The organism is Streptomyces sp. NPDC057743 (assembly GCF_042798755.1).
GTDB lineage: Bacteria > Actinomycetota > Actinomycetes > Streptomycetales > Streptomycetaceae > Streptomyces.
Genome location: NZ_JBHVJX010000013.1, coordinates 1 through 57322, shown reverse-complemented (window position 1 = coordinate 57322; position 57322 = coordinate 1). Strand labels below are relative to the sequence as shown.

General features: G+C 73.6%; 49 protein-coding genes, 1 rRNA gene and 1 pseudogene (1 of these 51 cut by a window edge). 15 read left to right on the top strand and 36 right to left on the bottom strand.

Going from position 1 to position 57322, the window contains the following annotated elements; all coding sequences use genetic code 11:
* Both ACFVFQ_RS16890 and ACFVFQ_RS16885 read right to left on the bottom strand, forming a co-directional pair.
* On the bottom strand, window positions 1-383 hold the 5' end (the start) of the coding sequence (locus tag ACFVFQ_RS16890) for an acyl-CoA dehydrogenase family protein (RefSeq protein WP_383415797.1). The gene continues 811 nt to the left of window position 1, outside the view; only the first 383 of its 1194 coding nucleotides appear in the window; it begins with the start codon at window positions 381-383; its stop codon lies off the left edge, out of view.
* Between the two features lie 164 nt (window positions 384-547).
* Window positions 548-2200 carry an MFS transporter gene (locus tag ACFVFQ_RS16885; RefSeq protein WP_383415794.1) on the bottom strand — a complete coding sequence of 551 codons (1653 nt, stop codon included), beginning with the start codon at window positions 2198-2200 and terminating at the stop codon, window positions 548-550.
* A gap of 226 nt (window positions 2201-2426) precedes the next feature.
* Here ACFVFQ_RS16885 and ACFVFQ_RS16880 point away from each other — a divergent pair, with 226 nt between their 5' ends.
* Window positions 2427-3620 (top strand): hypothetical protein, encoded by a 1194-nt coding sequence (locus ACFVFQ_RS16880; protein ID WP_383415791.1) that lies wholly within the window; start codon window positions 2427-2429, stop codon window positions 3618-3620.
* A 265-nt stretch (window positions 3621-3885) separates the two neighbouring features.
* Window positions 3886-4917 carry a phosphatase PAP2 family protein gene (locus ACFVFQ_RS16875; protein ID WP_383415788.1) on the top strand — a complete coding sequence of 344 codons (1032 nt, stop codon included), beginning with the start codon at window positions 3886-3888 and terminating at the stop codon, window positions 4915-4917.
* A gap of 125 nt (window positions 4918-5042) precedes the next feature.
* Here the strand turns inward: ACFVFQ_RS16875 and ACFVFQ_RS16870 are convergent, their stop codons facing one another.
* The 5 genes and pseudogenes from ACFVFQ_RS16870 to ACFVFQ_RS16850 all read right to left on the bottom strand — a co-directional run bounded on the left by ACFVFQ_RS16870 (window position 5043) and on the right by ACFVFQ_RS16850 (window position 9307).
* Entirely contained in the window at window positions 5043-5267 is a 225-nt protein-coding gene (locus ACFVFQ_RS16870) for an I78 family peptidase inhibitor (RefSeq protein ID WP_383416281.1), read from the bottom strand.
* A gap of 858 nt (window positions 5268-6125) precedes the next feature.
* Window positions 6126-6227, bottom strand: a pseudogene (locus tag ACFVFQ_RS16865) (MerR family DNA-binding transcriptional regulator); the annotation flags it as partial.
* An 87-nt stretch (window positions 6228-6314) separates the two neighbouring features.
* Window positions 6315-7163, bottom strand: coding sequence for a hypothetical protein (locus tag ACFVFQ_RS16860; RefSeq protein ID WP_383415785.1), 849 nt, complete (start codon window positions 7161-7163; stop codon window positions 6315-6317).
* An 83-nt stretch (window positions 7164-7246) separates the two neighbouring features.
* Window positions 7247-8518, bottom strand: a complete 1272-nt coding sequence (locus ACFVFQ_RS16855; protein WP_383415782.1) for a glycosyltransferase — start codon at window positions 8516-8518, stop codon at window positions 7247-7249.
* A gap of 207 nt (window positions 8519-8725) precedes the next feature.
* Window positions 8726-9307: a transglycosylase family protein gene (locus ACFVFQ_RS16850; RefSeq protein ID WP_383415779.1), complete on the bottom strand. Its 582-nt coding sequence runs from the start codon at window positions 9305-9307 to the stop codon at window positions 8726-8728.
* A 287-nt stretch (window positions 9308-9594) separates the two neighbouring features.
* Between ACFVFQ_RS16850 and ACFVFQ_RS16845 the strand changes: the two genes are divergently transcribed.
* Window positions 9595-10392: a hypothetical protein gene (locus ACFVFQ_RS16845; protein WP_383415776.1), complete on the top strand. Its 798-nt coding sequence runs from the start codon at window positions 9595-9597 to the stop codon at window positions 10390-10392.
* A gap of 170 nt (window positions 10393-10562) precedes the next feature.
* Window positions 10563-10856, top strand: coding sequence for a hypothetical protein (locus tag ACFVFQ_RS16840; protein WP_383415773.1), 294 nt, complete (start codon window positions 10563-10565; stop codon window positions 10854-10856).
* A gap of 40 nt (window positions 10857-10896) precedes the next feature.
* Here the strand turns inward: ACFVFQ_RS16840 and der are convergent, their stop codons facing one another.
* The 15 genes from der to ACFVFQ_RS16765 form a co-directional block, all read right to left on the bottom strand.
* Window positions 10897-12369 (bottom strand): ribosome biogenesis GTPase Der, encoded by a 1473-nt coding sequence (gene der / locus ACFVFQ_RS16835; RefSeq protein WP_383415770.1) that lies wholly within the window; start codon window positions 12367-12369, stop codon window positions 10897-10899.
* 70 nt (window positions 12370-12439) lie between these two features.
* Complete coding sequence (locus ACFVFQ_RS16830) at window positions 12440-13096, bottom strand: lysophospholipid acyltransferase family protein (RefSeq protein WP_383415767.1); 657 nt, start codon at window positions 13094-13096, stop codon at window positions 12440-12442.
* On the bottom strand, window positions 13093-13836 hold the full coding sequence (gene cmk, locus ACFVFQ_RS16825) for a (d)CMP kinase (RefSeq protein WP_383415764.1): 744 nt from the start codon (window positions 13834-13836) through the stop codon (window positions 13093-13095). Before cmk ends, ACFVFQ_RS16830 begins: the two co-directional genes overlap by 4 nt.
* A gap of 166 nt (window positions 13837-14002) precedes the next feature.
* Window positions 14003-15088 carry a prephenate dehydrogenase gene (locus ACFVFQ_RS16820; RefSeq protein WP_383415762.1) on the bottom strand — a complete coding sequence of 362 codons (1086 nt, stop codon included), beginning with the start codon at window positions 15086-15088 and terminating at the stop codon, window positions 14003-14005.
* Entirely contained in the window at window positions 15085-15447 is a 363-nt protein-coding gene (aroH, locus tag ACFVFQ_RS16815) for a chorismate mutase (protein ID WP_383415759.1), read from the bottom strand. The genes ACFVFQ_RS16820 and aroH overlap by 4 nt, the downstream gene beginning before the upstream one ends.
* 151 nt (window positions 15448-15598) lie before the next feature.
* Window positions 15599-16609: an ADP-ribosylglycohydrolase family protein gene (locus ACFVFQ_RS16810; protein WP_383415756.1), complete on the bottom strand. Its 1011-nt coding sequence runs from the start codon at window positions 16607-16609 to the stop codon at window positions 15599-15601.
* Between the two features lie 81 nt (window positions 16610-16690).
* Window positions 16691-17800 carry a pseudouridine synthase gene (locus tag ACFVFQ_RS16805; RefSeq protein ID WP_383415754.1) on the bottom strand — a complete coding sequence of 370 codons (1110 nt, stop codon included), beginning with the start codon at window positions 17798-17800 and terminating at the stop codon, window positions 16691-16693.
* Entirely contained in the window at window positions 17800-18483 is a 684-nt protein-coding gene (gene scpB / locus ACFVFQ_RS16800) for an SMC-Scp complex subunit ScpB (protein ID WP_383415751.1), read from the bottom strand. The genes ACFVFQ_RS16805 and scpB overlap by 1 nt, the downstream gene beginning before the upstream one ends.
* On the bottom strand, window positions 18480-19703 hold the full coding sequence (locus ACFVFQ_RS16795; RefSeq protein ID WP_383415748.1) for a segregation and condensation protein A: 1224 nt from the start codon (window positions 19701-19703) through the stop codon (window positions 18480-18482). The genes scpB and ACFVFQ_RS16795 overlap by 4 nt, the downstream gene beginning before the upstream one ends.
* A 199-nt stretch (window positions 19704-19902) precedes the next feature.
* A complete protein-coding gene (locus tag ACFVFQ_RS16790; protein ID WP_383415745.1) occupies window positions 19903-20529 on the bottom strand; it encodes a hypothetical protein in 627 nt (208 codons plus the stop codon).
* Window positions 20514-21530: a ParA family protein gene (locus tag ACFVFQ_RS16785; protein ID WP_383415741.1), complete on the bottom strand. Its 1017-nt coding sequence runs from the start codon at window positions 21528-21530 to the stop codon at window positions 20514-20516. Before ACFVFQ_RS16785 ends, ACFVFQ_RS16790 begins: the two co-directional genes overlap by 16 nt.
* 490 nt (window positions 21531-22020) lie before the next feature.
* A complete protein-coding gene (gene ald / locus ACFVFQ_RS16780; RefSeq protein WP_383416278.1) occupies window positions 22021-23136 on the bottom strand; it encodes an alanine dehydrogenase in 1116 nt (371 codons plus the stop codon).
* A gap of 167 nt (window positions 23137-23303) precedes the next feature.
* On the bottom strand, window positions 23304-25415 hold the full coding sequence (locus ACFVFQ_RS16775; protein ID WP_383415738.1) for a tetratricopeptide repeat protein: 2112 nt from the start codon (window positions 25413-25415) through the stop codon (window positions 23304-23306).
* A 173-nt stretch (window positions 25416-25588) separates the two neighbouring features.
* Complete coding sequence (locus ACFVFQ_RS16770; protein ID WP_383415735.1) at window positions 25589-26215, bottom strand: NUDIX domain-containing protein; 627 nt, start codon at window positions 26213-26215, stop codon at window positions 25589-25591.
* 98 nt (window positions 26216-26313) lie between these two features.
* Window positions 26314-27984, bottom strand: coding sequence for a CTP synthase (locus tag ACFVFQ_RS16765; protein WP_383415732.1), 1671 nt, complete (start codon window positions 27982-27984; stop codon window positions 26314-26316).
* A 399-nt stretch (window positions 27985-28383) separates the two neighbouring features.
* Here ACFVFQ_RS16765 and ACFVFQ_RS16760 point away from each other — a divergent pair, with 399 nt between their 5' ends.
* Window positions 28384-30183 carry a glycoside hydrolase family 15 protein gene (locus ACFVFQ_RS16760; protein ID WP_383416275.1) on the top strand — a complete coding sequence of 600 codons (1800 nt, stop codon included), beginning with the start codon at window positions 28384-28386 and terminating at the stop codon, window positions 30181-30183.
* 81 nt (window positions 30184-30264) lie between these two features.
* On the opposite strand, the gene ACFVFQ_RS16755 is transcribed toward ACFVFQ_RS16760, so the two are convergent.
* A complete protein-coding gene (locus tag ACFVFQ_RS16755) occupies window positions 30265-31422 on the bottom strand; it encodes a beta-1,3-glucanase family protein (protein ID WP_383415729.1) in 1158 nt (385 codons plus the stop codon).
* Window positions 31423-31610: 188 nt separating this feature from the next.
* Between ACFVFQ_RS16755 and ACFVFQ_RS16750 the strand changes: the two genes are divergently transcribed.
* Window positions 31611-33236 (top strand): PucR family transcriptional regulator, encoded by a 1626-nt coding sequence (locus ACFVFQ_RS16750; protein ID WP_383415726.1) that lies wholly within the window; start codon window positions 31611-31613, stop codon window positions 33234-33236.
* A 33-nt stretch (window positions 33237-33269) separates the two neighbouring features.
* Here ACFVFQ_RS16750 and ACFVFQ_RS16745 read toward each other — a convergent pair whose 3' ends face one another.
* The 3 genes from ACFVFQ_RS16745 to recN all read right to left on the bottom strand — a co-directional run bounded on the left by ACFVFQ_RS16745 (window position 33270) and on the right by recN (window position 37388).
* A complete protein-coding gene (locus ACFVFQ_RS16745) occupies window positions 33270-34421 on the bottom strand; it encodes a glycosyltransferase family 4 protein (RefSeq protein ID WP_383415723.1) in 1152 nt (383 codons plus the stop codon).
* Window positions 34422-34836: 415 nt separating this feature from the next.
* Entirely contained in the window at window positions 34837-35631 is a 795-nt protein-coding gene (locus ACFVFQ_RS16740) for a hypothetical protein (protein WP_383415719.1), read from the bottom strand.
* Between the two features lie 29 nt (window positions 35632-35660).
* Complete coding sequence (recN, locus tag ACFVFQ_RS16735) at window positions 35661-37388, bottom strand: DNA repair protein RecN (RefSeq protein WP_383416272.1); 1728 nt, start codon at window positions 37386-37388, stop codon at window positions 35661-35663.
* A gap of 259 nt (window positions 37389-37647) precedes the next feature.
* Here recN and ACFVFQ_RS16730 point away from each other — a divergent pair, with 259 nt between their 5' ends.
* The gene (locus ACFVFQ_RS16730; protein WP_383415716.1) at window positions 37648-39150 is read left to right on the top strand and encodes a S41 family peptidase; all 1503 of its coding nucleotides are present in this window, start codon (window positions 37648-37650) and stop codon (window positions 39148-39150) included.
* A 96-nt stretch (window positions 39151-39246) separates the two neighbouring features.
* Here ACFVFQ_RS16730 and ACFVFQ_RS16725 read toward each other — a convergent pair whose 3' ends face one another.
* The 3 genes from ACFVFQ_RS16725 to ACFVFQ_RS16715 are packed head-to-tail and all read right to left on the bottom strand — an operon-like array spanning window position 39247 to window position 41335.
* Window positions 39247-40125, bottom strand: coding sequence for an NAD kinase (locus ACFVFQ_RS16725; protein WP_383416267.1), 879 nt, complete (start codon window positions 40123-40125; stop codon window positions 39247-39249).
* A gap of 59 nt (window positions 40126-40184) precedes the next feature.
* A complete protein-coding gene (locus ACFVFQ_RS16720) occupies window positions 40185-41000 on the bottom strand; it encodes a TlyA family RNA methyltransferase (protein ID WP_383415713.1) in 816 nt (271 codons plus the stop codon).
* Window positions 41001-41014: 14 nt separating this feature from the next.
* The gene (locus ACFVFQ_RS16715; protein WP_383415710.1) at window positions 41015-41335 is read right to left on the bottom strand and encodes a hypothetical protein; all 321 of its coding nucleotides are present in this window, start codon (window positions 41333-41335) and stop codon (window positions 41015-41017) included.
* 64 nt (window positions 41336-41399) lie between these two features.
* On the opposite strand from ACFVFQ_RS16715, the gene ACFVFQ_RS16710 reads away from it, so the two are divergent.
* Window positions 41400-41747, top strand: coding sequence for an alkyl sulfatase C-terminal domain-containing protein (locus ACFVFQ_RS16710; RefSeq protein WP_383415706.1), 348 nt, complete (start codon window positions 41400-41402; stop codon window positions 41745-41747).
* Here the strand turns inward: ACFVFQ_RS16710 and ACFVFQ_RS16705 are convergent.
* The 3 genes from ACFVFQ_RS16705 to ACFVFQ_RS16695 form a co-directional block, all read right to left on the bottom strand.
* Complete coding sequence (locus ACFVFQ_RS16705) at window positions 41731-42558, bottom strand: ABC transporter ATP-binding protein (protein ID WP_383415703.1); 828 nt, start codon at window positions 42556-42558, stop codon at window positions 41731-41733. The genes ACFVFQ_RS16710 and ACFVFQ_RS16705 overlap by 17 nt on opposite strands.
* A 73-nt stretch (window positions 42559-42631) precedes the next feature.
* Entirely contained in the window at window positions 42632-43720 is a 1089-nt protein-coding gene (locus ACFVFQ_RS16700) for a FecCD family ABC transporter permease (protein ID WP_383415700.1), read from the bottom strand.
* A 77-nt stretch (window positions 43721-43797) separates the two neighbouring features.
* Window positions 43798-44856, bottom strand: a complete 1059-nt coding sequence (locus ACFVFQ_RS16695) for a FecCD family ABC transporter permease (RefSeq protein WP_383415697.1) — start codon at window positions 44854-44856, stop codon at window positions 43798-43800.
* 111 nt (window positions 44857-44967) lie between these two features.
* Here ACFVFQ_RS16695 and ACFVFQ_RS16690 point away from each other — a divergent pair, with 111 nt between their 5' ends.
* Both ACFVFQ_RS16690 and ACFVFQ_RS16685 read left to right on the top strand, forming a co-directional pair.
* Complete coding sequence (locus ACFVFQ_RS16690; RefSeq protein ID WP_383415694.1) at window positions 44968-45993, top strand: ABC transporter substrate-binding protein; 1026 nt, start codon at window positions 44968-44970, stop codon at window positions 45991-45993.
* A gap of 73 nt (window positions 45994-46066) precedes the next feature.
* Window positions 46067-46948, top strand: a complete 882-nt coding sequence (locus ACFVFQ_RS16685; RefSeq protein ID WP_383415692.1) for a siderophore-interacting protein — start codon at window positions 46067-46069, stop codon at window positions 46946-46948.
* A 107-nt stretch (window positions 46949-47055) separates the two neighbouring features.
* Here the strand turns inward: ACFVFQ_RS16685 and ACFVFQ_RS16680 are convergent, their stop codons facing one another.
* Window positions 47056-48087: an HAD-IIA family hydrolase gene (locus tag ACFVFQ_RS16680; protein WP_383415686.1), complete on the bottom strand. Its 1032-nt coding sequence runs from the start codon at window positions 48085-48087 to the stop codon at window positions 47056-47058.
* Between the two features lie 259 nt (window positions 48088-48346).
* Between ACFVFQ_RS16680 and ACFVFQ_RS16675 the strand changes: the two genes are divergently transcribed.
* The 5 genes from ACFVFQ_RS16675 (at window position 48347) to ACFVFQ_RS16655 (ending at window position 55072) form a co-directional block, all read left to right on the top strand.
* A complete protein-coding gene (locus tag ACFVFQ_RS16675) occupies window positions 48347-49612 on the top strand; it encodes a DUF1015 family protein (RefSeq protein ID WP_383415682.1) in 1266 nt (421 codons plus the stop codon).
* A 144-nt stretch (window positions 49613-49756) separates the two neighbouring features.
* Window positions 49757-51322, top strand: coding sequence for a pyridoxal phosphate-dependent decarboxylase family protein (locus tag ACFVFQ_RS16670; protein WP_383415679.1), 1566 nt, complete (start codon window positions 49757-49759; stop codon window positions 51320-51322).
* Between the two features lie 38 nt (window positions 51323-51360).
* Complete coding sequence (locus ACFVFQ_RS16665; RefSeq protein ID WP_383415676.1) at window positions 51361-52686, top strand: lysine N(6)-hydroxylase/L-ornithine N(5)-oxygenase family protein; 1326 nt, start codon at window positions 51361-51363, stop codon at window positions 52684-52686.
* Window positions 52683-53255, top strand: a complete 573-nt coding sequence (locus ACFVFQ_RS16660) for a GNAT family N-acetyltransferase (protein WP_383415673.1) — start codon at window positions 52683-52685, stop codon at window positions 53253-53255. The genes ACFVFQ_RS16665 and ACFVFQ_RS16660 overlap by 4 nt, the downstream gene beginning before the upstream one ends.
* Window positions 53252-55072, top strand: coding sequence for an IucA/IucC family protein (locus ACFVFQ_RS16655; RefSeq protein ID WP_383415670.1), 1821 nt, complete (start codon window positions 53252-53254; stop codon window positions 55070-55072). The genes ACFVFQ_RS16660 and ACFVFQ_RS16655 overlap by 4 nt, the downstream gene beginning before the upstream one ends.
* Before the next feature lie 237 nt (window positions 55073-55309).
* Here the strand turns inward: ACFVFQ_RS16655 and ACFVFQ_RS16650 are convergent, their stop codons facing one another.
* From ACFVFQ_RS16650 to rrf, 3 genes are all read right to left on the bottom strand, one after another.
* Window positions 55310-56080 (bottom strand): hypothetical protein, encoded by a 771-nt coding sequence (locus ACFVFQ_RS16650; RefSeq protein ID WP_383415667.1) that lies wholly within the window; start codon window positions 56078-56080, stop codon window positions 55310-55312.
* Window positions 56059-57024: a hypothetical protein gene (locus ACFVFQ_RS16645; RefSeq protein ID WP_383415662.1), complete on the bottom strand. Its 966-nt coding sequence runs from the start codon at window positions 57022-57024 to the stop codon at window positions 56059-56061. The genes ACFVFQ_RS16650 and ACFVFQ_RS16645 overlap by 22 nt, the downstream gene beginning before the upstream one ends.
* A gap of 203 nt (window positions 57025-57227) precedes the next feature.
* Window positions 57228-57322 (bottom strand): 5S ribosomal RNA (gene rrf, locus ACFVFQ_RS16640); the annotation flags it as partial.

The following is a 57322-nucleotide window of genomic DNA, read 5'->3' as shown; positions in this document are numbered from 1 at the left end:
TGCTGCTTGAGCTCCTCGGAGCCGAACCGCCAGATCGCGTACATGGCGAGCGACCCCTGCACGGAGACCAGCGAGCGGATGCCGGAGTCGGCGGCCTCCAACTCCAGGCAGGCGAGCCCGTACTGGACGTGCGAGGCGCCGGCACAGCCGTAGCCGGTCAGGGACATTCCCAGGGCGCCGATCCCGCCCAGTTCGCGGGCGAGTTCGCGGATGCCGGGGAGTTCGCCGCGCTCGTACCAGTCGGCGATGTGCGGCAGGACGCGGTCGGCGGCCCACTGGCGGACGGTGGCGCGCACCGCGCGGTCCTCGTCGGTGAGCAGGTCGTCCAGGCCCAGGGGGTCGTCGGGGTCGAACGGCGGAAGCTGGGACGGCGTTGCGGACATGGCGGCCTCCGGCGGGGTCAGCGCTCGCGCGAAAAACTAGCAGTGATAGTTACGCGGGTCCGACGGTACGGTCCCGACACCGCGCGGGCAAGGGTCACCGCCGCGGCGCCGGCCCGGAGACGACGCGGGGCCGGCCCGACGGATCGGACCGGCCCCGGTGTCGCTCAACGGCCGGAGCCCGCCGGGGCCCGCGCCCCCTCGCACTCGGCGGACGCCGCGCACTCCTCGGGCACCACCATGGCGCCCTCCTCGGCGGCCCGGTCGGCGGACTCCGCGGCCCGGCGCGGCAGGCGCAGTGCGATCCCGGCACCCACCAACAGCAGCACCGCACTGGCGACCAGGGTGACCCGCAGGCCGTGCACGAAGGAGTCGCGGGCGGCCAACCGGAGCGCCGCCCTGGCCTGTTCCCCCAGCCCGCCGGCGACCTTGTACGCCTCGCCGAGCGAGTGCGCGGCCGACCGGGAGGCCGCCTTGGAGACCCCGGAGACGTGGTGCAGCCCCGGCGCGTAGGCGGCGTTCATCACGCTGCCGAGCAGCGCCACACCGATCCCGGCGCCGAGCTGGTAGGCGGTCTCGCCGAGGGCCGCCGCACCGCCCGACTGCGCGGCCGGCGCCTCGCTCAGCATCGACTCGTACGCCCCGAACAGCGTGGCCTGGAAGCCGAATCCGAGCAGCACGAAGCCGAGCGAGAGCTGCCAGAAGCGGTCCTGACTGCCCATCGCGGTCAGCGTCAGCACCGCGATCGCGGTCAGTGTGAAGCCGCCCGCGACCATCGCCCGCGGGCCGAGCGCCTGGAGCAGCCTGGAGCCGGTGAGGCCGGCGGCCATCGCGGAGAACACCAGCGGCAGCATCCGCAGCCCGGTCGCCAGCGGGCTCAGCCCCAGCACGAGTTGGAGGTACTGGACCGCGATCAGCTGCAACCCGACGAGGGCGAGCATGGCCAGCACGATGCAGCCGATGGAGGTGCCGAACGCCGGGCGGGCGAACAGCCGCATGTCGATCAGCGGGTGCGCGCGGCGGTGCTGCCGACGGACGAAGACCACCAGCAGCGCGACGCCGAGCAGGATCGGCAGCAGCGTCGTCACCCCCAACACCGGGGCGCCGCTGCCCAGTCGCTTCACCCCGAAGACGATGCCCACCACGCCGAGCGCCGCGACCACCGCGCCGATCAGGTCCCAGGGCCCGTTGCGCTCGCCCCGGGACTCCGGCAGCAGCCAACGCCCTATCAGGAACATCGCCGCCATCATCGGGATGTTGATCAGGAAGACCGAGCCCCACCAGAAGTTCTCGACCAGGAAGCCGCCGAGCACCGGGCCGACCGCGGCGCCGACCGCGGCCACCGCGCTCCACACCCCGATCGCCACCGCCCGCTCCCGACGGTCGGGGAAGACCTGCCGCAGGATCGACAGCGTCGCCGGCATGATCATGGCGCCGCCGATGCCGAGCAGCGCCCGGGCCGCCATCAGGATCTGCGGATTGGGCGCGAGCGCGGCGACGGCCGAGGCCGCGGCGAAGAGCCCGTAGCCGAGCAGCAGGATGCGGCGGCGGCCGACGCGGTCGCCGAGCGTGCCGAAGAGGATCAGCAGCGAGGCCGCCATCAACGGATAGACGTCGACGATCCACAGCAGCTCGACCGGTCCTGGCCGCAGGTCCTCGGTGATCGAGGGCACCGCCACGTAGAGGATGGTGGTGTCCAGCGCGACGAAGAGCAGACTGACGCAGAGCACGGTCAGTACGGTCCAGCGGTTCGCGCCCCCACCTGTGTGCCGGGGAACAGCACCCGTCCGCCCCCTGCCGGACGCGGTCGTCCCTGACATCCAGTACCTCCTGTCATGCGCTCGCCGTGCTGCGCTCGCGGCCGCGGTCCAGGGCGCGACGACGCGCCGGCAAAACCGGCGGCACGGGCGAGTTGAGACGTCAGACTACGCGAGTCCCTGCACGGCACGCGTGGCCCACCTCACGGTGAGACGCTCATCGCAGCCCCGACGTTGCCCCGGACCGACCCCATCGAGTGCGCCCGGCATCACCTGGATAATCGTCCGGATGAACGATCTCGCCTCCACCGCCGCACCCGGCCGGACCCTGTGCCCGCCCGCCGTCCGTGCGGCGCTGCGCCGCGCCGTCCCCGGCCTCGCGGCCTTCGCGGCGATCCGGCTGCTGGGCCTGATCGTGCTGATGGTCTGGTCGGCGGCGAACGGCAAGAGCTGGCACACCCTGCTGACCGCCCGCTGGGACTCCCTCTGGTACACCCGGGTCGCCGAGCAGGGCTACGGCTACGCCGTCCATCTCGCCAACGGCGACGTCCATTCCAACCTGGCGTTCTTCCCGCTGCTGCCCTGGCTGGAGCGCGGCATCTCGGCGCTCACCCCGCTCTCCGCCGCGGACGCCGGGATGGCGGTGGCCTGGCTGGCGTCGCTGGCCGCGGCCTGGGCGCTGTACGCCACCGGGGAGCGGCTGCACGGGCCCCGGGTCGGGGTGCTGCTGGCCGCGCTGTGGGCCGCGCTGCCGGTCGGGATCGTCCAGTCGATGGCGTACTCGGAGTCGCTGTTCACCGCGCTCGCGGCCTGGGGCGTCTACTGCGTGCTCACCGGCCGCTGGGTGTGGGCGGGCGTCCTGGCGTCGCTGGCCGGACTGACCCGGCCGATCGGCGCCGCGGTGGTCGCCGCCGTGTGGATCACCGCGGCGGCGACGGTCGCCAACGAGCGGGCCGGCGGGGCCCGATGGCGCGCCCTGCTCCGCGGCCGGCACCGCCGGATGCTGCTCGGCGTCGCGCTGGCCCCCCTCGGCTGGTGCGGCTACGTCCTGTGGGTCGCCACCCGACAGGGCTCGCTCGCCGGCTACCTGGACGTCCAGGCCGGCTGGCACAACGGCTTCGACGGCGGGATCGCCTTCGGCCACTTCGTCTGGCACCAGTTGACCGGACCCGCGTTCCCCGCCGGCCTCGGCCTGCTGATCGGCGTGGCCCTGGTGATCTGGCTGTACGTGCACGGGGTGCGCAAGGGCCAGCCGCTGCCGCTGGCGGTCTACGGCGGGCTGGTACTGCTGATCGCGCTCACCGCCAAGGGCTACTTCGGGTCGAAGCCGCGGCTGATGCTGCCGGCCTTCCCGCTGCTGCTGCCACTCGCGACCGGCCTGGCCCGGTGGCGCCCCGTGCGGTCGTGGCTGGTCATCGGCGCCGTGGCGGTCGGCTCCGCGCTCTACGGCGCGTTCTGGCTCAACGGCTCGGGCCCGCCGTGACCGGAAGATCCCGCTCCGTAATCGTCATCCCGAAGAAAACGCGCCGCGACACCCGTGCGAATGGCGGATAAACTCCGCCGTCGAAAAACAGATAAGCGCCTATGCGGGCGACCCGGGGTTGGCTGGAAGGGAATCAGATTGCCGGGTAATTCTCTTCGAAATCCCGGGAAGCCGGCCCGGATTGAGACCCATTCCACATCACATCGTCATTACAAAGCGCACGGTTTGACCAAGCGCATACATCACACGCGGTAACGTCGTTTGAGTGCGTACCGATGACAAGCTCGACCAGATGGAGGAGCACCTCCCGACCGATCGCGTCAAACCGCCGCGCATGACCCGGACCCGCCTGTGGCTGCTCTGGGGCACGCTGGCGGTGTATGCGGCGATCGTCGCGGGGGTGCTCGCCAACACCTCCCTGGTCACCATCGACTGGCAGCTGATGTTCTTCCGGCCGTACAAGCAGTGGCCGGAGTTCCACGCCTTCCTCGACTACTTCGTCGTGCTGGGGCAGCGCGGGCCGACGGCGTTGGCGGTGGCGGCGTGGCTGGGCTGGCGCTGCTGGCGACAGCGCAACCTCCACCCGCTGCTGGTGCTCGGCGCCTCGCTGCTGCTGCTGAACATCACCGTCGGCGCCGCCAAGCTCGGGATGGGCCGCCTCGGCCCGCACTACGCGACGGTGGTCGGCTCCAACGAGATGTGGCAGGGCGGCGACATATTCCCCTCCGGCCACACGGCCAACGCCGTGGTCACCTGGGGCGTGCTGGCCTACCTGGCCACCACCTCGCTGCGCCGCCGCACCCTGTCGGTGATCGCCGCGCTGGGCGCGCTGGGCGTCGGGATGACCACCGTCTACCTCGGTACGCACTGGGTCAGCGACGTCATGCTGGGCTGGGCCGCGGGCCTGTTGGTGCTGCTGGCGATGCCGTGGCTGGAGCCCGGCATCACCTGGGTCGAGGACCGGCTCATGGGCATCCTGCTGCGGCTGTGGCTGCGACTGCGCCCCGACTCGCTGCGCGGCCCGCTGCCGGCCGGCGCGCTGGCGCCCGAGGTCTCCCGGCAGCGGATCGCCGCGGACGGCGAGGTCCTGGTGCGCGAGGCGGTCGGCGCGACCACCGGGAGCCGCGCGGCCCACGCCCCCGAGGGCTGGCCGCACCACCCGCCGCGTCCGCACACCTCCCGCGCCGAGCGCAGCCCGGTCACCCCGACCGGACCCCGCCGGCCGCCGCACGCGGACCGCATCCCGCGCGGCGTCCCGTTCGGCCCGACCCCCGGCCGCCCCCGCAACGGCGCCTGACCCCGGCGGCGCGGGCCCGGTACGCACCCCGCCCGCACGAAGGCCCCGGCCGCTCCGTCCAGGAGCGACCGGGGCCTTCGTCGTGTTGCCGGTGGCCGGGTTCCAGGCGCCGCGCCGACGGGCCGTCAGCCCCGCCAGCCGCGCGCCACCACCCCGTCCTTCACCTCGAAGTTGATCCGGCCGACGAGGTACTCCATGGTCAGCATCGCGCCCGGCGGGACCGCCCGGACGGTGGACCACCCCCGGGCCCGGGCCAGCTCCTCGGCGGCCGCTTGGTCGAGGCCGACGTACGCCTCGGGGTCGTCCTGCACATCGGGGGTCTCGCCGGGAAGGTTCGGTTCGGGTGCCATGCCAGCCACCGTAGGCGCCCGCGGGGGCGCGCGGAAGGCCCGCCCCCGCGTCCCGCCACGACTTCCCGCCGGACCATTGGTCACGCTTCTGTCACAGCGAACGCCCCTCCGATTGACCCGGCCACGCTTCCCGTTACCCGCCGTACAACACCGCGAACGGGCGCAAAACAAAGCGGCCGGAATTCCCCCTTGATCGGCCGCGGAAGGGTGTGCCGGCGTATCGGACAACGCCGGGCAGCCCACCGGAATTAATCGTGCATCGCCCCGGGATTCCCCCTTACCCGACGTCCCTTTCCGGCCGTCCTCGAATTGGCCAACGAGACACACTCCACACACATTTCGCGCACATCGCCCGAGTGCACCCGGCCGCCACCCCGGCCGCCCTCCCGCCAACTCCCGCTCACCTTCCGGCACCACGGGCCCGCGGAGGGTCCCCAAACCACCGGGTCCCACGGGCCCCAGAGGCCCAACGACAACCAACGCCGCCGGGCCCGCGCGCCGTCCAGTCGCCCGTCCCCCGCGTCGCCGAAGGCCGCGACCAGCCCGTCGTGGGCGGCTCCCCTCGACGGGGCGAACGCATCGGTCACCTCGGCGGCGCGGAGCCGGTACGCCCAAAGGCCCGGTGTGTGGGCAGCCACGAAGCGTCGATTTCGGGGGCGTCGAGCTCGGGGCCCGGCCGCGGGACGGCGTCCGGCGACCAGGGCCGCGCCGGCGAGCGCGTACGCCTCGGCCAGGCCGCGTAGCGCGCCACCGGATCGGTCTCGCCGGCAGGACGGCGGCCGCGCGCACCCGACGGCAGCGCGCGGCCGGACCGCCGTCCCGGGCCGCGACGAGCGCGTGTGATCGGGCGTGCAGCCGGTCCACGGCGTCCGCCCCGTAGCGGCGGCGCCCACCGGCGCTACGGCCGGCCACCGGCAGCAGCCCAGAGTCCGAGTAGTGCCGCACGGCCCGGACCGTCACCCCGCACTCCGGGCCAACTCACCGAGCGGCAAGGCCACTTGGCCCGCCTCCCGTGCCACGGGCCCACCCTCGGGCCGGTCCGACGAGTCAGGGTCGGTCGTTCGGGCCGGTGACCCGTACGGCCAGGTCGTTGTCGAGCGTGTAGTACGGGCCGATCCGGAGCTCCCCGCCCGGTGCCGGGACCGGGCGGGTCGGGTAGCTGAAGACCTGCTCCTTCTCCGGGACGTCGTCCAGCAGGCGGGCGATCCGGACCGGCGGGGCGCCCTCGGCAGGGCGCAGCCACAGATCCCAGGGCTCGCTGCCGTGCCGCCAGTGGGCGACCAACTCCCCGTACGGGAGGGTGAAGCGGAAGAGCGGCCCCTCGTCGATCAACGGGACGGCGACGACCGGGGCCCGACCGGGGCGGCGGAGCCGGGCCTCGGCCTGGGCGCCGGCCGCCGGACTCGCCCCGTACAGGCGGCCGATGACGGTGATGCCCTCAGGGGCGACGAGGATGTCGCCGGCCTCCGCGTGCGGCCCGCGCAGCCAGCTGCGCAGCGCGAGGTTGCCCAGCTTGGTGGCGTAGGGGATGCGCACACCGAGCCGGCCGATGCCGGCCAGCGGGCGGCGGTCCACCAGGGACCGCAGGTCGTTGACGCCGGGCAGCAGCCGGCGCGGATCGGCGCCGTCGCCGAGGTCGGCGTAGGCGTGCCAACGGCCCTCGGCCAGCGCCACAGTGCTGGGCAGCACGGCGCGCAGCCGGCCGGGCCCGTTCGGCCCGAGCGGCAGCCGCACCTCGTCGTCGGCCGCGGTCCCCACGGTGCCGGGGTCGGCCGCGCGCAGCCGCAGCACCAGGGCCGCGCTCCAGGAAGTCCCGGTGTCCTGCGGGACGTTCAGGTCGAAGGTAAGGCCGCCCGCGGAGTCCGCGATGCAGTCGGCCTTCAGGTCCACGGGCACCGGCGCCCCTCCTCCCGTCGCCGCGGTACGCCGCGGGCGCTTCGCCGCGCCGGGCCCGGTCACGGGTGACTGCGTCGGGGAGTTCATGCCGTCCGCACCCCTCTCACCGCGGCGCGGGCCGCGTGTGCGGCGGCGTACTTGGTGGCGTAGGCGCCCCCGATGAGGGTCCCCCGGGCGCGGTGCAGGGAGCCGCGCAGCCCGCTGCCGCGGCGCCGGGCGACCAGTTCGGCGAAGAGCGCGGCGTGCCGCTCGGCGACCTCCGCCGGGTCGAAGCGGGCGGCCGAGGCGAGCGCGGCGGCGCCCATCCGCGTCCGGGCGGCGTCGTCGCCGATCAGCTCCAGCAGCGCGGCGGCCAGCGCGGCGGGGTGCCCGACCGGCACCACCCGGCCGGTGGTCCCGTCCGCGACGATCTCACCCGGCCCGTAGGGGCAGTCGGTGGCGATGGCCGGCAGCCCGCAGCGCATCGCCTCGGCCAGCGCCGTCCCGAGCGGTTCCCGGCCGGAGGAGTCCACCGCGAGCGCGCCCTTGGCCCACTCGCTCTCCAACGGGCCGGCCGGGCCCATGAGGAACACGTGGTTGTAGAGGCCGAGTTCCTCGATCAGGGCGCGCAGCGAGGGCTTCTCGGGCCCTCCGCCGTAGATCCGCAGCCGCCAGTCCGGGCGCCTGGCGACCACCGCCGCGAACGCCCGGACGAGCACGTCGAAGCGCTTGGTGCGGGTGAGCCGGCCGGCGGCCATCACCCACCGGCCGGTGCCGTCGGCCGGCGCCAGTCGCGGGGCGGGGACCGCGCGGGGCACCGCGCTGACGGTGACCCCGGGCAGTCGCAAACGGCGCAGATGGGCCCGGGCGTCCGCCTCGGTGGCGGTGACCAGCCCGTCCAGCCGCGGGTAGGCGCCGCGCAGCGCCAGCCGCAACTCCCGGCTGTGCGCGGCCAGACAGAGCGGTTCCTGGCCGACCCGGAGCGGCCCCCGACGGGTCTGCCGGGCGACGTGCACGGTCAGGCCGGGCCGGGTGCCGACCACCACGTCGGCCTCGGTCCGCCGCAGGTACTGGGCGATCCGCTCGTCGGTGAGCTCACTGTACTGGCGGGAGGCGGGCTCGGCGGTCGGGAACACCTTGGCGGGCCGGGCGTGCGCCGGCGCCATCCGGTCGCCGGAGCGGCCGTGCTCCCGGAGGTCCACCAGGTGCCGGAGCGCCACCTTGGGGCCGAGGTCGAGTGCCGGGGCGTCGCGGTGCCGCAGGACGGAGACGATCTCGACGTCGTGCTGTTCGGCGAGCGCGTCCGCCAGGCTGAAGGTCGCCCGCACCGTCTCCCCGCTGCCGTAGGCGTGGTGAATCAGGAATGAGATGTGCATCCGTCCCCGTATCCCCTGGTCCCTCGCTCGTCCTGGTCCCCCCGCTTCCCGGACGGCCGCCCTACGGGCGTCCGGTGTCCGGCTGTTGAAGGGTAAGACTGCGAAGTGGCCTTCGGGGTTGGGGGTATTGGCCAAGTCGTGCCGAAATAGTTAGGGCATCGGTATGGCAGCGCGGGAACTCTTGCGGGGGCGGCGCCGGCGCGCAGGTCAGCGCAGCTTCAGCCGGGTGCCGACCACCAGGTCGTCCGGGTGCTCCCCGATGGCGTCCCGGTTCGCCTCGTACAACTCGCGCCAGCCGCCCCTGACGTGGTGGCGGCGCGCGATCCCGGCGAGGGTGTCGCCACGCTGGACGACGTAGGCGTAGTCGCCGAGCAGGCCGTAGCGCCGGGCGCACTGCGGCCAGGCGCCCCAACCCTGGTCCGCCTGGACCCGCTTGGCCACCTCGATCTGCTCGTCCCGGGTGGCGAGATCGGCGCGCCGGGCGTACTTCAGGCCGCCGTACGCCTCCCAGGTGGGCTGCCAGAACTGCAGGCCCCCGTAATAGCTGTTGCCGGTGTTGATGTGCCAGTCGCCGCTGCTCTCGCACTCGGCGAGGCAGCCCCAGGGCCACTGGTCGTCGGCGCAGGCGTACGGCGGCCGGCCGCCGTCCCCACCGCCGTCATCGCCGCCCCCCGGTGCCCCGTCGGCCACCGCGACGCCGGGCAGGCACAGGAGCAGGGTTGCGGCCGCCGCGACGAGCAACCCGACGGATTCCACGCGGCGCCGCGGCGCCGAAGAGTTGTCCGACATAGCCGGTGACGGTAGGCAGCGGTCCGCCGGGCCCCCGCGCGCCGCGCCCTCGCGGGGCCCGACCGCACCCCGTCCGGTGTACAAAACGCGGCCAGCTGCGCCGTGTTCTGCGCAGAAATTGGCGGTGCGTGACCGACCGAATGGCGACTTTTCACCGATTCTCCGTCGTGCGACGCGTGGTTCGATTCTGTTCGCGCCCGCGCGTGACTCTGTAGGAGGTCGCCCGTTGTCCTTGTACGAGCCGGGAGACCACCCGGCAGCCGCTCATGAAGATCGAGGAGCCACCCGTGCCGCGCATGCTCGACGTCAGCGACGACGTTCGCGCCGAGATCGGCGACGCAGAAGCCGACCGGCTGCTGGCCGGAGAAGACGCCCCCGGCAGCTACGACTGCACCTCCTGCCGGACCCCCGGCAACAGCGAGCAGGAGCGGACCAGCACCGTCCTGTTCGTCGGCGAGGAGACCGCGGTGCTCGCGTTCGCCCATGCCACGTGCATTCCCTCGCAGGTCGTCCCGGTGGCCGAGGAGCAGCTCCGCGGGGCCGTGCGCTCCATCACCGGCTCGGACGCCGCGCCCGCCCCGGCAGCCCCCGCCGCCCCGATCCCCACCAGCGACCGTCAGGCCACCCTCGGCATCACCTGCGGTCTGGTGCTGATCAAGGAAGAGCTGCACCCCGCCCTCGTGGTCGAGCCCAACGGCCCGATCGCCCGCCCCGGTTCGACCAGCCTGGACGACGACTTCCTGCCGCTGCTCCTGGAGCACGGCTTCACCCCCGTGCGGGACGTGAACGAGCACCCCGCCCCGATCGAGGGCTGGTCCGCGCTGCTGGCCATGGGCAAGCTGCACGCCGTGCTCCAGGCGGGCACCAACGGCACCCAGTCCGCCTGGTGGCAGGCCCACCAGCCGCTGGCCGTCTCGGACGGCTGGCGCGCCGCGGCCAACAAGGAGCAGACGGTACTGATGTACGCCGCGCCCTCCGGCACCATCGGCCACCAGCCGCGCGAGGACCTGATGCGCCAGGCGCTGGAACAGGCCGCCGCCAAGGGCCTGTTGGTCGCCGCGGCGATGCCGCTGGCCGGAACCTGACGCTCCGGCGCCCGATCGCGGGAGCAGGACCGCCCGATGTGGCCGGATTGCACCCGCGATCAGCCATTTCCCCCCGAAAGCCGCATCCCGCCGGCAGTGGGGTCGTTGGCACCTACGTGCACGCATATGACCCGGCCCCTCGCGCCCCGTACCCCCACCCCATCCCCGGCATGCGCCCGGCCCGCGACCACGGGGGACCGCTTCGCGCGGACCGCGGTGGGGGCACGCCGATCTACGACGAGCTGTACGCCGAGTACCGCCGCGCCTTCCGGGCGCTGCCCGGGGACCGCACGGACGAGCCGGAGGTGCCGGAGTCGCTGCGCGGCGGGAACTGGCGCCGTACGACGGCGCCGCCGGGGCAGTGGGAGGTGGTGGGACGGCAGCCGTTCCGCACCCGCGGCCAGCTTCCGGCGGCGCTACCACCGGGGCCCCGGGAGGCGCCGCGGCCGCCCGGCGGTCACTGACTGACGCCGCCGGGCCGAACCGCGGCCGCCGCGCGCCTGGTTACTTCTTCTTGCCCTTGTTGGTGCCGCGCTTCTCGCGCACCCGCACCGAGATGTGGATCGGCGTCCCCTCGAAGCCGAACTCCTCGCGCAGCCGGCGCTCGACGAAGCGGCGGTAGCCGGCCTCCAGGAAGCCCGAGGCGAAGAGCACAAAGCGCGGCGGCTTGGTACCGGCCTGGGTGCCGAACAGGATCCGGGGCTGCTTGCCGCCACGGATGGGGTGCGGGTGGGAGGCCACGATCTCGCCGAGGAAGGCGTTCAGCCGCCCGGTGGGGATCCGGGTCTCCCAGCCGGCCAGCGCGGTCTCGATCGCCGGGACCAGCTTGTCCATGTGGCGGCCGGTGCGCGCGGAGACGTTGACCCGCATCGCCCACGGCACCTGGACGAGGTCCCGCTCGATCTCCCGCTCCAGGTAGAAGCGGCGCTCCTCGTCGAGGGTGTCCCACTTGTTGTAGGCGATGACCAGGGCCCGGCCGGCTTCCACGGCCATGGTGATGATCCGCTGGTCCTGGACGCTGATGGACTCCGCGGAGTCGATCAGCACGACCGCGACCTCGGCCTTCTCCACGGCCGCCGCGGTGCGCAGCGAGGCGTAGTAGTCGGCGCCCTCCTGGAGGTGCACCCGGCGGCGGATGCCGGCGGTGTCCACGAACTTCCAGGTCTTGCCGCCCAGTTCGATCAGCTCGTCGACCGGGTCGCGGGTGGTGCCGGCCATCTCGTTGACCACCACCCGCTCCTCGCCGGCGACCTTGTTGAGCAGCGACGACTTACCGACGTTCGGGCGGCCGATCAGCGCGATCCGGCGCGGGCCGCCGACGGCGGCACCGAAGGTCTGCGCGGGCGCCTCGGGCAGCGCGTCCAGCGCGGCGTCGAGCATGTCGCCGGTGCCGCGGCCGTGCAGCGCGGAGACCGGGTGGGGCTCGCCGAGGCCCAGCGACCATAGCATGGCCGCGTCGGCCTCGCCGGACGGGCCGTCGACCTTGTTGGCGACCAGGACGACCGGCTTGCCGGCGCGGCGCAGCAGCTTGACCACGGCCTCGTCGGTGTCGGTGGCGCCGACCTTGGCGTCCACCACGAAGACCACCGCGTCGGCGGCCTCGATGGCGAACTCGGCCTGCATCGCCACGGACGCGTCGATGCCGAGCACGTCCTGCTCCCAGCCGCCGGTGTCGACGACCTTGAAGCGGCGGCCGTTCCAGTCGGCCTCGTAGGTGACCCGGTCGCGGGTGACGCCCGGCCGGTCCTCGACGACCGCCTCGCGGCGGCCGATGATGCGGTTCACCAGCGTCGACTTGCCGACGTTGGGGCGGCCGACGACGGCGAGGACCGGCAGCGGGCCGTGGCCGGCAGCGGCGATGTCGCCCTCGACCTCCTCAAGGTCGAAGCCCTCTTCCGCGGCGAGCTCCATGAACTCCGCGTACTCGGCGTCGCCAAGCGCACCGTGCTCGTCGCCGGTGGGGATCTGCTCGTTCATGAAGTCCGTTCCTCGTTCATCCATGTGGTCGGTGGGCCGCTCGCGAACGGGCCCACTGCTCAAGTGTGGGTCAGCGCCTGGTAAGGCGCCGGGCCTGTGCCAGGTGAGCGGTCAGCCGCTCCTGGATCCGTACGGTCGCCTCGTCCAGCGCCTTACGGGTGCGCCGCCCGCTGCCGTCACCCGCGTCGAAGGCGTCACCGAAGACGACGTCGACGCGGCCGCGCAGCCGCGGCACGGCCGGGGTGAGCCGGCTGGGGCGGCCGGTGCTGCCGAGCACCGCCACCGGGACGACGGGGGCGCCGGAGCGCACCGCGAAGTACGCCAGCCCGGCGCGCAGCGACGCGAAGTCGCCCTCGCCGCGGGTGCCTTCGGGGAAGATGCCCAGCACGCCGCCGGCGGCCAGCACCCCGAGCGCATCGGTGATCGCCTTGCGGTCGGCGCTCTGACGATCGACCTTCAGCTGCCCGATGCCCCGCAGGAACGGGTCCAACGGGCCCACGAAGGCTTCCTTCTTGATCAGGAAGTGCACCGGTCGGGGCGCGGTGCCCATCACCATCGGGCCGTCGACGCCGTGGGAGTGGTTGACGGCGAGGATCACCGGGCCGCTGGCCGGCACCCGCCAACTGCCCAACACCCGCGGCTTCCACAGGCCGTACATCAGCCCGATGCCGATCCGCCGGCCGATCGCGGCCCCGCGGGGGCTCGGCGCCTTGCCGCCCTCGGTCACCGGATGTCTCGCCCCGCCTTCTCGGCGCGGACGCCCTCGATGAGGGTGACCACGCACTCGATGACCTGATCCAGCGTCAGGTCGGTGGTGTCGACCTCGACGGCGTCGTCGGCCTTGGCCAGCGGCGAGGTCTTGCGGGAGGAGTCCGCGGCGTCCCGCTTGATCAGCGCCTCACGGGTGGCGGCCAGGTCGGAGGCGAGCTGCGGGCTCTGGCCCTTGATCTCGCCGTTGCGACGGGCCGCCCGCGCCTCCGGGGAGGCGGTGAGGAAGATCTTGAGGTCGGCGTCGGGCAGGACCGTTATGCCGATGTCCCGGCCCTCGACGACGATGCCGTGCGGCGCCCCGGCGGCGATGGAGCGCTGGAGCTCGGTGATCGCGGTGCGCACCTCGGGGACCGCGCTGACCGCGCTGACCGCGGAGGTGACCTCCGCACTGCGGATCGGACCGGCGGCGTCCACGCCGTCGACGGTGATGGTCGGCGCGGCCGGGTCCGTGCCGGAGACGATCACGGGCTTGGCGCAGGCGTCGGCCACCGCGACCGGGTCGTTGACGTCGATGCCGTTGGTCAGCATCCACCAGGTGATCGCGCGGTACTGCGCGCCGGTGTCGAGGTAGCCCAGCCCCAGCTTCCCGGCGACGGCCTTGGACGTGCTGGACTTGCCCGTGCCTGCGGGGCCGTCGATGGCAACAATCACTGCAGCCTGGGCGGTCCGATCGGCGGTTTCCACGGTGACGAACACCTTTCTTGATACACGGGGCGCGGTCCAGGGCGCCGGGTCTCGTCGTCGCGCTCCCGCCGTCCGCACACGGGGCGGACCGGCTACGACCGGCGGGTGGGAGTTCGGCAACGGGACCTGGGGCCTCGGACAAGGTTACTGGCTCGACCACGGCGCGCCGTCCACGGTGTCACTGACGGATCGACCACCCCCGCTCCCGCAGCTCCGCGGTCAGCACCGGGACGGCCTGCGGCTCGACCATCAGCTGGATGAAGCCGGCCTGCTGGCCGGTGGCGTGCTCGATGCGGACGTCCTCGATGTTGACCCCGACGCGGCCGGCGTCGGCGAAGATCCGGGCCAGCTCGCCGGGCTGGTCGCCGATGTAGACGGCGACGACGTCGTAGGTGGCCGGGGCCGCGCCGTGCTTGCCGGGGACCCGCTCGCGGCCGGCGTTGCCACGGCGGAGGACGTCCTCGATGCCGCCGGCGCCGGTGCCGCGCGCCGTGTCGTCGGCGGACTCCAGGGCGCGCAGCGACCGGACCGTGGCGTCCAGATCGGCGGCGACGTCGGTGAGGACGTCGGCGACCGGACCGGGGTTGGCGGAGAGGATGTCGATCCACATGGCCGGGTCGGAGGCGGCGATCCGCGTCACATCGCGGATGCCCTGGCCGCAGAGGCGGACGGCGGTCTCGTCGGCGCCCTTCAGCCGGGCCGCGACGAGGCTGGAGACCAGCTGCGGGGTGTGTGAGACGAGGGCGACGGCGCGGTCGTGGGCGTCGGCGTCCATCACCACCGGGACGGCCCGGCAGAGCGCGACCAGCTCCAGGGCGAGGTTGAGCACCTCGGTGTCGCCACCGGGCGACGGGGTGAGCACCCAGGGGCGGCCCTCGAAGAGGTCGGCCGTCGCGGCCAGCGGACCGGAGCGCTCCTTGCCGGCCATCGGATGCGTGCCGAGGTAGCCGGACAGGTCGCAGCCGAGGGCCTCCAACTCGCGGCGCGGGCCGCCCTTGACGCTGGCGACGTCGATGTACGCCCGCGCGGCGCCGCGCCGGATCGCCCCGGCGAGCCCCTCCGCGACGTGCGCCGGCGGCACCGCCACGACGACCAGGTCGACCGGGCCTCCGGGCGGCTCGGCGGTGCCGGCGCCGAGCGCGGCGGCCGTCAGGGCCTGGGCGTGATCGTGGTCCTCCAGGTGGACCTGGACGCCGCGGGCGCTGAGCGCGAGGGCGACCGAGGTGCCGATCAGGCCCGTTCCGATGACGAGTGCGGTTCTCACTGGGCGATGTCCTTCCTCAGGGCCGCGGCCGCGCCGAGGTAGACATGGGCGATGCCGGCCTTGGCCAGCCCGGTCTCGACGTGGGCCAGCACCCGCACCACCCGCTCCATGGCGCCGGCCACCGTCAACTCCTGGGCGCAGATCAGCGGGACGTCCGTGATCCCCAGGGCCCGGGCGGCGGCGGCCGGGAAGTCGCTGTGCAGATCGGGGGTGGCGGTGAACCACACGCTGATCAGGTCGTCCGGCACCAGCTCGTTGCGCTCCAATATCGCGGTGAGCAGCTCGCCGACCCGCTCCCGCATGTGCTCCGCGTCGTCCCGCTCCAACTGGACGGCCCCGCGCACGGCCCGTACCGCCACGTCCTCAGCTCCCCTGCGTCGTGCATCCGCGCACACGTCCGCGTACGCACTGCTCAGCGTAACCAGCGCCACTGACAACCGTGCCCGCGAGCTTGGGGCCTCCGACGGCCGGCACCGGCCCCGTCCACCGCGGCGGACGGGGCCGCACCGCTCAGGCGTCCCAGGCCGCCCCGAGGGCCAGGAGTTCGTCGCGGTACTCGATGCGGTCGGTCCACTCGCGGGGCCAGGCGTCGGCGCCGAGCCGGGCGTCCGCGAAGGCGCCGGTGAGGCAGGCGATCGAGTCGGAGTCGCCGGAGGTGCAGGCCGCGCGGCGCAGCGCGGTGCCCGGCTCGTCGGGGAAGAGCAGGTAGCAGAGCAGGCCGGTGGCCAGGGCCTCCTCGGCGATCCAGCCGGCGCCGGTGGCCAGGCACGGGTCGGCCTCCCGGTCCGGGGCGGCCAGCGCGGCGTCCAGCCGGTCCAGGACGGCCAGGCATTCGTCCCAGCCGCGGGCCACGAAGGTCGTCGGGGTGGGGGCCTGGGAGCGCCGCCACAGGTCGCCGAGCCAGTCCTCGCGGTACGTGGTGCGCTGGGCGTGCGCGTACGCCCTTAGCAGGCCCGGCAGTTCGGCGGGACGCGCGCCGTCGGCGAGGACGCGGACCGCGTACGCGGTGAGGTCGCTGGCAGCGAGCGCGGTGGGGTGCCCGTGGGTCAGCGCGGACTGGAACTGGGCCGCGCCGGACCGCTGTTGCGCGGTCAGCCCCGGCACCAACCCCAGGGGCGCGACCCGCATGTTGGCGCCGCACCCCTTGGAGCCGATCTGGCTGGCGTCGGCCCAGGGCAGCCGCGGGTCGGCGAGCAGTGCACAGGCGCGCAGGCAAGTCCCGCCCGGCGCCCGGTTGTTCTCCGGCGAACGCCACCAGGTCACGTACTCCTGGCGGACCGGCGCCTCCAGGGTGGCGGCGGTCAGCGCGCCGCGCTCCAGGGCCGTGCGCAGCCCCCGCCCCAGCGCCAGCGTCATCTGTGTGTCGTCGGTGACCAGGGCCGGCGCGGGCAGCCCCAGTTCCCGCCACGGCCCGTACGCGGCGGTGATCGCCGCTACGTCCTGGAACTCGGTCGGGAAGCCGAGCGCGTCCCCGAGCGCCAGCCCGAGCAGTGAACCGGTCGCCGCGGACGATGCCGCCATGGAAGCCCCCATAAGAAAACCACCCCTTAATCGTCATGGTGACGTTAAGGGGTGGCGTGGGGCGACCGCAAGCCGTATCGGCTAGAGGTCGACCTCCCGCATCAGCATCCCGACCTCGGTGTTGGTCATCCGGCGCAGCCAGCCCGACTTCTGGTCGCCCAGCGCGATCGGACCGAAGTGCGTGCGGACCAGCTTCTCCACCGGGAAGCCGGCCTCCGCGAGCATCCGGCGCACGATGTGCTTGCGGCCCTCGTGGAGGCTGACCTCGACGAGGTAGTTCTTGCCGGTGTTCTCCACGACCCGGAAGTGGTCGGCGCGGGCGTAGCCGTCCTCCAGCGGGATGCCGTCCTTGAGCCGCTTGCCCAGGTCGCGCGGGAGCGGGCCCTGGATGGCCGCCAGGTAGGTCTTGGTGACGCCGTAGCGCGGGTGCGTCAGGCGGTGGGCCAGCTCGCCGTGGTTGGTGAGCAGGATGATGCCCTCGGTCTCGGTGTCCAGCCGTCCGACGTGGAACAGCCGGGTCTCCCGGTTGGTCACGTAGTCGCCCAGGCACTGGCGCCCGTCGGGGTCCTCCATCGTGGAGACCACGCCCGCGGGCTTGTTCAGCGCGAAGAAGAGGTACGACTGGGTGGCGACCGTCAGGCCGTCCACCTTGATCTCGTCCTTCTCCGGGTCGACCCGGACGCCCTGCTCCATGACGACCTTGCCGTTCACCTCGACCCGCGCCTGGTCGATCAGCTCCTCGCAGGCGCGCCGGGAGCCCATACCGGCCCTGGCCAGCACCTTCTGGAGCCGCTCGCCCTCCTGCTCGCCGAAGGTCTTGGGGGTCGTGACCCGCGGCTTGTCGTAGCGGGCGCGGTTGCGCTCCTCGATCTTGGCGTCGTACTCGCGGGACCGCGCCGGCGCCTGGCCCCGGCCGCGCTGCTGACCACCCTGGCCCCCCGGGCGCCCGCCCTGGGACGCACCGCCCGTACGGGGACCGCCCTTGGCGCCGCCACGGGCCGCCGCGCCCCGGGCACCGGTCTTGCCGCGACGCTCGTCGCCGCCCCCGGAACTGCCCACGTCGTAGCGGCGCTCCTCAGGACGGGGACGGCCAGCGCGCTGCTGCTTCTCGTCCCGCTTGTTGCCGGCGCCGCGGTAGTTGCCCCTGCCGCCGCCGCTGCTGCTCCTGCTGTTCCTGCCGCTGCTTCGCATCAATGATCCGTCTGAGAGTCGCCGCTGTCGTCTACGTCGAACGACGGGATACCTTCCGGGGAGTCGCCCTCGACCGCGTCCGCCTCCGGGAGGAACGGTGCGAGCTCAGGGAGCTCGTCCAGGCCGCGCAGGCCCATCCGCTCCAGAAAGTAATTCGTCGTCCTGTACAGGATCGCACCTGTTTCAGGTTCCGTCCCCGCCTCCTCCACCAGGCCGCGCTGGAGGAGCGTGCGCATCACGCCGTCGCAGTTGACCCCGCGGACGGCCGAGACGCGGGAACGGCTGACCGGCTGACGGTACGCGACCACGGCCAGAGTCTCCAATGCGGCCTGGGTGAGCCGGGCCTGCTGACCGTCCAGAACGAAGCTCTCCACGGCGTCCGCGTAGGCCGCCCTGGAGTAGAACCGCCAGCCGCCGGCCACCAACCGCAGGTCGAAGCCTCGGCCTTGGCGGGTGTAGTCGTCGGACAGCTCGCGCAGCGCCAGCGCGACGGCCCGGCGGGACCGCTGGAGGACCCGCGCCAGGTGCTCCTCGGTCGCCGGCTCGTCGACGACCATGAGGACGGCCTCCAGCGCGGGCCTCAGCTCCAGGTCGGCCACGCCCAGCGCGCCGGCCGGCCGGTCCGGCTCCGACCGCCCGGCGCCCGGCTCCTGCTCGGTGATGTCGTACGCCGCGCCGCTCACGCCGGCTCCTCCCGTTGCTCTTCGCTCTCCGCGCGGCCCACCGGGTCCGCGTCGCCGTTCGCGTCCTTGCCGGTCGCGGCGGCTTTGTCGACCTTGTCTCCCTGATCGGTCGGCCCGTCCGGTTGCCGGTCGAACTCGTCGGTGACCCGAGGGGACGCCCCCTCCTCGCCCGTCCAGCGGACCGTCAGCGCCCCGAGTGCCTCCTCCTGCTCCAGGGTGACCGCCCGCTCCCGGTAGAGCTCCAGCAGGGCCAGGAAGCGCGCGACGACGGTGAGGGTGTCCGGGGCGTCGGCGATCAGCTCCTGGAAGCCGGCCTCGCCCAGCGCGCGCAACTGCGCCAGCACCACCTCGGCCTGCTCCCGGACGCTGACCAGCGGCGCGTGGATGTGGTCGACGTAGACCTGCGGCTTCGCCTTGGGCTGCATCGCCTTGACCGCGAGCCGGGCGAACCCCTCGGCCCCGATGCTGATCACGACCTCGGGCAACAGCTCCGCGTGGTGCGGCTCCAACCCGACGGTACGGGGGTGGCAGCGCGCCTCCTCGGCCAGCCGGCCGCTGAAGATGTCCGCGATCTGTTTGTAGGCGCGGTACTGGAGCAACCTGGCGAACAGCAGGTCCCGGGCCTCCAGGAGGGCGAGGTCGGCCTCGTCCTCCACTTCGGCGGCGGGCAGCAGCCGGGCCGCCTTGAGGTCGAGCAGGGTGGCCGCGACGACCAGGAACTCGGTGGTCTGGTCGAGGTCCCAGTCCGGCCCCATGGCCCGGATGTGCGCCATGAACTCGTCCGTCACCTTGGACAGCGCGACCTCGGTGACGTCCAACTTGTGCCGGGAGATCAGCTGGAGCAGGAGGTCGAAGGGCCCCTCGAAGTTGTCCAGCCGCAGCGTGAACCGGCCGTCCTGGCAGCCGTTGTCGTCCGGTCCGTCCGGGCTGTTCAGGCGGTCCGGTCCGTCCCGGCCTTCCGGACCGCCCTGGTCGCCCGTGAGCGCCTCCGCCGCCGCATCAGGATCATCTCCCCGGGAAGCCTCCCGGGGGCCACCCACGCCCCCGTGCACGGCCGCCTCGGCGGTCTCCACCGGCGCGACCGCCTCACCACCCCCCAACACGTCCGGACGGGCTTCCGCGGGGGCCTCGGGTGACGCCTCCTGGACGGTCCCCGGACCCCGTCCGAGGGCGCGGCGGGCGCGGCGCGGGGCGGCGGGGTCGTCGTCGGTCGTCGGCATGGCGGTCCAGGGTGCTGCGGTCCCGCGCGAAGCGGCGGGTTGGTCACGGGCGGGACACCCCGCCGGAACGGCAGGCTATCCCGCCGCGCGCCGGCGACCGCCCTCCAGGGCGTGTCGGACAGATGTCGGACAGATCTGGAAGCACCCGCCCTAGGTCCTGTCGTCAAACTCCCGTCTGCCGGGAGTTTGACGACAGGACCTAGCGTCCGCGGAGTCGTCGCACCAAGATGCTGGCGTCCCCGCGCGATTCCAGGTCGGCGAGGACCACGGCCACCGCTTCGCGGACGATCCGGCCGCGGTCGACCGCCAGGCCGTGCTCGCCGCGCAGCACCAGGCGGGCGTGTTCGAGGTCCATGAGCTCCTCGGCGGAGACATAGACGGTGATCTTCTCGTCGTGCCGTTCCCGGCCGCTGGGGCGGCGGTTGGCGCCGCGCGACCGACGACGGCCCGACGCACCGGCCGTCGCCGCGGCCTCCCGTTCGGCGCGGGCCGCCCGCCCGCCCGGCGTCCGGTGCCCCGCGGCGGCCTCCGGCTCCGGCTCGCGGCCGCCGTGTTCGGCCGGCGCCGCGGCGGGCGCGGAGCGCGCCGCGCCTGAGCCACCGTCACCGGCCGCCGGAGCCTCGGCACCCGAACCGTTCCGGGACCGCCGGCGGCCCGCCTGGGCCTCCTCGGGAGCGTTCGGCGCCGGGTCCGATTCGCCGGCCGGCGCGGGCACCCGGGCGTCCTCGCCCCCGGTCGCACGGCGGGGAGCGGACGACTGGAGGCCCACTCCCCCGGTGGTGCGGAACAGTTCGTCGGCTCCGGGCAGACTCACTCGGCGTGACACCGGGCGAGCACCTCCCTGGCGAGCTGACGATAGGCCGCGGCCCCCACGGAGTTGGAGGCGTAGGTGGTGATCGGCTCGCCGGCGACGGTGGTCTCCGGGAAGCGGACCGTACGGCCGATGACGGTGTGGTAGACGTGGTCGTCGAACGCCTCGACGACGCGCGCCAGGACCTCGCGGCTGTGCACGGTCCGGGAGTCGTACATCGTCGCCAGGATGCCGTCCAACTCCAGGTCGGGGTTGAGCCGTTCCTGGACCTTCTCGATCGTCTCGGTCAGCAGCGCGACCCCGCGCAGCGCGAAGAACTCGCACTCCAGCGGCACGATGACCTTGTGAGCGGCCGTCAGGGCGTTGACGGTCAGCAGGCCGAGCGAGGGCTGGCAGTCGATGACGATGTAGTCGTAGTCGGACAGCAGGGGCTTCAGCGCCCGCTGGAGGGTCGACTCGCGGGCGACCTCGCTGACCAACTGCACCTCTGCCGCTGACAAATCGATATTGCTGGGCAGCAGGTCCATGTTGGGGACCGCGGTCTTGAGCAGGACCTCGTCGGCCGACATGCCCCGCTCCATGAGCAGGTTGTAGACCGTCAGATCCAGTTCCATCGGGTTGACGCCGAGTCCGACCGACAAGGCGCCCTGCGGGTCGAAGTCGACGAGCAGCACCCGGCGGCCGTATTCCGCAAGTGCGGCGCCCAGGTTGATGGTCGAGGTGGTCTTGCCGACCCCGCCCTTCTGGTTGCACATCGCGATGATCTTCGCCGGACCGTGGTCCGACAGCGGCCCCGGGATGGGGAAGTACGGGAGCGGGCGCCCGGTCGGGCCGACCCGCTCGCGCCTCTGGCGCGCCGCGTCCGGCGCGAGCGTCGCCGCGTATTCGGGGTCCGGCTCGTACTCGGCGTCCGGGTCGTAGAAGTGCCCCTCGGGCAGGTCGTCGTAGTCGGCGAGACGGGTGGGTTCTCCACTGCCCCGGTCGCCGGCCATGCCGTTCACGTGTTGGCCGTCCATGCTCTGGTGGGCTGTCGAGGAAGTGCTCTCTTGGGTTGCGGAGGTGTGGACCGCTACGGAGCCGACAGCCTCGCGCCCCGAGGGACCCTGGCCCCGTGCAACCGCTCCTGGCCGACCACCTCCGGGAGTAAATGTCGACTCATTCACAAGTCGTCTTACCTCCTTGGATGTGACCAGGAAACTTATCGATAGGTCAGCGTGGCACCATGCCGACGGTTGGCGACTCTATGGCGTGTCGGGCGTCCGCAGCAACACAATCCGCCGGACCCGGCCCGATGTGTCGGTAATGGAACCCCCCGATGTCAAGAGCGCACAGCGTCCGAGACGGAAGTTTTGGGCGTACGCGAATCGGTTAAAGGGTTACGTTCACGGCGAGTTGGGGGTCGAACGCCGGAAGTCGCCCCCGGGGCATGTCGCACATGCGACCGGCCGGGCCCTGTCGACAAGGCCCGGCCGGTTGCGCGGTGTTTGACGCGTGCGGTTGACGCCGTCAGCCGAGGAGGGTGCGCAGCTCCACGTACTCCAGGCCGTGGGCCTGGGCGACCTCGGGGTAGACGACCTTGCCGTCGTGCGTGTTCAGGCCCTTGGCCAGCGCCGGGTCGCGGCGCAGCGCCTCGACCCAACCGCGGTTCGCCAGCTCGACGATGTAGGGCAGCGTCGCGTTGGTGAGTGCGTAGGTGGAGGTGTTGGGCACCGCGCCAGGCATGTTGGCGACGCAGTAGAAGACCGAGTTGTGGACCGGGAAGGTCGGCTCGGCGTGGGTGGTCGGCTTGGAGTCCTCGAAGCAGCCGCCCTGGTCGATCGCGATGTCGACAAGGACACTGCCGGGCTTCATCTTGGCGACCAGCTCGTTGGTGACCAGCTTCGGGGCCTTGGCGCCCGGGATCAGGACCGCGCCGACGACGAGGTCGGCCTCGACGACGGCCTTCTCCAGCTCGTAGGCGTTGGAGACGATCGTCTGCACCTTGGTGCCGAAGATCTTGTCGGCCTCGCGGAGCTTGTTGATGTCCTTGTCGAGCAGGGTGACGTGGAAGCCGAGGCCCACGGCGATCTGGACGGCGTTCCAACCGGAGACGCCGCCGCCGATGATGACGGCCTTGCCGGCCTGGACACCGGGGACGCCGCCGGGCAGCACGCCGCGGCCGCCGGCCTGGCGCATCAGGTGGTAGGCACCGACCTGCGGGGCGATGCGGCCCGCGACCTCGGACATCGGGGCGAGCAGCGGCAGCGCACGGTTGGCGGTCTCGACCGTCTCGTAGGCGATCGCGGTGGTGCCGGACGCGAGCAGGGCGTCGGTGCACTCCTTGGACGCGGCCAGGTGCAGGTAGGTGAAGAGGGTCTGGTCCTTGCGGAGGCGGTGGTACTCCTCCGCGATCGGCTCCTTGACCTTCAGCAGCAGGTCGGCGGTGGCCCACACCTCGTCGGCGGTGTCCAGGATGGAGGCACCGGCGGAGACGTACTCCTCGTTCGGGATGGACGAGCCGAGGCCGGCGTCCTTCTCGATGAACACCTGGTGGCCGTTACGGACGAGCTCGTGGACTCCGGCGGGCGTGATGGCCACGCGGAACTCGTTGTTCTTGACCTCGCGGGGGATGCCGACCTTCACGTCGATCACGGTCCTTGAATGAGTGCTTGCGATAGGAATTATCCCTCATGCGATGCATGGCGGGAGCGACCGCGCCGTACGCGGCTCGCCCAGTCTATTGAAGGACCTCGTGTTGTCTAGCCTTGTAAACAACTAATTTTTCGGAAGACCACTACCGATTTCGTAGGTCACTCGGGGATCTCCTTGCGGCACCGCTCCCCCGCCGCCCGGTGGAGCCGTGCCGCTTCCGGGTCGCCGAGCCGGTCGAGCAGCTCCGCAATCCGCAGCTGAAGGTCCGCCTCCAGCTCCCCGTCGGCCGCGGCGCGGGCGAGATCGACGGCTTCCAGACGGCTGCCCAGCGCCGCATCGAGCTGCCCGGCGCGCTCGTGGACGCCCGCCGCGACCTCCTCCGCACGCGCCTGACCTGCCCGATCGCCGAGCCGACGGAAGGTGCGGGCGGCCGCCCGACAGTCCTTGAGCGCCTGCTCGTAGCGGCCCGCGCGACCGTGCGCGCCCCCGATCCGGGCGTACAGCCGCGCCGCGTCGGACCGCTCACCGCGGGCCAACCGCAGCTCCAGTGCCCGCCCGTACCAGTCGGCGGCCCGCACCCAGTCGTCCAGCTCGGCGTAGCTGTCGCCCAACGATTCCAAGGCACGGCCGGTGGCTACCGGGTCCTTCACCGACCGGGCCGACTCCAGGGCGCCCCGGTAACGACCCAGCGCCTGCTCGGTGCGGCCGGCCCGGGCGTCCAGGTCACCGAGGTTGAGCAGGGCGGCGGCCCGCTCGCGCGGCATGGTGCGGCGCTCGGCGACGCGGAGCACCAGCTCGTGCAGGACGTAGAGGTCGGGGGCGGCGGCCTCGGGGCCGTGGTGGGCGAGCAGCGCGCGGGTCAGTGCGGCGATCAACCGCCGGTCCAGCGTGTCGAGTTGGCCGTCCGCGACGGCCATCGCGGCGGCGTCCAGGAGGGCGCCGCGGCGGGTGCGCAGCCAGTGCGCGGCGGCGGCCCGGGTGGCGAAGCGCAGCGGGCGGGGCAGCTCCGCGGCCTTCCGGCGGGCCGGGGAGCCGTCCGGTTCGGTGGCCGCCCAGCAGGAGCGGACCAGCCGCACGGTCCGCTCCAGCATCCGGGCCCGGGCCAACTGGACGTCGGCCGGCCGCTCGTGCTCGTGCAGCAACGCCCGGGTGAGCGGGGCGAGGCAGCCGGGGAGCCGGTAGCGGGGGCCGGCCCCGGCGTCGACGGGACCGGCCCCGGTGAGGTCGGTCCCGTCCACCGGGCGCAGCAGGCCCAGCGCGACGAAGTCGTGCAGCACGGCGGCGGCCGCCGGCATCGTGCACCCGCCGAGCGCGGCCGCGGTGTGCGCGTCCACCAGGCCGTCCGGGGCGAGGGTGGCGAACCGCAGTATCCGGGCGGCGGGTTGCGGCAGCGAACCGTAGGTGAGGTGGAAGGCGCGGTGCAGGGGGCGGGCGCCGGCCGGCAGGTCCGGCGGCAGCGGCACGGCGAGCAGCGCCTGGCGCAAATCGGCGACGGACAGCTTGGGGCGGGCCGCGAGCCAGGCGCCCGCCAGTATCAACGCGGCTGGTTGGCCACCGCTCTCCTCGGCCACCGCCTCCGCGGTGCGCGGATCGACGGTGACCCGGGTCGGCCCCGCGTAGTGGCACAGCACCTCGACGGCGGACGCGGTGTCCAACCCGCCCAGGGCGCACGGCCGGACGTCCGGGATGCCGGTCAACGGGCCCTGCGCGACGACCACGACGAGGCAGTCCGGCGCATCCGGGATCAGCGGCTCGACGTGCTCGGCGCCCGGTGCGTCGTCCAGCAGCAGCGCCGCCCGACGGCCGGCCAGGGCGGTGCGCACCGCCTCCGCCAACTCGTCCTCGTCGGCGCCGGCCGGGGCGCCGGTGCCGAGCGCGGCGAGCAGGTCGCGGGCGGTGCGGGCGAGGCCGACGGGCGCACCGTCCCGGCCGGTGAGGTGGGCCCGCAGCACCCCGTCGGGATAGTCGTCCGCGACCTCCCGCAGCAGCGCCTCGGCGAGCGTGGTGCGGCCGGAGCCGGGGCGGCCGGCGATCAACAGGACGCGGCTGCGGGCGCCGCGGCGGCCGGTGAGGGTGTCCAGACCGGCCCGCCCGATGTCGGCGCGCAGCGCCTTGAGTTCATGGCGGCGGCCGGCGAAACCGGGGAGGCCGGCGCGGGCGGTGGCGGCGTCCTGACGGGGCAGCGCGCCCCGCCGGTCCCGTGCCGCCGCGCCGGCCCCGCGCGCCGCTCCCGGTGCGAGGTGCCCCCCGCCCACCACCTGGTCCGTCACCGGTCACGCTCCCGTCCGCCCTGCGCGTCGGTCCCCGTCGCGGGCGCGTACGGGAACCTTGTCGAGCGTAGTTCACGAACCGTCACGACCCCTGCGGAGCAGGGCTGTTGGGTCACTCGATCGGATCGGAGGATCATCCGACCGGGAAGCGGAGCCGGGCGGCCGACGGGGAGTCAGGCCGTGAAGGGGCGGGCCGGCCAGGGCGCGTCGGCGGGCCGGAGAGCGTCCAGGCCGTCGCCGGCCCGGGCCGCGATCAGCGACAGCACCCCGACGACGAGGCAGTTGTTGTGCAGTTCACCGGCGAGCACACCGCGGGCCAGCTCGTCGACCGGGACCCGCGCCAGCTCCATGTCGGCCTCCTCCTCGGAGACCTCGAAGCGCTCCCCCTCGGCCTCGGACAGCCCGCGGGCGAGGAAGATCCGCACCGCCTCGTCGCAGCCGCCCGGGGTGGTGTAGACGTCGGTCAGCACCCGCCAGTCCTCGGCCTTGACGTGCGCCTCCTCGTACAGCTCGCGCTGCGCGCCGTGCAGCGGGTTCTCGCCGGGGACGTCGAGCAGCCCGGCGGGGATCTCCCACAGCTTCTGCCGCACCGGGTGGCGGTACTGGCGCAGGACCAGTACGCGATCGGCGTCGTCGAGGGCGAGGACCGCGACCGAGCCGGGGTGGACCTGGTAGTCGCGGGTGGCGGTGGAGCCGTCCGGCATGACGACCTGGTCGGTGCGCACGCTGGTCTTGGCCCCGGTGAACGGCGTCGTGGTCCCGGTGACGGTCCACTCCTCAGGGGTGTCCTTGATCGCCATGCGCGTCCTCCTGTGTGTGCCTGTGCCAACGCGGAAACCGGGGTACCGCCTCGCTGAACGAGGCCGTACCCCGGCAACCGTAACGGGAGGGGTTCTGCTTACTTCTTGGCGCCCGGCTTCGGAGCACCCACCTTGCGCTCGACGGCGGCCTTCACCAGGCCGGCGAAGAGCGGGTGCGGGCGGGTCGGGCGGGACCGCAGCTCCGGGTGCGCCTGGGTGGCGACCAGGTAGGGGTGGGCCTCGCGCGGGTACTCGACGTACTCGACCAGCTTGTTGTCCGGGGAGGTGCCGGAGAACAGCAGGCCGGCCTTCTTCTCCAGCTCGCCGCGGTAGGCGTTGTTGACCTCGTAGCGGTGGCGGTGGCGCTCCTCGACGTAGGGCTCGCCGCCGTAGACCTCGCGGACGATGGAGCCCTCGGCGAGCTTGGCCGGGTACATGCCCAGCCGCATGGTGCCGCCCATGTCGCCCTCGCCGGCGACGATGTCCATCTGCTCGGCCATGGTGGAGATCACCGGGTCGGTGGCGGCCGGGTCGAACTCGGTGGAGTTGGCGCCCTCGATGCCGGCGAGGTTGCGGGCCGCCTCGATGACCACGCACTGCAGGCCCAGGCAGAGGCCGAGCAGCGGGAGCTTGTTCTCCCGGGCGTAGGTGATCGCGCCGACCTTGCCGTCCACGCCGCGGTCGCCGAAGCCGCCGGGGATGCAGACCGCGTCGCAGTCGGCGAGCTGCTCGCGGGCGCCGGCCGGGGTCTTGCAGTCGTCGGAGGTGACCCACTTGATCTTGACGCGGGCCTTGTTGGCGAAGCCGCCGGCGCGCAGCGCCTCGGTGACCGAGAGGTAGGCGTCGGGCAGGTCGATGTACTTGCCGACCAGGGCGACCTTGACCTCGTGGTCGGGGTTGTGGACCCGGTCGAGCAGGTCCGCCCACTGGGTCCAGTCCACGTCCCGGAACGGCAGGTCCAGCTTGCGGACGACGTAGGCGTCCAGGCCCTCGGCGTGCACGACCTTGGGGATGTCGTAGATCGACGGGGCGTCCGGGCAGGCGATGACCGCGGCCTCGTCGACGTCGCACATCAGCGAGATCTTCCGCTTGATGGCGGTGGGCACCTCGCGGTCGGCGCGCAGCACGATCGCGTCGGGCTGGATGCCGATGTTGCGCAGCGCGGCGACGGAGTGCTGGGTCGGCTTGGTCTTCAGCTCGCCGGACGGGCCGATGTAGGGCAGCAGCGAGATGTGCACGACGAAGACGTTGTCCCGGCCGACCTCGTGGCGGACCTGACGGACGGTCTCCAGGAACGGCAGCGACTCGATGTCGCCGACCGTGCCGCCGACCTCGGTGATGACCACGTCGACGTCGTCGGTGGCCAGCCGCCGGATGCGGTGCTTGATCTCGTTGGTGATGTGCGGGATGACCTGCACGGTGTCGCCGAGGTACTCGCCGCGCCGCTCCTTGGCGATCACGGTGTTGTAGACCTGGCCGGTGGTGACGTTCGCCGAGCCGTCGAGGTCGACGTCGAGGAAGCGCTCGTAGTGGCCGATGTCCAGGTCGGTCTCGGCACCGTCGTTGGTGACGAACACCTCGCCGTGCTGGAACGGGTTCATCGTGCCGGGGTCGACGTTGAGGTACGGGTCCAGCTTCTGCATCGTGACCCGCAGGCCGCGCGCCTTCAGGAGCGCACCCAGGCTGGAGGCGGTGAGCCCCTTGCCGAGCGAGGAGGCGACGCCCCCGGTGACGAAGAGGTGCTTGGTCGTCGAGGATTTGGGCGGCATGGCCAAGAGGGAGCTCCCGTGGTCGCGAGGTGGAGAGGGGCGACAGGGCGCCGGCCCTGGGATTCAGGGGGCGGTGTCGCTGCGGTTCGGGGGTGCCGCATTTCTGCTGGGTCCCACCGGTCCACGGGGTACCAGGCTATCAGCGACCGAGCGTGGTCGCGTCCGGCCGCGCACCCGGACCGCCCTCGAACACGGCCACCCGTTCGGACCAGCCCCACTCGACGCGAGCATCGCGCGCCCCGCCCGCCTGCGTCGTATCCTGCTCGGACACTCGCCAAGAGCCGTCCGGGAAGGCACCACCCCCGCCCGTTTTCCGGTCCCGCAGCTCGGCGACGTTTCATGGGCAGGACGGACAGCACACAACGTCCCATGGGGGGCGTGACTCCAGTTCGACGGGAGATGCACGTGGCCGGGCGCATCGAGGACTACGCACTTATCGGTGATATGCAGACCGCCGCTCTCGTGTGCCGGGACGGCACCGTCGACTGGCTGTGCCTGCCCCGTTTCGACTCGATGGCGGTCTTCGCCGGGCTGCTGGGCACCGAGGAGCACGGCTTCTGGCGGATGGGGCCGGCCGGGGAGCTGCCCCGGGCCGCGGACCGGCGGCGCTACCGCGGGGATTCGCTCGTCCTGGAGTCCGAGTGGGACACCCCGCGCGGTACCGTCCGGGTGATCGACTTCATGCCGCCGCGGGACGGGGTGCCGCAGGTGATCCGCGTCGTGGAGGGCGTCAGCGGCCGGGTGCCGATGCGCTCGGAGCTGCGGATGCGGTTCGCGTACGGCTGGGTGGTGCCGTGGGTGCACAAGGTGGACGGGCGGACCGTCGCGGTGGCCGGGCCGGACGCGGTGTGGCTGGACACCTCGGCCGAGACCTACGGCAAGGACCTGACGACGTACTCCGACTTCACGGTGTCGCCGGGCGAGCGGATCGCGTTCACCATCAGCTGGCAGCCCTCGCACCAGCAGCCGCCGGCGCTGGCCGATCCGGAGGCGTCGCTGGAGGCGACCGAGGAGTTCTGGCGGGAGTGGGTCGAGCACTGCACGTACCACGGGCCCTACCGGGACGCGGTGGTGCGCTCGTTGATCACGCTGAAGGCGCTGACGTACGCGCCGACGGGCGGGATCGTGGCGGCGCCTACGACGTCGCTGCCGGAGTGCATCGGCGGGGTGCGGAACTGGGACTACCGCTTCACCTGGCTGAGGGACGCGGCGATCACCCTGTCGTCGCTGCTGCGCACCGGCTACCGCGAGGAGGCCCGGGCCTGGCGCGAGTGGCTGTTGCGGGCGGTGGCCGGCGACCCGGAGAACCTCCAGATCATGTACGGCATCGCCGGTGAGCGGGAGTTGGGCGAGACCGAGCTGAAGTGGCTGCCCGGATACGAGGATTCGCGCCCGGTGCGGGTCGGCAACGGGGCCGCAGGTCAGCTCCAGTTGGACGTCTACGGCGAGGTCACGGAGGCGCTGCACCTGGCGCACATGACCGGGTTGGCGCGCAACGACTACGCCTCGCTGCTCCAGATCAAGCTGATCGACTGGGTGGAGAAGCACTGGGACGAGCCGGACGAGGGCATTTGGGAGGTGCGCGGGCCGCGCCGGCACTTCGTGCACTCCAAGGTGATGACCTGGGTCGCGGTGGACCGCACGGTGAAGCTGATCGAATCCGGTGACGTGGACGGGCCGCTTGCGCGGTGGCGGGACCTGCGGGAGACCATCCACCGGGACGTCTGCGAGCGCGGCTACGACAAGGAGCGGAACACCTTCACCCAGTCCTACGGGTCGCAGGAGTTGGACGCGTCGCTGCTGCTGATCCCACAGGTCGGCTTCCTGCCGCCGGACGACAAGCGGGTCATCGGCACCATCGAGGCGATCCAGCGGGAGCTGTCCACCGAGGACGGGTTCGTGCTGCGCTACCCGACGGCCGGCGAGGGGCTCGGGGTGGACGGGCTCGAAGGCGACGAAGGGGCGTTCCTGGCCTGCTCGTTCTGGCTGGCCGACGACCTGGCGATGATCGGCCGGGTCGAGGAGGCCCGCAAGCTGTTCGAGAAGCTGCTCTCGCTCCGCAACGACCTGGGGCTGCTCGCCGAGGAGTGGGACTCGAAGCTCCAGCGCCAAGTGGGGAACTTCCCGCAGGCGTTCAGCCACGTTCCGCTGATCGACACGGCGCTGCGGCTGACGGCGAGCGGGGCGTACGGGGGGTAGCACCCCGGTCCCCTTTGGGCGCCCCCTCCGGACCCCGTTCGCGGGCGGTCCGGAGGGGGCGTCCGCGTGCGGGGTCAGAACTCAGAACGGTGTCAGGGTGAGGGTGAGTTCCTTGGGGGCGGGGTCCTCGATGTAGGAGGCGAAGCCGGCGACGTCGTCGAAGGCGAAGCCATACGCCTTGCCGTCCTTGGTGGCCGCGTGCATGGCGCGGGAGTAGTGGTTGGTGTGCGGCGGTGCGTAGAACGCGGCCGGGTCGGTGACCGGTTGGGCGGCGTGGGTGGCCAGGGTGGAGCGGTTGAGGGCGGCGCCGAGGACGGCGGCCACCGGGCCGCGGATGCCGTCGTTGGGGGCGGCCAGGACGCCGTCGCAGAAGAGGACGTCGCGGGTGCTGGGCTTGGTGAAGGAGAGCGTGCCGCCGGGGCCGGTGAAGGTGAGTTGGTCGCCCTTGGTGCGGCCGGTGAAGGTGCCGGCGTTGGTGGTGACCTTGAGGTCCTTGGCGGTGTAGGCGGACCATGCCTCGTCGATGGCGGAGTTGAGGTAGTCGGCGGCGAACAGGCCGGTGTCCAGGCCGTGTCCGGGCGCGATCACCCGGCGGTCGCCGACGACCAGGCGGTCGAAGCCCGCGGCGGCCTTGACGTCGGCGAAGACCTTGGCGCGGGCGCCCTCCTTGAGGGTGCCGGTGGTCTGGTCGGCGGCGCCGGTCAGGTGCAGCGCGAGCGGGACGCTGAACATGTCGACCATGGTGGTGTTGCAGTGCATCCCGCTGGCGTCGTAGGTGAACTCGGCGCAGTCGTGCAGCACGTCGAAGTTGGGGTCGCCGGCAACCCAGCCCGCGGGGTAGGCCAGGGCCGGTTTGCCGTTGCCGTCGGCGACCGCCTTGATCTTGAGCTTGCCGCCGAGGGAGACGTAGATCCGGCCGGACATCGGGGGCAGTTGGAGCGTGGTGGGGCCGGAGCCGGCGAGCGGGATGGCGTAGTCGGTGAAGCCGTCCGTGCCGTTGTCGGCGAGGGCGACGGGGGCGAGGCGGCCGTCGGGGGTGACGCGGACCTGTTGGCCGCCGGCGTTGCCGATGACGTAGACCCAGGCGGAGGTGTTGGCGTAGGCGCCGGAGGCGTTGACGATGTGCAGCGGGAGGGGGCCGGCCGCGCGGGGGGCGGGGGCGCCGGCGGCCCGGCCGGCGAGGGCGGCGGTGGCGGCGGTGGCGGCTATGCCGCCGAGCAGGGTGCGGCGGGTGATCATGGGGCGGCTCCTCGTGGGGGGTGAGCGCTCTCCTGGTGCGGGCACCCTGCCGAGTGATCCCCGATGTCGTCAAGTGGGCGGACGGGGGCTGGAGTTGGGGAGGGGTGGGGTGGGTGTTCCCCGGGGGCGGCGGGGGTTATCCGGATGGCGTTCCTCCGGATCTGCGGATGCGCGGTAGCGTTCGCGGCATGGGGCCACGCGCGGCGATCGAAGCCGAGATCACGGTACGCAGGGCACTGGAGCTGCCGTCATTGCGGCGCGGCCTGCCGGAGGTGCTGGCCGGCGAGGGGCGGCTGGGCCGGCCGGTGCGCTGGGTGCACGCCGGGGAGGTGCCGCACATCGCCTCGCTGCTCAAGGGCGGCGAGCTGCTGCTGACCACCGGCCTCGGGGTGGGCACCCGGCCGTCCGAGCAGCGCGCCTTCATCCGCAAGCTGGCGGACCGGGACGTGGCCGCGCTGGTGGTGGAGCTGGGGTCGCGGTTCGACGCGCTGCCGGCGGCGCTGATCGACGCGGCGCGGGACTGCGGGCTGCCGCTGATCCAACTGCACCGCGAGGTCCCGTACGTCACGGTGACCGAGGAGATCCACACCGAGATCATCAACAGCCACTACAGCCTGCTGCGGCGCGCCGACGAGCTGTTGCGGCGCTGCACCGGCGTGCTGTTGCGGGGCGGCGGCGCCCCGGAGGTGCTGCGGCTGCTCGCGGTCTTCACCGGCAATCCGCTGTGCCTGGAGGCGCCCGACGGCAGCCCCCTCTACGCGGCCGGGCCGGAGGGCGACGACGGTGGCGCGGACGCCGATCCGCTGCTGGCCTGGGAGGGGCTGCGGGAGACCGGCGTGCGGATCGAGGTGCCGGGCGGCGGGCCCGGGCCGGACGCGGTGCGCGCCCGGTTGGTGCTGCTCCCGGTGAACGGTCCGTTGGCGCCGGTGCACCGGATCGCCGCCGAACGGGCCGCCGATCTGCTGGCGGTGGTCATGCTCCAGTCCCGTCAGGAGGAGGTGCTGGCCGCCCGCGGCCGCGGCGACTTCCTCGCCGAACTGGCGGAGGGCCGCGTCTCCGCGGCCGAAGCGCCGGCGCAGGCCCGGCTGTTGGGCTTCCGGCCGGGCGCCGAGGCGATCCTGCCGGTGGTGATGCGGCTGCCGGCGGCGCTGCCCTCCCCCGGGAGCTGGGCGGTGCTCGCGCAGGCGCTGCGCGAGGAGTTGGCCGGGCCCGGGGTGCCGGTGCTGCTCGGCGTGCGGCCGGTGGAGGGCCGGGTGCCGCTGCTGGTGGCGCTGCGCGGCGGCCAGGAACGGGCGGCGCTGGCCGACCGGATCGCCGAGGCGCTGCGCGCCGGCGTCGCGCGGGCCGGCCTGGACCGGCCGTCCGCGCAGCGCCCGGTGGTGGTGGTCGGGGCGCCCGGCGACTGGGCGGCGGCCGGCCCGGGGCTGCGGCACGCGGCGGAGGCTGCGGCCGCGGCCCAGGGGCTGCCGGAGGCGCCCTGGTACGACGCCCAGCGGCTGGACATCGAGCTGCTGCTGTGGCGGATGCGGGACCACGGCGAGCAGGGGATGCTCAGCGACTTCGTCGAGCGCGCCATCGGCCCGCTGCTGGCCCACGACCGGACCGCCCGTCAGCCGCTGCTGCCGACCCTGGAGGCGTATCTGGCCAGCGCGGGCCGCAAGGCCGAGACCGCCCGCGATCTGAACGTCAACCGGCAGACGCTCTACGACCGGTTGGCGAAGATCGCCCAGCTCCTGGGGACGGACCTGGACGACCCGGGGACCGTGCTGGGGCTGCGGCTGGCGCTGCGGGCGCGGCGGCACACCGGGCGGTAGGGCGCGGCGGCGGGTCGGGGCAGACCGGGCGGGTCAGGCCGGACGCGTCGGCTGGGTCAACTCGTCGTAGACGCTGAGGACTTGAGCGACGGTGTCGTTCTCGCTGGGCCAGTTGGCGGCCTGGGCGCGGCCGGCCGCGGAGAGCGCGGCGCGGCGCACCGGGTCGGCGAGCAGCTCCATCACCGTACGGGCCAGCGCGGCGGCGTCGCCATAGCGGACCAACGCGGCGGCCCGGCCGACCAGTTCGCGGGTGCCACCGGTGTCGGTGGCCACCAGGGGGACGCCGGCGCGCAGCGCCTCCTGGGCGATCAGCGAACGCGCCTCCCAGCGGCTCGGCAGTATCACCAGGTCGGCGGCGGCGAGGAGTTCGGGCACGTCGTCGCGGCGGCCGAGGAGCTGGACCGGCAGCCGTTCGCTGTCGATCCGGCGCTGGAGCGCGTCCCGTTGGGGACCCTCGCCGGCGATGACCAGGAGGGGCTGCGGGTCCAGCCCGCACCAGGCGTGGGCCGCGTCCAGCAGCACGTCGTGGCCCTGGGAGGAGTCGAGCCGGCCGACCGCGAGCAGCAACGGCCGGTCCACCGCGCCCAGTTCGGCGCGCTCCTTGTCGGGGCTGCGGTCGGGGTCGGCGGCGGCCCGGCCGGGGCAGGGGTCCGGGACGGCGACCGGTGCGAGGCGGGCGTCCCTGGCGCCGCGTTCACGGGCCCGGTCGACGAGGTCGGAGCAGACGCCCAGGACGACCGCGGCGGCCCGGGCCGCCCGACGCTCCATCAGGTGCACCATCTGGGCCCGGGCGCCCTCGCTGTGCGCCTTGGTGTGCCAGGTGAGGACGAGCGGGACCCGGCCGCCCCGGGGGCCGCGCAGCCCGCGCACGGCCATCGACGCGCGCACGCCCGCCCGTAGGCCGTGCGCATGCACCAGGTCGGCGTCCCAGCAGGTGCCGCGGAGCACGGCCATGCCCGCCGGGTCCAGCCGCGGGGTGACCGGGACGAAGCGGGCGCCGGCCGCGGCGAAGCCGTAGCTCTCCTCGGCCTCCGGCGGGGCGCAGACGGTCACCCGGATTCCGCGGGCGACCAGCCCCTCGGCCAGGGAGCGGACGTGCGCCGCGCTGCCGGCTCCGCCCTGGCCGAGCACCTGGACCGTGCGCAGCGACGACGGCCCGTGCGGCGGGGTCGGAGTGCAGCTCACGAGGTCGGGCTCCTGGGTCGGGGGGAGGTACGCGCGGTACGAACCGTACCGGCGGGGCGGTTTGCCACTGCGAGGTGCCGCGATGTGTCGGGGCGTACGTGTGCGCCCGGACCGTGGGCAGGGCGGGGCGGGCGCGCCCCGGCACTGCGCACCGCGCCCAGGATGCCAGTTGGGCACCGTCAATTCGGCACCGTGCGCACGCCGTTCCGGTGGGAAGTCTCACCCACGGATCCATGGATTCACCCACATGGGCGACATGATGCGTGCGTGGATTGCCGCCCGAACGGGGTGAAGCCACCCCTGGAGGCCCACCCCCGGCGCTGTCCGGAACCCGACCTTCACTGTCCGGATCGGGTAGCACCGGATCTTTCCCGGGCCGGGCGGCCGGAAGGTTCGGGCGGGCGCCGGGCGTGGGTCAAAGCGCCCCGGCGAGGCGGCTGATGCGGTCGCCGGCGGCGGCCGCGGCGACCAACCCGGCGGCGTGCGCGGCCAGTCCGGCCCGCCCGTTGCCGGCGACGACGGCCAGGCCGAGGGCGGCGCCGAGCGCATGCGCCCCGGCGTCGCCGAGCATGGTGCGCTCCCCGAGGTCGTCCGCGACGACCGCGGCCGCGGCGCCGAGGGGGACGGCGGAGAGCGGCCCGGCCGGCCCGCGGCGCAGCAGTCCCGGCGCGGCCAGCGCCAGCGCGGCACCGGCCGCCCGGCCCGGACGCACGTCGAGGAGGTTGACCAGATGGGCCGAGCCGGCGATCACCACGCCCGCCAACACCCGGTCCGCGGGGCGGTCCTTGAGCAGGGCGCCGGCGGCGAGCCCGGCGGCGCCGATGCCGAACAGCTTGACCGCGCCGCTGGTGACCTCGCCGTGCCGCAGCGCGGACAGGTGCGCCCGGAAACCGCGCCGGGGGTCACCGGCGCCGGCGACGTCGTCGTAGCCGCCGCAGCCGCCGGCGGCCAGCACCGCCAGCGCCCCCGCCGCGCGGGCCCGGGCGGGCAGTCCCGGTGCGCCGGCCGCGGCCAGCGCGGTGCCGAGCGCGGCCGCCGGGCCGGCGTGCAGGGTGACCGTCCGGCCCGCGTAGTTGGTCCGCTCCCAGCGGGCCGGGCCGCCCGGTGGCCGGCGGCGCAGCGCCTCGTAGGCGGCCCGGGTCACGCCGGCCGCCGCGAGCAGCGCCGCGCCCCGCCGCGGCGGCCGGCCGCGGCCGCTGGCTCCCGTCATGTCGCTCCCCCTGGTGGGCCGTTGCCGCGCTACGCGCTGGTGCGCGCGGTCCGCAGCAGTTCCTCGGCGTGCGCGCGGGCCGTCTCGGAGTCCTCCTGGCCGGCCAGCATCCGGGACAGCTCGCGGACCCGGTCCTCGCCCTCCAGGACGGTGACGCCGCTGCGGGTGACCGAGCCGTCGTTGGTCTTCTCCACCAGCAACTGCCGGTCAGCGAACGCGGCCACCTGCGGGAGGTGGGTGACCACCACGACCTGCGCGGACTTGGCGAGCCTCGCCAGCCGCCGGCCGACCTCGACGGCCGCCTTGCCGCCGACGCCGGCGTCCACCTCGTCGAAGAGGTACGTCGGCACCGGGTCGGAGCCGGCGAAGACCACCTCCACGGCGAGCATCACCCGGGACAGCTCGCCGCCGGACGCGCCCTTGGCGATCGGCCGGGGCGGGGCGCCCGGGTGCGGGGCCAGCAGGATCTCGACCTCGTCGACGCCGGCCGGGCCGTAGGCCACCGTGCGGCCGCCGACCACGATGCCGTCGGCGTCCTCGGGCACCTCGCTCTGGTGCAGCGCGACGCTCACCCGGGCGTGCGGCATGGCGAGTTCGCCGAGCTCGGCGGTGACCGCGGCGGCGAAGCGCTCGGCGGACTCGGCCCGGGCGTCGGTCAACTGCTGGGCCAGCTCGCCCAGTTCGGCGCGGAGCGCGTCGCGCTCGGCGGTCAGCTCGGCGATCTTGTCGTCGTCGCCGTCGAGTTCGGCGAGCCGGGCGGCGCTCTCCTCGGACCAGGCCAGCACCGCGGTGAGGTCCTCGCCGTACTTGCGGGTGAGGTGGGTCAGGGCGGCGCGGCGCTCCTCGACGGCGGCCAGCCGCAGCGGGTCGGCGTCCAACCCGTCGGCGTAGCTCGCGAGTTCGGTGGCGACGTCGGCCATCAGGATGCCGAGCTCGCCGAGCCGGTCGGCCAGGGCGGCCAGCTCCCGGTCGTGGCCGCGGACCGCCTCCAGGGCGCGGTGCGCGCCGGCGACCAGGCTGGTGGCGTCGACGCTCTCGGGGTCCACGGGGTCGCCGGCCAGCGCGCCGTGCGCGGCGGTGGCGGCGGCGGCCAGTGCCTCGGCGTGGCCCAACCGCTCGGCCTCGGCGGCCAGTTCCACGTCCTCGCCGGGCAGCGGCTCGGCGGCGGCGATCTCGTCCAGGCCGAAGCGGAGCAGATCGGCCTCCTGGGCGCGCTCCCGGGCCCGGGTGGTCAGCTCGTCCAACTCGGTGGCGACGGTGCGCAGCCGGCGGTGCGCGGCGGTGTACTTGGCGAGCGGGACGGCGACCGCGTCCCCGGCGTAGCGGTCCAGGGCCTGGCGCTGGCGGGCCGGCCGGAGCAGGCCCTGCTGGTCGGTCTGGCCGTGCACCGCGACCAGGTCGTCGGCGAGTTCGCCGAGCAGCCCGACCGGCGCCGAACGGCCGCCCACATGGGCCCGCGAGCGGCCTTCGGCGGAGACCGTGCGGCTGATCAGCAGCGCGCCGTCGTCCAGCTCCGCGCCGGCCTCCTCGGCCCGCACGGCCGCGGGCGAGGCGGACGCGAGGGTGAGCCTCCCCTCGACCACCGCCGCCTTGGCGCCGATCCGCACCAGGGCGGGGTCCGCCCGTCCGCCCAGCAGCAGGCCGAGGCTGGTGACGACCATGGTCTTGCCCGCGCCGGTCTCGCCGGTCACGGCCGTGAAGCCCGGGGACAGCTCGACGACCGCATCGTCGATGACGCCCAGGGACCGGATCCGCATCTCCTCCAACACGGGTATGACCTTACGAGGTCCCGGGCCCACCCCGCGACGGCCTCCCCCACACCACCACCGCCACCGCGCCCCGCCCGGACCGGCCGCGCGCCCGGGACCTGCGGAAAACCCCACCGAGAAGAGGGGAGACCGCCGCATGGTCGCCGGCCCGGGCCGGCCGGCAGGCTGGCAGCGCACCGGATCGGCCCGGCGCTCCTTCTCCCGCTTTTCGCGCTTTCCGCCCCTTCGACCCTTGTGAGGTACTCCCATGCATGACCCGGCGACGCTCCGGCCGACTCCCGGCCGCCGCGCCCCGACTTCGCCGTCCCGCCCGGCCCGCCGCCCGCGCACCCCGGTCCTGTTGGCCGCCGCCCTGACCGCGCTGACGGTGCTGCCCGCCTGCACCGCCGCCGCGGCCCCCGCCCGCGCGGCCGGGACGGCGCGGGCCGCCGCGCCGTCGCTGGACGGCGTCTGGCGGACGGACGGCTACGGCACCCTCGTCACCCTCCAGGGCCGCACCCTGAAGACCTACGAGACCACCGCCCTCAGTTGCCTGCCGGGCTCGCTCACCGGCAGCCGGGCCGGCGCCCCCGGCCCGGACGGCACGGTCCGCTTCACCGTGCCGGACGGGGCGCCGCTCACCATGGCCCCGACGGGCCGGGACGAGGCCCGACTGTCCTCCGAGGACAACGTCGGCCACCGCACCCTGCACCGCGCCGGCGCGCTGCCCCAGCGCTGCACGACCCCGCCGGCCCACGACCCACGGGCGGTCTTCGACGTCTTCTGGCAGACCTATGCCGAGAACTACCCCTTCTTCCGGGCCAAGGGCATCGACTGGAACGCCGTCCGGGACCGCTACCGCCCCCGGATCACCGCCCACACCACCGACGCCCAACTCTTCGCGGTGCTGCGCGAGATGATCGAGCCGCTGCACGACGCGCACACCCGGGTCGTCGCCGACAAGGACCACTGGTTCGCCGGCAAGCGCCCCGGCACCGTGCTGCCCACCCCGGAGTTCACCACCCGGGTCGACGCGGCGCTCGCCGCCAACCTCGGCCCGGGCACCGTCCAGCGGCACTGGGCCGACGGCAGGCTCTCCTACGCCGATCTGCCCGGCCGGATCGGCTACTTCCGCGTCACCCAGTTCGCCGGCTACACCAAGGACGGCGACTACGCGGGCGATGTCGCCGAGCTCGACCGGGCGTTGGACGCGATCTTCACCAAGGAGCGCACCCGGGGGCCGCACGCGCTCCGCGGCCTCGTCCTCGACCTGCGGCTCAACGGCGGCGGCTCGGACGCCCTCGGCCTGCGGATCGCCTCCCGGCTCACCGACCGCCCCTACCTCGCCTACCGCAAGCGGGCCCGCAACGACCCGCAGGACGCGGGGCAGTTCACCACCCCGGAGCCGCTCGTCGTCCACCCGCACCGCGGCCCCGTCTACACCGGCCCGATCGCCCTGCTCACCGGGCGGCTGACGATCAGCGCGGGCGAGACCTTCACCCAGTCCCTGATGGGCCGCTCGCCCGCGCCCACCCGGATCGGCGAGAACACCCAGGGCGTCTTCTCCGACGTGCTGGGCCGGGCGCTGCCCAACGGCTGGAGCTTCGGGCTGCCCAACGAGGAGTTCCTCACCGCCGACGGTCGTACCTTCGACGGGCCCGGCATCCCGCCCGCCGTCCGCACCCCGGTCTTCACCGCCGCGGAGCTGTCCGCCCGCCGTGACACGGCCCTGACCCGGGCGCGGGAACTCCTGGCGCGCGGCGGCGCGTAGCCGCGCACCCGCCGACGGACACCGGCCCGGGCCGCACGCTCTCGCGCGGTCCGGGCCGGTGTCGTACAGGCAGTTCCGGGCGGTACTGAGACACCCCTAGTGGGGAGCGCCGCGCCAACCGGCCACCGGGAGGGCGAACTTGGCGACCAGCCGGTCCGTGAAGGAGGCGTGGTGCAGCCGGGCCAGCCGGACCGGGACGGCGCCGCGGCGGACCTCGACCCGGGCGCCGGCGGGGAGTTCGACGGTGCGCCGGCCGTCGCACCAGAGCACCCCGTGCGGGGTCTTGGGCTGGACCTCGACGGCCAGCACCGAGGTCGGCGCGGTGACCAGCGGCTTGGCGAACAGGGCGTGCGCGCTGATCGGCACCATCAGCAGCGCCTCGACCTCCGGCCAGACGACCGGGCCGCCGGCCGAGAAGGCGTAGGCGGTCGAGCCGGTCGGGGTCGCGCAGACCACCCCGTCGCCGCCGAAGCGGGAGACCGGCCGGCCGTCGACCTCGGTGACGACCTCCAGCATCCGCTCCCGGGCGGCCTTCTCCACCGACGCCTCGTTGAGCGCCCAATCGGTGTGCACCACTTCGCCGTTGTTGCGTACCAGGACGTCGAGGGTCATCCGCTCCTCGACCTCGTAGGAGCGGGTGACGACCCGGTCGACGACCTTGTCGAGGTCGTCGCGCTCGGCCTCGGCGAGGAAGCCGACCCGGCCGAGGTTGACGCCGAGCATCGGCACCCCGGACGTCCGGGCGAAGTCCGCGCCGCGCAGCAGCGTGCCGTCCCCGCCGAGGACGACCAGCAGTTCGCAGCCCTCGGCCGCGCACTGCTCGGACTCCACCCGCTCCACCCGCTCCGGCAGCGGCAGGTCCGCGGCCTCCTCGGCCAGCACCCGCACGCCGATCCCGCTGCGCAGCAGCCCCTGGACGACGAGTTCGGCGCTGCGGACGGCCGCCGGGCGGCCGGTGTGCGCAAGCAGGAACACCGTCCGCCCGGCGCGGCCGGTCTCGGGTGCTGCGCTGCCTTCAACTGCCTGGGTAGTGGTCAACTGGGCCCCTCCGCCACTGCACGGTCGACATCCGCCGGGTCGAGTGCAGGCGCCCCGGCGCGCAGCCACAGAAAGTACTCGACGTTGCCCGACGGACCGGGCAACGGGCTCGCGGTCACCCCCAGGACGCCGAGCCCCAGCCCGGCCGCGCGCGCGGCGACGTCGCGGACCGCCTGGGCGCGCAGCTCGGCGCTGCGCACCACGCCGCCGCTGCCCAGCCGCTCCTTGCCGACCTCGAACTGCGGCTTGACCATCAGCACCAGATCGGCGTCGGGCGCCGCGCAGCGCACCAGCGCGGGCAGCACCAGGCCGAGCGGGATGAAGGAGAGGTCGCCGACGACGAGGTCGACGGGACGGTCGTCGATCTGCTCCAGGGTCAGCTCGCGGACGTTGGTGCGGTCCTTGACGGTGACCCGGTCGTCGCTCTGGAGCTGCCAGGCGAGCTGCCCGTAGCCGACGTCGACGGCGACGACGTGGCCGGCGCCGGCCCGCAGCAGCACGTCGGTGAAGCCGCCGGTGGAGGCGCCGGCGTCCAGCGCCCGGCGGCCCTCGACCCGCAGCCCCAGGGGGCCGAAGGCGGCCAGCGCGCCGGCCAGCTTGTGGCCGCCGCGGGAGACGTAGTCGGGGTCGGACTCGTCGGCCCGGACGACCACGGCCGCGCTGGTCTCCACCTGGGTGGCCGGCTTCGTCGCGGTGGTCCCGCCGACGGTCACCCGGCCCGCGGCGATCAGCTGGCTCGCGTGCTCCCGCGAGCGGGCCAGCTTGCGGCGCACCAGCTCCGCGTCGAGTCGGCGTCGTGCCACTCCTGCCACCTGTGGTTCAGCTCCTAGTGATCGGGACGGTCGGGCGTCGGGGACGGTGCGGACGGCCCGGGGTGCTGGTCGAGCGAGGCCAGGGTGTCGCGCAGCCCTCGGTGCACATCCTCGTACATGCCCAGGTGTCCGCTGACGGGGAGGTGGTCGGCGCCGGCCAGCCGTGCCAGGCCGGCGTCGACCGCGGGCTGGCCGGTGGGGGTCACCGTCAGCCCCAGCGGCCGGGGGCCGGCGGGGGCTGTGGGGTCGGCACCGCCGGGGAGCTGCGCCGCTTCCGGGCCGTCGGCCGGGGCGTCGGGGGCCGTCGGCTCCGGGGCGTTCGTCGGGTCTGCCATGCCCCCGACGCTACCTTGGGCGCCCGCCCCCGGCCGTCCGTGACCTGGCGTATCGTCGGGCGCGATGGCAACTCTCGACCAGTGCCGCGCCGCGCTCGACCGGCTGGCCCACGACCTGTCCTCGGCGGACGGCGAGGTGCGCGACGCCGCGGCCCTCGACCGCTCCGTCAGCTGCCGCATCACCGACCTCGACACCACCTTCGTCGGCCGGCTGGTCGACGGGGCGCTGCGGGACGTGACCGCGGTGCCCGGGCCGCCGCCGGAGAAGGCCGAGATCCGACTGACCATGACCGGGGACGACCTGGTCGCGCTGGTGGCCGGCAACCTCAACTTCGCCCGGGCCTGGGGCAGCGGCCGGGTGAAGCTGGAGGCCGGCTTCCGCGATCTGCTGCGGCTCAGGACGCTGCTGTAGCCGCGGCCGACACGGTCGCCTTGGCGGGCCGGCGGGCGGCCGGGATGACCAACGGGGTGCCGGTCTCGGGGTCGTCGATGATCCGGCAGTCGATGCCGAAGACCCGGTGCACGAGCTCGGCGGTGACGATGTCCGCGGGCGCCCCCTCGGCGACCACCTCGCCGTTCTTCATGGCGATCAGGTGGGTGGCGTAGCGGGCCGCCTGGTTGAGGTCGTGCAACACCGCGACCAGGGTGCGGCCCTGTTCCTCGTGGAGGGTGGCGCACAGGTCCAGGATCTCGATCTGGTGCTGGATGTCGAGGTAGGTGGTCGGCTCGTCGAGGAGGAACAGCGGGGTCTGTTGGGCCAGCGCCATGGCGATCCAGACCCGCTGCCGCTGGCCGCCGGAGAGCTCGTCGACGTAGCGGTCGGCGAGCTCGGCGACGCCGGTGGCGGCCATCGACTCCTGAACGACCCGCTCGTCCTCGGCGGACCACTGGCGCAGCAGGCCCTGGTGCGGGTAGCGACCGCGGGCCACCAGGTCGGCGACGGTGATGCCGTCGGGCGCGACCGAGGACTGCGGCAGCAGGCCCAGGGTGCGGGCGACCTGCTTGGCCGGCAGGGCGGAGATCCGCTCGCCGTCGAGCAGCACCGCGCCGGCGGTCGGCTTGAGCATCCGCGACAGGGCGCGCAACAGGGTCGACTTGCCACAGGCGTTGGGGCCGACGATGACGGTGAAGGAGTTGTCCGGGACGGCGACCGAGAGGCGTTCGGCGATGGTCCGCTGGTCGTAGGCGAGGGTGAGGTCCTCGGCCGCGAGACGGCTGCTCACTGGGTGACTCCTGGGGTGGTGGGGGTCGTCGGGTCGCTGGGTGCCGGGTGGGGACGGGTGCCGATGTGCTGGCTCACACCCGTCCCGCCTTTCGCTCGATGACCAGCAGCCACAGCAGATAGCCGCCGCCGAGGACGCCGGTCAGCACGCCGACCGGCAACTGGTCGGCGCCGAAGAGCCGTTGGCTGGCCCAGTCCGCGCCGACCAGCAGGGCGGCGCCCATGAGGGCGGCGGGCAGCAGGTTGGGGCCGGGCGAGCGGGTGGCCCGGCGGGCGAGTTGGGGTGCGGTGAGGGCGACGAAGGCGATCGGGCCGGCCGCCGCGGTACCGGCCGCGACGAGGATGACCGCGGCCAACAGCAGGGTGATCCGGACGCGTTCGGTGCGCACGCCCAGCGCGGCGGCCGCGTCGTCGCCCATCTCCAGCATCCGCAGCGGGCGCGCCTGGAGCAGCACCACCGGGACGAGCACCGCGCAGACCGCGGCCAGCGGCCAGACCTGGGTCCAGTCGCGGCCGCTGAGCGAGCCGGTCATCCAGGCGGTGGCCCGGGTCGCGTCGTAGATGGTGCCCTTGGTCAACAGGTAGAGCACGACGGCGTAGAGCATGGCGGCGGCGCCGATGCCGACGAGGACGAAGCGGTAGCCGTGGATGCCGCGCTTCCAGGCGAGCAGGAAGATGGCCAGCCCGGTGAGCACACCGCCGGCGACCGCGCCGCCGGCCACCGCGACGGTCCCGCCGTGGAACCACACGATCACGATCAGCGCGCCGACCGACGAGCCCTGGGAGAAGCCGAGCATGTCCGGGCTGCCCAGCGGGTTGCGGGAGACGGCCTGGAAGACCGCGCCGGCGAGCCCGAAGGCGGCGCCGACCAGCAGCCCCACCAACACCCGCGGCAGCCGCAGTTCGTGGACGATGAACTCCTGGCCCGTGGTGCCGCCGCCGGTCAGGGTGGCCAGCACCTGAGACGGCGTCATCGGGTAGTCGCCGGAGCCGATCAGGGCGATCGCGGCGGCCAGCGCGACGGCCAGCAGCAGGCCCCCGACCAGTACGGCGCGGGCGTCCCACCGCAGCGAGAGGCCGCCCGCGGTGCGCACCGCGCGGGCCCGCCGACCCGGCGTCCCGGTAGCCGGCCCGGCCTTCCCGGGCTTTGCTGTCGCGTTCACTACTGTCTCTCCTCGTTCTTCCCCGGCGCTCTCCGGGCGCTGTCCGGCGGCCGGCCCCGGTCCGCCCCGTGCGGCGGTCACAGTTGGGCCATCCGTCGGCGCCGGACGAGGTAGATGAAGACCGGGCCGCCGATGACGGCGGTGACGATGCCGACCTGGAGTTCGCCGGGCCGGGCCACCACGCGGCCGAGCACGTCCGCACCGACCAGCAGGACCGGCGAGAGCACCGCCGAGTACGGCAGGATCCAGCGCAGGTCGGGGCCGGTGAGGGCGCGCACCGCGTGCGGCACCATCAGGCCGACGTAGACGATCGGGCCGCAGACCGCGGTCGCGCCGCCGCACAGCAGGGTGACCGCGACCATCGCCAGCACCCGGGTGCGGGTGAGCCTGGCGCCCAGCGCCCGCGCCTGGTCGTCGCCGAGCGCGACGGCGTTCAACGGGCGGGCCAGCAGCAGCGCGAGGAGGGCACCGACCACCAGGAACGGCGCGATCTTCGCCACCGTCGGCATGGTCGCGGAGGCCAGCGAGCCGACCGTCCAAAAGCGCATCCGGTCCAGCGCCGCGGAGTTCAGGAGGTTGACGGCGTTGAGGTAGCCGGTGAGGACGGCGGTCAGCGCGGTGCCGGCGAGCGCGAGCCGGACCGGGGTGGCGCTGCGGGTGCCGCCCAGGACGTAGACCGCGACCGAGACCACCGCGGCGCCGGCGAAGGCGAACCACACATAGCCGGAGAGCGAGGTGACGCCGAGGAAGCTGATGGCGGAGACCACCGCGGCCGAGGCGCCGGCGTTGATGCCGAGCACGCCGGGGTCGGCCAGCGGGTTGCGGGTGAGCGCCTGCATGACGGTGCCGGCCAGGCCGAGGGCGGCACCGGCCAGCAGCCCGAGCAGGGTGCGCGGCAGCCGCACGTCCCGGATGACGACGTCGGTGTCGGAGCCGGAGTAGTGGAACACCCCGTGCCACACCTGGTCGAGGGGGATCTGCTTGGCGCCGACCGCGATGCCGAGGACCGCGACGACGGCGAGCACGGCGACGGAGGCGGCGAGTCCCGCGGCGCGGACGGCGAAGCGTCGTCGGGGCGCGGTGGGGGGCGGCGCCACCTCGGGGGGACTGGCTGCGGGGGGACTGTCGACCAACACGCCAGTTAGGTTAGCCTACCCTCACATGTTGTCGATCTGCCGGCCCTTCCGGTTCGGCCTGCCCACCATGCCCGTTGGGGCGTGAAAGCTCCAGAGAGAAGCACCAAAGCCATGCGAACCACCCGAAGCGTATCCCTGTCCCGTCGCGGCGTGCTAGCCGCGGGCGGCGCCGTCGGCATCGGCGCCCTGCTCGCCGCCTGCGGAGGGGGCAAGGAAGCCGGGGGCTCGGGCGGCGGCAAGGGCGGCCCGTGGTCCTTCACCGACGACCGCCAGCAGAAGGTCTCGCTGCCCCAAACCCCGCGCCGCATCGTCGCGTTCACCGGCACCGCGGCCGCGCTGCACGACTTCGGCATCCGGGACCAGATCGTCGGCGTCTTCGGCCCCACCAAGCTCGGAAGCGGCAAGCCCGACCCGCAGGCCGGCGACCTCGACGTCGACAAGGTCACCATCATCGGCAACGCCTACAACCAGTTCAACGTCGAGAAGTACGCGGGTCTCGCCCCCGACCTGCTGGTGACCAACATGTACGAGCCGGGCGCGCTCTGGTACGTCCCGGACGACAGCAAGGACAAGATCACCAAGCTGGCCAAGTCCGTGGCCCTGACCGCCTCCCGGAAGCCGCTCGACCAGATCATCGGGCGCTACGCGGACCTCGCGGCCGCGCTCGGCGCGGACCTGAAGGCCAAGCAGGTCACCGACGCCAAGGCCCGCTTCGAGCAGGCCGCCGCGCGGCTGCGCAAGGCCGCCGCCGCCCACCGGGTCAAGGTCCTCGCCTGCTCCGGCAGCGCCGACCTCTTCTACGCCTCCAACCCGGGCATCAACGCCGACCTCATGTACTTCAAGTCCCTCGGCGTGGACCTGATCGTCCCCGACCACCTGGACAAGGGCGGCTACTTCGAGAGCCTGAGCTGGGAGAACGCCGACAAGTACCCGGCGGACGTGCTGCTGTTGGACAACCGCACCGCCACCCTCCAGCCCAAGGACCTGGCCGCCAAGCCGTCCTGGAGCAAGCTCCCCGCCGTCAAGGCCGGCCAGATCGCCCCCTGGTCCAGTGAGCCGCGCTTCTCGTACGCCGGCGCCGCCCCGCTGCTGGAGTCGCTCGCCCAGGCCATCGAGCGCGCGAAGAAGGTCAACTGACGTAGAACCCGGGCCGGTTGACCGCCGGCCCGGTCCACCCGCCCCAGCCCGCCCCGTCCCGGGAGGTTCCGACATGACCGCGACCGCCGCCCCCACCACCGCGCCGTTCCGCTTCTTCGACGTCCAGGTCGCCCGCACCCGGCGGCTCGGCCCGTCGGTGGTCCGGATCACCTTCACCGGGGAACGGCTTGAGGAGTTGGCCTCCGGCGGTCGGGACCAGCGCTTCAAGCTGTTCCTCCCGCAGCCCCACCAGGCCGCGCCGGTCTTCGACGACATGGGGGACGGCTGGTACGCGGCCTGGCGGGCCCAGGACCCGGCCGAGCGCCCGGTGATGCGCTCGTACACCATCCGCGAACAGCGCCACGACCCCTGCGAGTTCGACGTGGACTTCGCCCTGCACGGCGCCGACGACCCCGCCGCCCCCAGCGGCGGCCCGGCCAGCCGCTGGGCGCTCGCGGCCCGGCCCGGCGACCGGCTGACCGTCCTCGCGCCGGCCGTCGAGGACAACGGCGGGGTGGACTTCCGGCCGCCGCCCGGCACCGACTGGATCCTGCTGACCGGCGACGAGACCGCCCTGCCGGCCATCGCCGGCATCCTGGCCTGGCTCTCCCCCGGCACCACCGCCAAGGTCTGGATCGAGGTCGGCCACGACGGCGACCAACAGCCGCTGCCGACCTTCGCGGACGCCGACGTCACCTGGCTCGTCCGGGACCGCCTGACCGACCACCGCGCCGAGCCCGTCCTCACCGCGCTGCGCGCCGCCGAGCTGCCCGAGGGCACGCCGTACGCCTGGATCGCCGGCGAGGCCGGCACCGTCAAGGCGGTGCGCCGGCACCTGGTCGGGGAGCGCCGATTCGACCGTCGGGCGGTCAAGTTCACCGGCTACTGGCGGCGCGGGGCCACCGAGGAGGACCTGATCGCGGAGCTGACCGCGGCGGCCACCGCCGGCAAGTGAACCGTTGGGCCCCGCCGCTCCCCGCGGCGGGGCCCGCCCGCGCCCTTAGGGCCTGTCCGCGCCCTGACCCATCGGTCAGGCCCTGGACCTCGGCGTCTGACGTGGCGTCACATACCGATCCGGTGCAGCGCCTTGGCCGGGTCCGCCGGGCAACTCCCCGCGCCCGCCGCGGTCCAGGCCGCCGCGCACAGCGCCCGCAGCCCGTCCAGCGGCTCCCCCGCGCCCTCCACGACCAACTCGCCCCCGGCGACCTCGGCCCGCCAACCGCCGCACACGAAGCCGGCACCGTCCGCCGTCACCTCCGGCTGCGGCCGCAGCACCCCACGCAGATCCGCGTCCACATAGGTGGGCCGGTGCTCGGGCGGCGCGGCCAGCAGTTCCGCCGGGGTGGTCACGCCGGTGAGCACCAGCAGGGAGTCCACCCCGCCGTTCCAGGCGCCCTCGATGTCGGTGTCCAGCCGGTCGCCGATCACCAACGGCCGCCGCGCACCGGTCCGCAGCACCGTCTCCCGGTGCATCGGCGGCTGCGGCTTCCCGGCCACCTGCGGCGTCCCACCGGAGGCGATCCGCACCACCTCGACCAGCGCGCCGTTGCCGGGCGCGATGCCGCGCTCCTTGGGGATCGTCAGGTCGGTGTTGGAGGCGAACCACGGCACCCCGCGCTGCACCGCGTACGCGGCCTCCGCCAGCCGCGCCCAGTCCAGCGTCGGGTCGTAGCCCTGCACCACGGCAGCGGGGTCGTCGTCCGCCGAGTCGACGGGCACCAGGCCCCGTTCGCGCAGCGCCACCCGCAGCCCCTCGCCGCCGATGGCCAGCACCCGGGAGCCGGCCGGCACCTGCTCGGCGATCAGCCGGGCCACCGCCTGCGCGGAGGTGATCACGTCCCCGGGGGCCGTCGGCAGGCCGAATCCGGACAGTTGGTCGGCCACCGCCTGCGGCGTGCGGGCCGCGTTGTTGGTGACGTACGCCAGCTGCATCCCGCCGTCCCGGGCCGCGGTCAGCGACGCCACGGCATGGTCGATCGCCCGGCCGCCGGCGTAGACCACCCCGTCCAGATCCAGCAGCGCCGTGTCGTACGCCTCGCTCAGCGCGCGCCGGCACCCGTCGGGTCGACCTCGCCCGCGCATCCGCTCGCTCATGCCGAGATCTCGCTTCGCTCGCCCTGGCATGCGCGAGGCGCGCCCCTTCCCATGATTCGCTCGCTCCGCTCGCTCATCCCGTCCTGCTCCTCGCTCCTCCGCGCTGCCGCACAAAGGGGCTCCTCGTGCGCGGGGCCCGGGCCGTTCCCGGCCCACACCGGGCCCGCCCGTCGGCACCCGCGCGGCTACCGATTTTTCCGGCCGAACGCGGCCGCTCCCCCGATCATCCCGCACCCCCTTCCCGGCATAGCATTCTTCAATGACCACATCCGACGGCCTCCGCCTCCTCCCGTTCCGCGGCCTGCGCTACGCCCCGGACCGGGTCAGCAGCCTCACCGCGGTCACCTCCCCGCCCTACGACGTCGTGGTCCGCCCGGACGGCGTCCGGGCGTTGGAGACCTCCGATCCCTACAACATCGTCCGGCTGATCCTGCCGCAGGCCCCCGATCCGGCCACCCGTCACCGACAGGCCGCCGACACCCTGCACCGCTGGCGCGAGGAGGGAATCCTCACACCGGACCCGCAGCCCGCGCTGTACGTCTACGAGCAGCGCGCCGGCGACCTCCTCCAGCGCGGCCTGATCGGCGCGCTCCGCCTGGACGGCCCGGTGCTGCCCCACGAGGACGTCATCCCGGAGGTGGTCGCGGACCGGGCCGCCCTGATGGACGCCGCGGCCGCCAACTTCGAGCCGCTGCTGCTGTCGTACTGCGGCGACGGCACCGCCAACGGCGCCGCCGGCGTCATCGAGCGCACCGCCCAGCACCCCCCGCTGCTCGCCACCACCACCGAGGACGGCTTCGCGCACCGCCTGTGGGCGGTCACCGACCCCGCCGAGCTGGCCGCCGTCGACGCGGACCTGGCCCGCCGCCGGGCGCTGATCGCCGACGGGCACCACCGCTGGGCGACCTACCGGCGGCTGTACGAACAGCGCCCGGACGCCGGCCCCGACTCCCCCTGGGCCTTTGGCCTGGTGCTGCTGGTCGACACCGCCCGCTATCCGCTCCAAGTCCGGGCCATCCACCGGGTGTTGCCGCATCTGCCGCCCGCCAAGGCGCTGGCGGACGTGGCCGGCGCCTTCCGGGTCCGCCGGTTGCCGGGCGAGCTGTCCGCCGCCCTGGAGGCGTTGGCCAAGGCGCCCGGCGCGGCCTTCGTGCTCGCCGGCGGTCCGGGCTCCTTCCACCTCCTGGACCAGCCCGACCCCGGGCTGCTCGACCGCACGATCCGCACCGACCGGCCCGAGGCGTGGCGGCAACTGGACGCCACGGTGCTGCACTCGGTGCTGCTGGACGAGGTCTGGCGCATCCCGGACCACCCGTCGGACATCGGCTATCTCCATCACACCGAGGCGGCGGTGGCGCAGGCCGCCCGGCACGGCGGGACCGCCGTCCTGATGCGCCCCACCTCCGAGGAGACGGTCCGTCAACTCGCCGAGCAGGGCGTCACGATGCCCCGGAAGTCCACGTCGTTCGGACCGAAGCCGGCCACCGGCCTGGTGCTGCGGACCCTGGAGGAACAAGGGGGCTGACGGCCCCTGGCGGGCACCCCGAACCCACCCGATGATCCGGTTAGGTTAGGCTTACCTCACTGCGTCATCGGGCGGGTTCCCCTGCCCCTGTGCACCGCCTGCCTGCACAGGACGCGGTCGACGCCGCACCAGGGAGGGCCCTTCATGAGTCTCCTCGCGCACTCCGCCGAGGACCCGGCCGACAGCCGCACCCATCTCCTCAACCACCGCACCGCCGACCGCTACCACGCCGCCGTCACCGACAGCGTGACGCGGCTGCGCGACCGGTTCGCCACCACCGACCGCCCCTTCACCGGCGTCCGCGTCGACGAACTGGCGCCCACCGTCGCCGCCGTCGACCTCGACGCCCCGCTCCACGACCCGGCCGCCGCCCTCGACGAGCTGGAGCACCTCTACCTCCGCGACGCGATCTACTTCCATCACCCCCGCTACCTCGCGCACCTCAACTGCCCCGTGGTGATCCCCGCGCTCGTCGGCGAGGCCGTGCTCTCCGCCGTCAACTCCTCCCTCGACACCTGGGACCAGAGCGCCGGCGGCACCCTCATCGAGCGCCGCCTGGTCGACTGGACCGCCGACCGGATCGGCCTCGGCCCGGACGCCGACGGCATCTTCACCAGCGGCGGCAGCCAGTCCAACCTCCAGGCGATGCTGCTCGCCCGGGACGAGACCTGCCACCGCGAACTGGCCCGCGCCGACGCCGACGACGCCGACAGCACCGACGCCCGCCGCGCCGCCCTCCTGCCCCGGCTGCGCATCCTCACCTCCGCCGTCAGCCACTTCAGCATCCGCAAGTCCGCCACCCTGCTCGGCCTCGGCGCCGACGCCGTCATCGCCGTCCCGGTCGACGACACCAAGCGGATGCGCACCGACGCCCTCGCCGCCGAACTGGAGCGCTGCCGCCGCGAGGGCCTGATACCCATGGCGGTCGTCGCCACCGCCGGCACCACCGACTTCGGCTCCCTCGACCCGCTCCCGGAGATCGCCGAACTCGCCACCCGCCACGGCGCCTGGATGCACGTGGACGCCGCCTACGGCTGCGGTCTGCTGGTCTCCCGCCGCCGCGCCCTCCTCGCCGGCATCGAGCGCGCCGACTCGGTGACCGTCGACTACCACAAGTCCTTCTTCCAGCCGGTCAGTTCCAGCGCCGTCCTGGTCCGCGACCGCGCCACGCTGCGGCACGTCACCTACCACGCGGACTACCTCAACCCGCGCCGGATGGTCGAGCAGCGCATCCCCAACCAGGTCGACAAGTCGCTCCAGACCACCCGCCGCTTCGACGCCCTCAAACTCTGGCTGACCCTGCGCACCATGGGCGCCACGGGCATCGGCGAGCTCTTCGACGAGGTCATCGACCGGGCCGCGGACGGCTGGAAACTGCTGCACGACGACCCGCGCTTCGACGTCGTCGTCGAGCCCCAACTCAGCACCCTGGTCTTCCGCTACCTCCCCGGCGGCACCCAGGACCCCGACCCCGAGCTCACCGACCGGGTCAACCTCCACGCCAGGGAAGCCCTGTTCGCCTCCGGCGCCGCGATCGTCGCCGGCACCAAGGTCAACGGCCGGCACTACCTGAAGTTCACCCTGCTCAACCCCGAGACCACGCTCGACGACATCGCCGCCGTCCTCGACCTGATCGCCGAGCACGCCGGCCGCTACCTCGCCGAGCAGCCCGGCGCCGGCCGCCCCGCCCCGGCCCTGTCCGCCCCCTGACACCTCCCCGACCGACCACCCCTGCGGAGAGACATCCCGTGACCGTCCCCCACGAGACCCCCTACGACTTCCTCGCCATCGGCCTCGGCCCGTTCAACCTCGGCCTGGCCTGCCTGACCGCCCCCATCGAGGAGCTCAACGGCCTCTTCCTCGACGACCGGCCCGGCTTCGACTGGCACCCCGGCATGATGCTGGACAGCACCCACCTCCAGGTGCCGTTCATGGCCGACCTGGTCACCCTCGCCGACCCCACCTCGCCCTTCTCCTTCCTCAACTACCTGAAGGAATCGGGCCGGATGTACTCCTTCTACATCCGCGAGAACTTCTATCCGCTGCGCGCCGAGTTCAACGACTACTGCCGCTGGGCCGCCGGCAAGCTGGACAGCATCCGCTTCTCCCACACCGTCACCGCCGTCGAGTACGACGAGCGCGCCGAGCTCTACCTCGTGCACGCCGACCACCACGGCGAGCGCCACACCTTCCGCACCCGCAAGCTGGTCCTGGGCACCGGCACCCCGCCGCACGTCCCCGAGCCCTGCCGCGACCTGGGCGGCGACGCGGCACACAACTCCGGATACCTGGACGCCAAGCCCGCCCTCCAGGCCAAGGACAGCATCACCCTGATCGGCAGCGGCCAGAGCGCCGCCGAGATCTACTACGACCTCCTCCAGGACATCGACGCCCACGGCTACCAGCTCACCTGGGCCACCCGCTCCCCCCGCTTCTTCCCCCTCGAATACACCAAGCTCACCCTGGAGATGACCTCCCCGGAGTACGTGGACTACTTCCACGCCCTCCCCGCGGCCACCCGCGACCACCTCAACGCCAGCCAGAAGCACCTCTACAAGGGCATCGACTCCGAGCTGATCAACGCCATCTTCGACCTGCTCTACCAGAAGCGCCTGGCCGGCCCGGTCCGCACCCGCCTGCTCACCAACTCGGCCCTGACCGAAGCCCGTTACGACGAGGCCACCGGCACCTACACCCTCGGCATGCACCAGACGGAACAGGACCGCGACTTCACCCTCACCACCCAGGGCCTGGTCCTCGCCACCGGCTACCGCTACCGCGTCCCCGCCTTCCTGGACCCGGTCCGCGACCGCATCGCCTGGGACGCCCAGGGCCGCTACGACGTCGCCCGCAACTACAGCATCGACACCGCCGGCCGCGACATCTTCGTGCAGAACGCCGAACTGCACACCCACGGCTTCGTCACCCCCGACCTCGGCATGGCCGCCTACCGCAACTCCTGCATCATCCGCGAACTCCTCGGCCGCGAGCACTACCCGGTCGAAAAGGCCATCGCCTTCCAGGAGTTCGCCGCCCCGGCCGGCCCGCACGACCCGATGGAGATATCCGCGTGAACGCCCCCCTCTTCACCCGCACCGACCCCACCCTCGGGGAGTTCGCGCTGCGGCCCGTCGACCCGCTCGCCGACGCGCCCCTCCTCCACACCTGGGTCACCGACCCCAAGGCCGTCTTCTGGCTGATGCAGGAGTGCGATCTGCCCGCCGTCGAGAAGGAATTCACCCGGATCGACGCCGACCCCCACCACGACGCCTTCCTCGGCCTGCACAACGGCACCCCGGCCTTCCTCATGGAGCGCTACGACCCCGCCCACCGCGAACTGGTCGGCATCCACGCCGCCCGCCCCGGCGACGTCGGCATGCACTTCCTCACCGCCCCGACGAACGCCCCCGTCCACGGCTTCACCCGCGCGGTGATCACCACCGTCATGGAGATGCTCTTCGCCGACCCGGCCGTCGAGCGCGTGGTCGTCGAGCCCGACACCCGCAACACCGCGGTGCACGCCCTCAACGAGTCCGTCGGCTTCGAGGTCGTCCGCACCGTGCACCTCCCCTCCAAAGACGCCTACCTCAGCATCTGCACCCGCGACCAGTTCCTGGCCACCCGAGGAGACCACCGCCGATGACCGCCCCCGCCCCCGCCGCCCCGCAGCAGCCCGCCCAGGACGCCGTCGCCCACCTCACCCCCGAGCTGTGGGCGCGCGCCAACCGCGCCCTGGTCCGCAAGGCCCTCGCCGAGTTCGCCCACGAACGCCTGCTCACGCCCGAGCCGTTGGACCACGCGGCAGGCGCCGACCGCTACGCCGTCCGCAGCGACGACGCCACCACCACCTACCGCTTCACCGCCCACAGACGGGCCCTCGACCACTGGGGGATCGACCCCGACAGCATCACCCGCCACCGCGACGGCGCCGAACTCCCCCTGGACGCCCTGGACTTCATCACCGAGTTCCACACCTCCCTCGGCCTGTCGGAGACCATCCTCCCGGTCTACCTGGAGGAGATCAGCTCCACCCTCTCCGGCACCGCCTACAAGCTGGCCGGCAAGGCCCCCACCGCCACCGAGCTCGCCACCGCCGGCTTCCAGGCCGTCGAGACCGGCATGACCGAGGGCCACCCCTGCTTCGTCGCCAACAACGGCCGCCTCGGCTTCGGCGTCCACGAGTACCACGCCTACGCCCCCGAGGCCGCCTCCCCGCTCCAACTGATCTGGCTGGCCGCGCACCGCGACCACACCACCTTCACCGCCGGCGCCGACCTCGACTACACCACCCTCATCGACGCCGAACTCCCCGCCGAGACCCGGGCCCGCTTCACCGCCACCCTCACCTCGCTCGGCCTCGACCCGGACGCCTACTACTTCTTCCCCACCCACCCCTGGCAGTGGTGGAACAAGCTCTCCGTCACCTTCGCCGCCGAGGTCGCCCAACGCCGCCTGGTCTGCCTGGGCCCCGGCGACGACCAGTACCTCGCCCAGCAGTCCATCCGCACCTTCTTCAACACCAGCCACCCCGAGAAGCACTACGTCAAGACCGCCCTGTCGGTCCTCAACATGGGCTTCATGCGCGGCCTTTCGGCCTCCTACATGGAAGCCACCCCCGCCATCAACGACTGGCTGGCCCGCCTGATCGACGCCGACGACACCTTCCGCGCCGCCCGCTTCTCGATCATCCGCGAGCGCGCCGCCATCGGCTACCACCACCGCCAGTACGAGGCCGCCACCGAAAAGGGCTCCCCCTACCGCAAGATGCTCGCCGCCCTCTGGCGCGAGAGCCCGGTCCCCACCCTCGAACCGGGCCAGCGGCTTGCCACCATGGCCTCCCTCCTCCACGTCGACCGCGACGGCAACTCCTTCGCCGCCGCCCTCATCGCGGAGTCCGGCCTGGCCCCCGAGGTCTGGCTGCGCCGCTACCTCGACGGCTACCTCACCCCGGTCCTGCACTCCTTCTACGCCTACGACCTGGTCTTCATGCCGCACGGCGAGAACGCCATCCTGGTCATCGAGGACGGCGCGGTGGCCCGGGTGATCTTCAAGGACATCGCCGAGGAGATCGCCGTGATGTCCGCCGACGCGGTCCTGCCACCCACCGTGGAACGCATCCGCGCCGACGTCCCCGACGACCAGAAGCTGCTCTCCGTCTTCACCGACGTCTTCGACTGCTTCTTCCGCTTCCTCGCCGCCACCCTCGCCGACCGCGGCGTCCTCGACGAGGACACCTTCTGGCGCACCGTCGCCGCCACCGTCACCGACTACCAGGCGGCCCACCCCCACCTCGCCGACAAGTTCGCCGAACACGACATGTTCACCCCGGAGTTCGCCCTCTCCTGCCTCAACCGCCTCCAGCTGCGCAACAACGAGCAGATGGTCGACCTCCAGGACCCCGCCGGCGCCCTCCAACTCATCGGCACCCTGACCAACCCCATCGCCCCCTACGCCCCCTGACCCTCCCTGCCCCCTCCCCCCACAAAACCAAGAAGGGGGGGGCCCCCCCCGCCCCCCCCCCACCCCCACACCCGACAACCCCCCCCCCAACCCCCCCCCCCACCCCAACAAAACACCCCAGAACCCCCCCCCCCCCGCCCCCCCCCCCCCAAAACCCCACCCCGGGGGGGCCCCCCCGGGCCCCCCCTTCTCCCTCTCTCGGCTACCGCAGCGCAGCTACGCGCCGACTCACCTCACCTACTCCCCCTTGTCCGCGCCCTCCTCGGCACCGGACCCGGCCTTGCGCTCGGCCTCGGACCCGGCCTCGGCCGGAGCCTCCGCCTCGTCCTCCTCCAACGCATCGGTGAACTGCACCCCGTCCAGCTCCGCCAGCCGGTCCGACGCATCTGTGGCCCCGGCCTGATCGGCCTCCAGCGCCCTGGCGAACCAGTCCCGCGCCTCGCCCTCGCGCCCGACCTCCAACAGCGCGTCCGCATACGCGTACCGCAGCCGGGCCGTCCACGGGTGCACCGCACCGGACGCCAACTCGGGGCTCTGCAACGTCACCACCGCGGCGTCCGCCTGCCCCATGTCCCGCCGGGCCCCGGCCGCGACCAGCCGCATCTCGACCTGGCCGGCCCGGTCCAGCCGCTGCACCTCGGACTCACCGGCCATCGCCAGCGCCTTCTCCGGCCGCCCGAGCCCCCGCTCGCAGTCGGCCATGACCGGCCACAGCTCCGCGCTGCCGGTCATCCGCCGCGCCGCCCGGAACTCCTTCAGCGCCTCGCCGTACTTCCCGGCCGCGTACGCCGCGAAGCCCGCGGCCTCGCGCACCGCCGCGACCCGGGACGCCAGCCGCAGCGCCACCATCGCGTACCCGTACGCCTTCTCCGGGTCCTCGTCGAGCAGCCGCGCGACCATCACCAGGTTCTTGGCGACATCCTCGGCGAGCGTCTTCGGCAGGCTCTGCAGCTCCTGCCGCACCGCCTTGTCGATCTCGTCCCCGGTCACATCCTCCGGAATCGGCAACCGCTTGATCGGCTCCCGCTCCCGCTCCCGCTCCCGCCGCTCATCCCGCCGAAACCCACCGCGGTCATCCCGCCGGAAGCCACCGCGGTCGTCACGCCGGTCGTCACGCCGGAACCCACCACGCTCACCGCCGCGGTCATCCCGCCGGAACCCACCGCGCTCACCGCCGCGGTCGTCCCGCCGATCGTCGCGTCGGAACCCACCGCGCTCACCGCCACGGTCATCCCGCCGGAACCCACCGCGATCGTCCCGCCGCTCATCGCGACGGAACCCACCGCGGTCGTCCCGACGGTCATCCCGCCGGAACCCGCCGCGGTCGTCCCGCCGATCGTCGCGTCGGAACCCACCGCGCTCACCGCCACGGTCATCCCGCCGGGGGCCTCCACGATCGTCCCGCCGCTCATCACGACGGAACCCACCGCGCTCACCGCCACGGTCATCCCGACGGAAGCCCCCACGGTCATCACGCCGCTCATCGCGACGGAACCCACCGCGGTCGTCGCGCCGCTCATCCCGACGCTCGTCCCGCCGGAACCCACCGCGGTCGTCCCGACGGTCATCCCGCCGGAACCCGCCACGGTCATCCCGCCGCTCCTCACGACGGAACCCACCGCGCTCACCGCCACGGTCATCCCGCCGATCGTCGCGTCGGAACCCACCGCGCTCGCCGCCGCGGTCATCCCGCCGGTCATCACGTCGGTCGTCACGACGGAAACCGCCACGATCGCCGCCGCGGTCATCCCGCCGGAAGCCCCCACGATCGTCCCGACGCTCGTCCCGCCGGAAGCCACCGCGGTCGTCCCGCCGGTCATCACGTCGGTCGTCACGACGGAAACCGCCACGATCGCCGCCGCGGTCATCCCGGCGGAAGCCCCCACGGTCATCCCGCCGCTCATCACGACGGAACCCACCGCGCTCACCGCCGCGGTCGTCCCGCCGGTCATCGCGACGGAAACCACCGCGGTCGCCGGCGTCGCGCCTCGGCCGGCGCTCCGAACGATCGTCGGAAGAGTTGGTGGACATCGACGTGACTCCTGTCTTCGGTACTGCGTTCATTCTCACGCACCGACCCCTGCGGCGCGCTCCGACAAAACAAAAGGACCCCTGGTCCCAGCTGAACGCTGGGACCAGGGGTCCTGGAAAAATTGTTCGGCGGCGTCCTACTCTCCCACAGGGTCCCCCCTGCAGTACCATCGGCGCTGAAAGGCTTAGCTTCCGGGTTCGAAATGTAACCGGGCGTTT

Excerpts from the sequence above, each read along its gene's own strand:
- ACFVFQ_RS16885 (WP_383415794.1), bottom strand. The coding sequence starts at position 2,200 with ATGTCAGGGACGACCGCGTCCGGCAGGGGGCGGACGGGTGCTGTTCCC.
- ACFVFQ_RS16880 (WP_383415791.1), top strand. The coding sequence starts at position 2,427 with ATGAACGATCTCGCCTCCACCGCCGCACCCGGCCGGACCCTGTGCCCG.
- ACFVFQ_RS16870 (WP_383416281.1), bottom strand. The coding sequence starts at position 5,267 with ATGGCACCCGAACCGAACCTTCCCGGCGAGACCCCCGATGTGCAGGAC.
- ACFVFQ_RS16855 (WP_383415782.1), bottom strand. The coding sequence starts at position 8,518 with ATGCACATCTCATTCCTGATTCACCACGCCTACGGCAGCGGGGAGACG.
- ACFVFQ_RS16850 (WP_383415779.1), bottom strand. The coding sequence starts at position 9,307 with ATGTCGGACAACTCTTCGGCGCCGCGGCGCCGCGTGGAATCCGTCGGG.
- ACFVFQ_RS16840 (WP_383415773.1), top strand. The coding sequence starts at position 10,563 with ATGCGCCCGGCCCGCGACCACGGGGGACCGCTTCGCGCGGACCGCGGT.
- der (WP_383415770.1), bottom strand. The coding sequence starts at position 12,369 with ATGAACGAGCAGATCCCCACCGGCGACGAGCACGGTGCGCTTGGCGAC.
- ACFVFQ_RS16810 (WP_383415756.1), bottom strand. The coding sequence starts at position 16,609 with ATGGCGGCATCGTCCGCGGCGACCGGTTCACTGCTCGGGCTGGCGCTC.
- ACFVFQ_RS16805 (WP_383415754.1), bottom strand. The coding sequence starts at position 17,800 with ATGCGAAGCAGCGGCAGGAACAGCAGGAGCAGCAGCGGCGGCGGCAGG.
- ACFVFQ_RS16795 (WP_383415748.1), bottom strand. The coding sequence starts at position 19,703 with ATGCCGACGACCGACGACGACCCCGCCGCCCCGCGCCGCGCCCGCCGC.
- ACFVFQ_RS16785 (WP_383415741.1), bottom strand. The coding sequence starts at position 21,530 with ATGGACGGCCAACACGTGAACGGCATGGCCGGCGACCGGGGCAGTGGA.
- ACFVFQ_RS16770 (WP_383415735.1), bottom strand. The coding sequence starts at position 26,215 with ATGGCGATCAAGGACACCCCTGAGGAGTGGACCGTCACCGGGACCACG.
- ACFVFQ_RS16765 (WP_383415732.1), bottom strand. The coding sequence starts at position 27,984 with ATGCCGCCCAAATCCTCGACGACCAAGCACCTCTTCGTCACCGGGGGC.
- ACFVFQ_RS16760 (WP_383416275.1), top strand. The coding sequence starts at position 28,384 with ATGCACGTGGCCGGGCGCATCGAGGACTACGCACTTATCGGTGATATG.
- ACFVFQ_RS16755 (WP_383415729.1), bottom strand. The coding sequence starts at position 31,422 with ATGATCACCCGCCGCACCCTGCTCGGCGGCATAGCCGCCACCGCCGCC.
- ACFVFQ_RS16750 (WP_383415726.1), top strand. The coding sequence starts at position 31,611 with ATGGGGCCACGCGCGGCGATCGAAGCCGAGATCACGGTACGCAGGGCA.
- ACFVFQ_RS16740 (WP_383415719.1), bottom strand. The coding sequence starts at position 35,631 with ATGACGGGAGCCAGCGGCCGCGGCCGGCCGCCGCGGCGGGGCGCGGCG.
- recN (WP_383416272.1), bottom strand. The coding sequence starts at position 37,388 with ATGCGGATCCGGTCCCTGGGCGTCATCGACGATGCGGTCGTCGAGCTG.
- ACFVFQ_RS16730 (WP_383415716.1), top strand. The coding sequence starts at position 37,648 with ATGCATGACCCGGCGACGCTCCGGCCGACTCCCGGCCGCCGCGCCCCG.
- ACFVFQ_RS16715 (WP_383415710.1), bottom strand. The coding sequence starts at position 41,335 with ATGGCAGACCCGACGAACGCCCCGGAGCCGACGGCCCCCGACGCCCCG.
- ACFVFQ_RS16710 (WP_383415706.1), top strand. The coding sequence starts at position 41,400 with ATGGCAACTCTCGACCAGTGCCGCGCCGCGCTCGACCGGCTGGCCCAC.
- ACFVFQ_RS16690 (WP_383415694.1), top strand. The coding sequence starts at position 44,968 with ATGCGAACCACCCGAAGCGTATCCCTGTCCCGTCGCGGCGTGCTAGCC.
- ACFVFQ_RS16685 (WP_383415692.1), top strand. The coding sequence starts at position 46,067 with ATGACCGCGACCGCCGCCCCCACCACCGCGCCGTTCCGCTTCTTCGAC.
- ACFVFQ_RS16680 (WP_383415686.1), bottom strand. The coding sequence starts at position 48,087 with ATGAGCGAGCGGATGCGCGGGCGAGGTCGACCCGACGGGTGCCGGCGC.
- ACFVFQ_RS16675 (WP_383415682.1), top strand. The coding sequence starts at position 48,347 with ATGACCACATCCGACGGCCTCCGCCTCCTCCCGTTCCGCGGCCTGCGC.
- ACFVFQ_RS16670 (WP_383415679.1), top strand. The coding sequence starts at position 49,757 with ATGAGTCTCCTCGCGCACTCCGCCGAGGACCCGGCCGACAGCCGCACC.
- ACFVFQ_RS16655 (WP_383415670.1), top strand. The coding sequence starts at position 53,252 with ATGACCGCCCCCGCCCCCGCCGCCCCGCAGCAGCCCGCCCAGGACGCC.
- ACFVFQ_RS16645 (WP_383415662.1), bottom strand. The coding sequence starts at position 57,024 with ATGACCGGCGGGACGACCGCGGCGGTGAGCGCGGTGGGTTCCGTCGTG.